The 57,671-nt window shown below is 40.4% G+C and carries 55 protein-coding genes and 1 pseudogene (1 of these 56 cut by a window edge); 16 read left to right on the forward strand and 40 right to left on the reverse strand.

The genetic code is table 11. The annotated features are described in order from the left end of the window. Positions 1-338: 338 nt before the first annotated feature. The 5 genes from B9T33_RS08950 to B9T33_RS08970 all read left to right on the forward strand — a co-directional run bounded on the left by B9T33_RS08950 (position 339) and on the right by B9T33_RS08970 (position 5,653). Entirely contained in the window at positions 339-3,014 is a 2,676-nt protein-coding gene (locus tag B9T33_RS08950) for a TonB-dependent receptor (RefSeq protein WP_322853481.1), read from the forward strand. A 149-nt stretch (positions 3,015-3,163) separates the two neighbouring features. Further along, positions 3,164-3,871: an energy transducer TonB gene (locus B9T33_RS08955; protein WP_086178577.1), complete on the forward strand. Its 708-nt coding sequence runs from the start codon at positions 3,164-3,166 to the stop codon at positions 3,869-3,871. Positions 3,872-3,899: 28 nt separating this feature from the next. After that, a complete protein-coding gene (locus B9T33_RS08960) occupies positions 3,900-4,781 on the forward strand; it encodes a MotA/TolQ/ExbB proton channel family protein (protein ID WP_086178578.1) in 882 nt (293 codons plus the stop codon). 14 nt (positions 4,782-4,795) lie between these two features. Further along, entirely contained in the window at positions 4,796-5,221 is a 426-nt protein-coding gene (locus B9T33_RS08965; protein ID WP_086178579.1) for an ExbD/TolR family protein, read from the forward strand. An 18-nt stretch (positions 5,222-5,239) separates the two neighbouring features. Continuing rightward, the gene (locus B9T33_RS08970; protein WP_086178580.1) at positions 5,240-5,653 is read left to right on the forward strand and encodes an ExbD/TolR family protein; all 414 of its coding nucleotides are present in this window, start codon (positions 5,240-5,242) and stop codon (positions 5,651-5,653) included. Positions 5,654-5,713: 60 nt separating this feature from the next. Here the strand turns inward: B9T33_RS08970 and bioD are convergent, their stop codons facing one another. The 6 genes and pseudogenes from bioD to B9T33_RS09000 all read right to left on the reverse strand — a co-directional run bounded on the left by bioD (position 5,714) and on the right by B9T33_RS09000 (position 10,857). Continuing rightward, positions 5,714-6,355: a dethiobiotin synthase gene (bioD, locus tag B9T33_RS08975; RefSeq protein WP_086178639.1), complete on the reverse strand. Its 642-nt coding sequence runs from the start codon at positions 6,353-6,355 to the stop codon at positions 5,714-5,716. After that, on the reverse strand, positions 6,352-7,125 hold the full coding sequence (gene bioC / locus B9T33_RS08980) for a malonyl-ACP O-methyltransferase BioC (protein WP_086178581.1): 774 nt from the start codon (positions 7,123-7,125) through the stop codon (positions 6,352-6,354). Before bioC ends, bioD begins: the two co-directional genes overlap by 4 nt. Beyond that, positions 7,115-8,299: an 8-amino-7-oxononanoate synthase gene (locus B9T33_RS08985; RefSeq protein ID WP_086178582.1), complete on the reverse strand. Its 1,185-nt coding sequence runs from the start codon at positions 8,297-8,299 to the stop codon at positions 7,115-7,117. Before B9T33_RS08985 ends, bioC begins: the two co-directional genes overlap by 11 nt. Then, complete coding sequence (gene bioA / locus B9T33_RS08990) at positions 8,296-9,588, reverse strand: adenosylmethionine--8-amino-7-oxononanoate transaminase (RefSeq protein ID WP_171263610.1); 1,293 nt, start codon at positions 9,586-9,588, stop codon at positions 8,296-8,298. The genes B9T33_RS08985 and bioA overlap by 4 nt, the downstream gene beginning before the upstream one ends. 86 nt (positions 9,589-9,674) lie before the next feature. After that, complete coding sequence (locus B9T33_RS08995) at positions 9,675-10,406, reverse strand: hydrolase (RefSeq protein WP_086178584.1); 732 nt, start codon at positions 10,404-10,406, stop codon at positions 9,675-9,677. Between the two features lie 128 nt (positions 10,407-10,534). Beyond that, positions 10,535-10,857, reverse strand: a pseudogene (locus tag B9T33_RS09000) (DUF6176 family protein). Between the two features lie 126 nt (positions 10,858-10,983). Here B9T33_RS09000 and B9T33_RS09005 point away from each other — a divergent pair. After that, on the forward strand, positions 10,984-11,556 hold the full coding sequence (locus B9T33_RS09005; RefSeq protein WP_086178585.1) for a peroxiredoxin: 573 nt from the start codon (positions 10,984-10,986) through the stop codon (positions 11,554-11,556). A gap of 122 nt (positions 11,557-11,678) precedes the next feature. On the opposite strand, the gene ftn is transcribed toward B9T33_RS09005, so the two are convergent. Continuing rightward, complete coding sequence (gene ftn, locus B9T33_RS09010; protein ID WP_086178586.1) at positions 11,679-12,143, reverse strand: heteropolymeric bacterioferritin subunit Ftn; 465 nt, start codon at positions 12,141-12,143, stop codon at positions 11,679-11,681. Positions 12,144-12,516: 373 nt separating this feature from the next. Continuing rightward, a complete protein-coding gene (gene rlmF, locus B9T33_RS09015; RefSeq protein ID WP_086178587.1) occupies positions 12,517-13,491 on the reverse strand; it encodes a 23S rRNA (adenine(1618)-N(6))-methyltransferase RlmF in 975 nt (324 codons plus the stop codon). Between the two features lie 416 nt (positions 13,492-13,907). Between rlmF and B9T33_RS09020 the strand changes: the two genes are divergently transcribed. From B9T33_RS09020 to B9T33_RS09030, 3 genes are all read left to right on the forward strand, one after another. Further along, on the forward strand, positions 13,908-14,261 hold the full coding sequence (locus B9T33_RS09020; protein WP_086178588.1) for a hypothetical protein: 354 nt from the start codon (positions 13,908-13,910) through the stop codon (positions 14,259-14,261). A 32-nt stretch (positions 14,262-14,293) separates the two neighbouring features. Next, on the forward strand, positions 14,294-14,587 hold the full coding sequence (locus B9T33_RS09025; RefSeq protein WP_086178589.1) for a hypothetical protein: 294 nt from the start codon (positions 14,294-14,296) through the stop codon (positions 14,585-14,587). A 342-nt stretch (positions 14,588-14,929) separates the two neighbouring features. Then, positions 14,930-15,997: an SDR family oxidoreductase gene (locus B9T33_RS09030; RefSeq protein ID WP_086178640.1), complete on the forward strand. Its 1,068-nt coding sequence runs from the start codon at positions 14,930-14,932 to the stop codon at positions 15,995-15,997. Between the two features lie 60 nt (positions 15,998-16,057). Here the strand turns inward: B9T33_RS09030 and B9T33_RS09035 are convergent, their stop codons facing one another. The 6 genes from B9T33_RS09035 to B9T33_RS09060 all read right to left on the reverse strand — a co-directional run bounded on the left by B9T33_RS09035 (position 16,058) and on the right by B9T33_RS09060 (position 26,859). Then, complete coding sequence (locus B9T33_RS09035; RefSeq protein WP_086178641.1) at positions 16,058-18,244, reverse strand: TonB-dependent receptor; 2,187 nt, start codon at positions 18,242-18,244, stop codon at positions 16,058-16,060. A 352-nt stretch (positions 18,245-18,596) separates the two neighbouring features. Further along, positions 18,597-20,627, reverse strand: a complete 2,031-nt coding sequence (ligA, locus tag B9T33_RS09040) for an NAD-dependent DNA ligase LigA (protein WP_086178590.1) — start codon at positions 20,625-20,627, stop codon at positions 18,597-18,599. Positions 20,628-20,724: 97 nt separating this feature from the next. Next, on the reverse strand, positions 20,725-21,741 hold the full coding sequence (locus B9T33_RS09045) for a cell division protein ZipA C-terminal FtsZ-binding domain-containing protein (protein ID WP_086178591.1): 1,017 nt from the start codon (positions 21,739-21,741) through the stop codon (positions 20,725-20,727). Between the two features lies 1 nt (position 21,742). Next, positions 21,743-25,195, reverse strand: coding sequence for a chromosome segregation protein SMC (smc, locus tag B9T33_RS09050; protein WP_086178592.1), 3,453 nt, complete (start codon positions 25,193-25,195; stop codon positions 21,743-21,745). 10 nt (positions 25,196-25,205) lie between these two features. After that, positions 25,206-25,901, reverse strand: coding sequence for a GntR family transcriptional regulator (locus B9T33_RS09055; protein WP_086178593.1), 696 nt, complete (start codon positions 25,899-25,901; stop codon positions 25,206-25,208). A 145-nt stretch (positions 25,902-26,046) separates the two neighbouring features. Next, positions 26,047-26,859, reverse strand: coding sequence for a sulfite exporter TauE/SafE family protein (locus tag B9T33_RS09060; protein ID WP_086178594.1), 813 nt, complete (start codon positions 26,857-26,859; stop codon positions 26,047-26,049). A gap of 29 nt (positions 26,860-26,888) precedes the next feature. Here B9T33_RS09060 and B9T33_RS09065 point away from each other — a divergent pair, with 29 nt between their 5' ends. From B9T33_RS09065 to B9T33_RS09075, 3 genes are all read left to right on the forward strand, one after another. Continuing rightward, on the forward strand, positions 26,889-27,644 hold the full coding sequence (locus tag B9T33_RS09065; RefSeq protein WP_086178595.1) for a biotin--[acetyl-CoA-carboxylase] ligase: 756 nt from the start codon (positions 26,889-26,891) through the stop codon (positions 27,642-27,644). 24 nt (positions 27,645-27,668) lie between these two features. Further along, positions 27,669-28,406: a type III pantothenate kinase gene (locus B9T33_RS09070; protein WP_086178596.1), complete on the forward strand. Its 738-nt coding sequence runs from the start codon at positions 27,669-27,671 to the stop codon at positions 28,404-28,406. A 224-nt stretch (positions 28,407-28,630) separates the two neighbouring features. Further along, positions 28,631-29,308, forward strand: a complete 678-nt coding sequence (locus B9T33_RS09075) for a hypothetical protein (protein WP_086178597.1) — start codon at positions 28,631-28,633, stop codon at positions 29,306-29,308. 65 nt (positions 29,309-29,373) lie between these two features. Here the strand turns inward: B9T33_RS09075 and B9T33_RS09080 are convergent, their stop codons facing one another. Continuing rightward, positions 29,374-29,967: an RBBP9/YdeN family alpha/beta hydrolase gene (locus B9T33_RS09080; RefSeq protein WP_086178598.1), complete on the reverse strand. Its 594-nt coding sequence runs from the start codon at positions 29,965-29,967 to the stop codon at positions 29,374-29,376. 276 nt (positions 29,968-30,243) lie between these two features. Next, entirely contained in the window at positions 30,244-31,650 is a 1,407-nt protein-coding gene (gene ffh / locus B9T33_RS09085; protein ID WP_086178599.1) for a signal recognition particle protein, read from the reverse strand. Positions 31,651-31,788: 138 nt separating this feature from the next. Between ffh and B9T33_RS09090 the strand changes: the two genes are divergently transcribed. Further along, the gene (locus B9T33_RS09090) at positions 31,789-32,598 is read left to right on the forward strand and encodes a cytochrome C assembly family protein (protein WP_086178600.1); all 810 of its coding nucleotides are present in this window, start codon (positions 31,789-31,791) and stop codon (positions 32,596-32,598) included. A gap of 116 nt (positions 32,599-32,714) precedes the next feature. Here the strand turns inward: B9T33_RS09090 and B9T33_RS09095 are convergent, their stop codons facing one another. Next, complete coding sequence (locus B9T33_RS09095) at positions 32,715-32,924, reverse strand: cold-shock protein (RefSeq protein WP_067761877.1); 210 nt, start codon at positions 32,922-32,924, stop codon at positions 32,715-32,717. A gap of 448 nt (positions 32,925-33,372) precedes the next feature. On the opposite strand from B9T33_RS09095, the gene B9T33_RS09100 reads away from it, so the two are divergent. After that, the gene (locus B9T33_RS09100; protein WP_213033194.1) at positions 33,373-34,305 is read left to right on the forward strand and encodes a tRNA dihydrouridine synthase; all 933 of its coding nucleotides are present in this window, start codon (positions 33,373-33,375) and stop codon (positions 34,303-34,305) included. A gap of 19 nt (positions 34,306-34,324) precedes the next feature. Here the strand turns inward: B9T33_RS09100 and B9T33_RS09105 are convergent, their stop codons facing one another. From B9T33_RS09105 to rpe, 9 genes are all read right to left on the reverse strand, one after another. Then, positions 34,325-34,693 (reverse strand): SseB family protein, encoded by a 369-nt coding sequence (locus tag B9T33_RS09105; RefSeq protein WP_086178601.1) that lies wholly within the window; start codon positions 34,691-34,693, stop codon positions 34,325-34,327. 68 nt (positions 34,694-34,761) lie between these two features. Further along, on the reverse strand, positions 34,762-35,421 hold the full coding sequence (locus B9T33_RS09110) for a nuclease-related domain-containing protein (RefSeq protein WP_086178602.1): 660 nt from the start codon (positions 35,419-35,421) through the stop codon (positions 34,762-34,764). A 35-nt stretch (positions 35,422-35,456) separates the two neighbouring features. After that, a complete protein-coding gene (locus tag B9T33_RS09115) occupies positions 35,457-35,939 on the reverse strand; it encodes a methylated-DNA--[protein]-cysteine S-methyltransferase (protein ID WP_086178603.1) in 483 nt (160 codons plus the stop codon). 41 nt (positions 35,940-35,980) lie between these two features. After that, positions 35,981-36,298, reverse strand: a complete 318-nt coding sequence (sugE, locus tag B9T33_RS09120; protein ID WP_086178604.1) for a quaternary ammonium compound efflux SMR transporter SugE — start codon at positions 36,296-36,298, stop codon at positions 35,981-35,983. A gap of 55 nt (positions 36,299-36,353) precedes the next feature. Continuing rightward, a complete protein-coding gene (locus B9T33_RS09125; protein WP_086178605.1) occupies positions 36,354-36,671 on the reverse strand; it encodes a DMT family transporter in 318 nt (105 codons plus the stop codon). 301 nt (positions 36,672-36,972) lie between these two features. Further along, a complete protein-coding gene (locus B9T33_RS09130) occupies positions 36,973-37,974 on the reverse strand; it encodes a copper resistance protein B (protein WP_086178606.1) in 1,002 nt (333 codons plus the stop codon). Beyond that, positions 37,961-39,892 (reverse strand): copper resistance system multicopper oxidase, encoded by a 1,932-nt coding sequence (locus tag B9T33_RS09135; protein WP_086178607.1) that lies wholly within the window; start codon positions 39,890-39,892, stop codon positions 37,961-37,963. Before B9T33_RS09135 ends, B9T33_RS09130 begins: the two co-directional genes overlap by 14 nt. Before the next feature lie 47 nt (positions 39,893-39,939). Next, on the reverse strand, positions 39,940-40,452 hold the full coding sequence (locus B9T33_RS09140) for a hypothetical protein (protein ID WP_086178608.1): 513 nt from the start codon (positions 40,450-40,452) through the stop codon (positions 39,940-39,942). Positions 40,453-40,890: 438 nt separating this feature from the next. Next, on the reverse strand, positions 40,891-41,577 hold the full coding sequence (gene rpe / locus B9T33_RS09145) for a ribulose-phosphate 3-epimerase (RefSeq protein ID WP_086178609.1): 687 nt from the start codon (positions 41,575-41,577) through the stop codon (positions 40,891-40,893). Positions 41,578-41,773: 196 nt separating this feature from the next. On the opposite strand from rpe, the gene B9T33_RS09150 reads away from it, so the two are divergent. Continuing rightward, positions 41,774-42,073, forward strand: coding sequence for a DUF2218 domain-containing protein (locus tag B9T33_RS09150; RefSeq protein WP_086178610.1), 300 nt, complete (start codon positions 41,774-41,776; stop codon positions 42,071-42,073). Between the two features lie 43 nt (positions 42,074-42,116). Here the strand turns inward: B9T33_RS09150 and B9T33_RS09155 are convergent, their stop codons facing one another. The 9 genes from B9T33_RS09155 to B9T33_RS09195 all read right to left on the reverse strand — a co-directional run bounded on the left by B9T33_RS09155 (position 42,117) and on the right by B9T33_RS09195 (position 50,469). Next, on the reverse strand, positions 42,117-43,187 hold the full coding sequence (locus B9T33_RS09155) for a M48 family metallopeptidase (protein ID WP_086178643.1): 1,071 nt from the start codon (positions 43,185-43,187) through the stop codon (positions 42,117-42,119). Between the two features lie 14 nt (positions 43,188-43,201). Beyond that, entirely contained in the window at positions 43,202-44,314 is a 1,113-nt protein-coding gene (locus B9T33_RS09160; RefSeq protein WP_086178611.1) for a YjgN family protein, read from the reverse strand. Between the two features lie 127 nt (positions 44,315-44,441). Continuing rightward, positions 44,442-45,278 (reverse strand): S-formylglutathione hydrolase, encoded by an 837-nt coding sequence (fghA, locus tag B9T33_RS09165; RefSeq protein ID WP_086178612.1) that lies wholly within the window; start codon positions 45,276-45,278, stop codon positions 44,442-44,444. 29 nt (positions 45,279-45,307) lie between these two features. Next, positions 45,308-46,699, reverse strand: a complete 1,392-nt coding sequence (locus B9T33_RS09170) for a C13 family peptidase (RefSeq protein WP_086178613.1) — start codon at positions 46,697-46,699, stop codon at positions 45,308-45,310. A gap of 125 nt (positions 46,700-46,824) precedes the next feature. Further along, positions 46,825-47,643 carry a class I SAM-dependent methyltransferase gene (locus B9T33_RS09175; RefSeq protein ID WP_086178614.1) on the reverse strand — a complete coding sequence of 273 codons (819 nt, stop codon included), beginning with the start codon at positions 47,641-47,643 and terminating at the stop codon, positions 46,825-46,827. After that, positions 47,637-48,461, reverse strand: coding sequence for an undecaprenyl-diphosphate phosphatase (locus tag B9T33_RS09180; protein WP_086178615.1), 825 nt, complete (start codon positions 48,459-48,461; stop codon positions 47,637-47,639). Before B9T33_RS09180 ends, B9T33_RS09175 begins: the two co-directional genes overlap by 7 nt. A 12-nt stretch (positions 48,462-48,473) precedes the next feature. After that, positions 48,474-49,139 carry a tRNA (adenosine(37)-N6)-threonylcarbamoyltransferase complex dimerization subunit type 1 TsaB gene (gene tsaB, locus B9T33_RS09185; RefSeq protein ID WP_086178616.1) on the reverse strand — a complete coding sequence of 222 codons (666 nt, stop codon included), beginning with the start codon at positions 49,137-49,139 and terminating at the stop codon, positions 48,474-48,476. 152 nt (positions 49,140-49,291) lie between these two features. Then, on the reverse strand, positions 49,292-49,822 hold the full coding sequence (locus B9T33_RS09190) for a gamma carbonic anhydrase family protein (RefSeq protein WP_086178617.1): 531 nt from the start codon (positions 49,820-49,822) through the stop codon (positions 49,292-49,294). A 38-nt stretch (positions 49,823-49,860) separates the two neighbouring features. Further along, positions 49,861-50,469 (reverse strand): CoA pyrophosphatase, encoded by a 609-nt coding sequence (locus tag B9T33_RS09195; protein ID WP_086178618.1) that lies wholly within the window; start codon positions 50,467-50,469, stop codon positions 49,861-49,863. Positions 50,470-50,594: 125 nt separating this feature from the next. On the opposite strand from B9T33_RS09195, the gene B9T33_RS09200 reads away from it, so the two are divergent. Continuing rightward, on the forward strand, positions 50,595-51,143 hold the full coding sequence (locus B9T33_RS09200) for an NUDIX hydrolase (RefSeq protein ID WP_086178619.1): 549 nt from the start codon (positions 50,595-50,597) through the stop codon (positions 51,141-51,143). A 52-nt stretch (positions 51,144-51,195) separates the two neighbouring features. Here B9T33_RS09200 and B9T33_RS09205 read toward each other — a convergent pair whose 3' ends face one another. From B9T33_RS09205 to B9T33_RS09225, 5 genes are all read right to left on the reverse strand, one after another. Continuing rightward, the gene (locus B9T33_RS09205) at positions 51,196-53,211 is read right to left on the reverse strand and encodes a hypothetical protein (RefSeq protein WP_086178620.1); all 2,016 of its coding nucleotides are present in this window, start codon (positions 53,209-53,211) and stop codon (positions 51,196-51,198) included. A 22-nt stretch (positions 53,212-53,233) separates the two neighbouring features. Next, positions 53,234-54,514 carry a putative pilus assembly protein FilE gene (filE, locus tag B9T33_RS09210; protein ID WP_265733593.1) on the reverse strand — a complete coding sequence of 427 codons (1,281 nt, stop codon included), beginning with the start codon at positions 54,512-54,514 and terminating at the stop codon, positions 53,234-53,236. 32 nt (positions 54,515-54,546) lie between these two features. Next, the gene (locus B9T33_RS09215) at positions 54,547-56,211 is read right to left on the reverse strand and encodes an OmpP1/FadL family transporter (RefSeq protein WP_086178622.1); all 1,665 of its coding nucleotides are present in this window, start codon (positions 56,209-56,211) and stop codon (positions 54,547-54,549) included. A 12-nt stretch (positions 56,212-56,223) separates the two neighbouring features. Then, positions 56,224-57,411, reverse strand: a complete 1,188-nt coding sequence (locus B9T33_RS09220) for a hypothetical protein (RefSeq protein WP_086178623.1) — start codon at positions 57,409-57,411, stop codon at positions 56,224-56,226. A 63-nt stretch (positions 57,412-57,474) separates the two neighbouring features. Next, positions 57,475-57,671, reverse strand: the 3' end of a protein-coding gene (locus B9T33_RS09225) for a C39 family peptidase (protein ID WP_086178624.1). It continues 637 nt past the right edge of the window; only the last 197 of its 834 coding nucleotides appear in the window; its start codon lies off the right edge, out of view; its stop codon occupies positions 57,475-57,477.

Here is a 57,671-nt window from a genome sequence, read left to right on the forward strand (position 1 = left end):
ACTGATAACACAAAAAATTAGGAACTGGTTGGCAATTTTAATTATTTACACCAAATAAATTCATGTTAATTTTCAATTTTATTGAACAAACAATAAAAAAATACAAAAAATCATTAATTTGAATAAAATTTTAAAAAAAAATAAAAAAAAACTTGCCGTTCATCTTAAATTACTCCACTTTAAACTCATTAATGAACATATTTATCAGTATTTTATATTTAAAAATTATCATTAGATATAAATCTGGCACTTGAATTGCTTAAACCAAATCAAGCAATATCGCTAACTACAACAAAAAGGAATACTTTTACTATGAAAGAGAAAAAAATGCTAAATCTGTGGGGGGCACAACGTTTGGCAAAACTATACTTAAATTAAGTACTCTTAGTTTAAGTATGCTGTGTTTATCATTAGCGCATGCAGCTGAACAAAATGATGAAGAACCCGAAAAAGTAACTAAAGTAACTGTTACTGGCTCGTCAATTAAAGGGGTTTCAGCACAAAGTTCTTCACCTATTACCGTAATCAAAGTTGAAGAATTAACCAAACAAGGGGTAACAACAACAGAAGAAGCACTGATAAAAATTAGTGCTAACCAAGCGGGTTACAGTACTGCTCAAAACGTTGGTGCAAGTAATACTTCTGGTTCAACAGCAAACCTTCGTGGTTTAGGTCCCGATAAAACTTTGGTGCTTTTGAACGGACGTCGCCTTGCTTATAGTCCATTTAGTACATCGGAAACAAACCTAAATACCATTCCACTGGCGATGGTTGAACGCATTGAAGTTCTACGCGATGGTGCTTCGGCAATTTATGGTGCAGACGCTATTGCAGGTGTAATTAACTTCATCACCAAAAAACAATACCAAGGCGCTGGTATTAGTGGTGGTTTATCTAAACCAGAAGATAAAGGTGGAGAAGAATATGACGTCTCTATTTTTGGTGGTTTTGGCGATTTAGATGAACAAGGTTTCAACGTATACGGTGCAATTGACTATCGTAAAGCCAAAGAAATTATGGCTAAAGACCGTAAAGTAAGTCGCCGTGGTGGTCTACTACCTGAACTCGGCATCGATGCTAGTTCAGCAAATGGTTTCCCTGCTAACTTCTATGACCCTAATGGCGGTCCATTAGATGAAGATGGCGTTCGTGAAGGCGTTCTCGCAAACCCATATGGCGGCGCTGCAAACTGTAGCAACTTAACCAATGTCGTTGAAGATGGTGGTTTATGCTTCTTAAATACTCAGGCACTGATTGGTATTCAGCCTGAAACAGAAGATCTTTCTGCCATTGGTCGTGCAACGATTAAATTAAGTGATAGTTTCAATGCCATTGGTGAATACGTATACGCAAAAAATAAAGTAACAACATCTGTTGCCCCAGACGTCTATAGCCGTTCAGTCACTATTCCAAAGTCTAGTCAATATTATCCAGGCGAAGGTATTACCCCTGGTGTAGATGGTCTAAGTGGAGAGCCTTTGGAACTGTATTTACGCTCCCAAGCGGGTAACCGTGTTTCACAATCCATTAATGAATCGCATCGTATTTTTGCCGGTCTTGAAGGTGAAGCTTATGGTTGGGATATGAATGGTGGTGTGACTTATGCAAAAGGTAAGGCATCTGATAGTTTTGTTAGTGGTTACTTAAACCGTGATCAACTTCAAGCAGGTTTAGATGATGGAACCATTAACCCATTTGGACCTTCAGCTGATAATGGTGTTTGGTCTGCACTGAATGTAAGTGGCACAACCAATGAAGCAACACTTGATTCAACCACATTTGACTTTACCGTAAGTCGTCCGATTTATACCTTACCCGCAGGTGATGTAGGCTTTGCATTTGGCGGAAGTTTCACTACACAAGACTGGGAAGCAAAAGTTAATTCAGAACTTGTTCGCTTAGTGCCAGGTAGCGGGATTGACCCTGATAAACCACTGAGTAAAGGTGATCGTGACATTTCAGCGGCCTTTGCAGAACTACAAATCCCAATTACCAAAACCATTGAAGCGCAGCTCGCAGCCCGTTATGACGACTATAGTGATTTCGGTGACACCTTTAACCCGAAAGTGGGTCTCCGCTGGGAACCAATTAAACAGTTAATGTTCCGTAGTACCTATAGCACCGGCTTCCGTGCGCCAAGTCTTTGGGAAATTAACGCTCAACAAAGCAAAACCTATACAGGGGCAAAATATAATGACCCTGTACTTTGCTCAGGCGGTACACCAACATCTCCTCAATATCAAACTGAATGTAATACTCAGTTCTACCGTATGTATGGTGGTAACCCCGACCTTCAACCAGAAGAATCAAAAACTTTTACCGCTGGCTTTGTTTACGAACCAATGAAAAACTTAGTTTTAGCTATTGATTATTACAACATTGAAGTTGAAAAATTAATTGGCGAAGTGGGTGAAACTTCAATTTTTGAAGACCCTGAAAAGTATGCGTCTTTATTCGTACGTGGTGCCGATGGTCGTATTGATTACATCAATACCACTCTAATGAATACAGGGGGCATTAAAACTCAAGGTATTGATATCAGCTTAGATTATTTATCTCCAATAACTGCTACAGGCCGTTTTGGCTTCGGGATTAATGGTACATATGTCATCAAAAATGACTACCAAGAAGAAATAGGCGGTGAGTGGGAAGGTTTAGTGGGTGTATATGACGACCCTGCTGTTTTACGTTGGAAACACACAGCGAACCTTAACTGGAGTTATGAAAACTGGAAAATGATTTTTGAACAACAGTTCTTCCGTGGTTATGACGACCAAAACCAAATTGGTGAAGCACAGTTCGACAAACATCGTGTTCCTGACTACACCCTTTATAACATCGCAACAACTTACAGTGGATTTAAAAACTTAGAGCTTACTGGTGGTATCAAAAATATTTTTGCTGAAGAACCTGCAGCATCGAACGTTTTAGATAACTTCCAATATGGCTATGACCCACGTTATAGCGATCCGACTGGTCGTACATTCTATGTACGCGGTACGTACAAGTTCTAAAACCACAGTTTGCCAATACGATTACAGCGTTAATCGTATTGGCATTGCTAAATCAATTAATTAGTCAAACATAAAAAAATGCAAAAAACACTTATATATCAAGTGCCGATTTCACTATTGATTGTTTGTCTCAAATTTCAGGAGTTGTAATGGGCAAAAGCTTTTCCGAATTAGAAAATAATTCCGGCAAACGCCTGATCGGAATTGGGGCAGTCATTCTTCTGCATCTCATTGTGCTCTACGGATTAATCACAGGACTTTCCAAGAAAGGTGAGAAAACTGTAGAAGAACCTGTTGAATTAATCATTATTCAAGACAAGAAACCTGAGCCAGAAAAACCGAAACCAATTGAAAAACCACCTGAAGTACCAAAAATGGTGAAGGAAGTATTAAAAACGCCAGAACAGAAACCTGTCGAAAAAGTGGTGCAAAAAACGGTAACAACCACAACGACTCAAACGGTAAAAGCAGTTTCTACACAAACGCCTACTGCTTCACCATCGCCAAGTCCTGTCGCATCTCCAACGCCTACTCCTGCACCAGCGCCTGCTCCTGAACCACCTCCAAAACCTGCAGGTGAAACCCGAGGTGCATCTAAAGGAAGTGTTGGTTGTAAGGAACCTGCTTACCCCCGTGAAGCAGAAATGGCTGAAGAAACTGGCACAGTACGTATTTCTGTATTGGTAGGTGCCGATGGTAATGCCAAAGAAGTAAAGGTTAAAAAATCCACTGGTACTAAGTCTTTAGACAAGTCCGCGAGTAAAGCATATAGCTTGTGTACATTTAAACCTGCATTAAAAAATGGCGAACCTGTCGACGATTGGGTTGATATTGAATACACATTTAAACTTGATTAATGAATCTATAAAAATTTGGAGAATATGAATGAATAAAATGATGAAATCTGCGCGTATTTTTGCATCAGCAACTGTTTTAGCAACAAGTACATTACTCCCGCTTCAATCTGTATTTGCTGAAGAATCTGCAACACCACCAAGTATGGTAAAAGTTGAAATCAGTGACGATAAAATTCAAATTACCGATGATGGAACACATACCCCGCCCCCAATGCCTACTGCAACGAAAGAAGTACATAATCCTTATGGTTTAGAAGCTTTATGGCGCGAAGGTGACATTGTCGCTAAATCTACACTGTTCATTTTAGTACTTATGTCGATTGGTACGTGGTACATCATGATCACCAAGTTCATTCAACAAGCAAAAATTAAGCGTCAAGGTAAAGAAGCTGAAGCTAAATTTTGGGAGTCATCTACAATTGATAATGCGGCTGAAACGCTAGATGAATCGAGTGCATACCGCTTTATTGCAGAAAAAGGGATTAACTCAACCAAGAAACATGGCGGTAATTTACTTGAACGTATTGACTTCAATACATGGGTAACGATTTCAATTCAGCGCGCCATCGATAAAATTCAAAGCCATTTGAGTGGTGGTTTAGCTTTTCTAGCAACTGTAGGTTCAACTGCACCATTTGTGGGTTTATTCGGTACAGTTTGGGGTATTTACCATGCCTTAACAGCCATTGGTATTTCAGGTCAGGCGTCTATTGATAAAGTAGCAGGTCCTGTTGGTGAAGCCTTAATTATGACTGCAATTGGTTTAGCGGTCGCTGTACCTGCAGTATTGGGCTACAACTGGTTAACACGTCGCAATAAAGCAGTTTTAGACAATGTACGTACTTTTGGTTCTGATTTACATACGGTTTTACTCAGCGGTGAAATCAAAAATAATAACGACACCAAATAAGTGAGGCATGCGCCATGGGAATGATGATCAATTCAGATGGTGACGAAGACGATGTAATTTCAGCCATTAACACGACACCTTTGGTTGATATTATGTTGGTACTGTTGATTATCTTTTTAATCACGGTCCCCGTTGCAATCCATACGGTTCCGGTGAAGTTGCCTGAGGAAAAAAATACCCCTTATGAAACCAAACCGATCAATATTCAAATTGCCGTAAATAAAAATGGTGATATTTTCTGGAATGAAAAATATATTGCCGACAAAAACACACTGATCAGTCGCTTACAAGTAGAAGCGAAAAAACGCCCACAACCAGAAGTGCATATTCGAGGTGATCAGGTCACTAAATATGAAGCGATTGATGAAGTGATTAGTGCAACTCAAGCAGCAGGTATAGGCAAAATTGCTTTTGTCACAACACCTGTTGCGGCACAATAATCGGAAGAGGAACAACTTATGGGAATGAATGTCGGTTCCGATAAAGACGATGACGTAATGTTAGACGTCAATATGACACCCTTGATTGATGTCATGCTGGTTTTGTTGATCATGTTTATTATCACGATCCCCATTCCAAATAACTCGATCAATATTGATTTACCAAATGGTGCTCCACCACCAACCAATGAAAAACCACCTGAGCCCATCACCTTAAAAATTGATGCGCAAGGAAAGTTATTTTGGAATGATCAACCTGTTGCTAACAAACAAGCTTTAGAAAGTTTATTTGCTGGTGTTTCACAAAAATCGGATCAAAATACGATTAAAGTGCAACCTGACAAAATGACCGAATATAAAGATGTTGCAATGGTGATGGCTGCAGCTCAACGCTTAAACGTGAAAAAAATTGGTGTTTCAGCAAATAATTAAGCCTTAAAATGAAACGACTGAATAGTTGTCTATTCAGTCGTTTTTTTATGTCTACCATATTTAAATCACTGGAATATCCCACCAAGCAGCTTCTGGAAAATGCTGTCTTAGATAATTTTTCAGATATTCTGCTGTATCTTTTGAAATTAATTCGTCCTGTGATTCATCCTTTAAATTATACGCGAGCGCATGTAAGTTCAAACCACGCTGTTTCAATGCTTCTAGACTTAAAATCGTATGGTTAATACTGCCCAAACGACCTGAAGTAACCAAGATCACAGGAAATTTTTTCTGAGCAACATAATCAATCGTGAGTAATTCGGTCGTCAAAGGCACCATCAAGCCACCTGCACCTTCGAGTAAAACCACATCATATTTTTCAGTCAATTGCTGTGTTGCATCTTCGATTTTTTGAAAATCAATTTCACGACCATCAATTTTTGTCGCTAAATGTGGAGAGGCTGGATAGCTGAAAATTTCCGGCATCGTAAGTTTGCTTTCATCTTCAGGAAACCACCCCATTCCCATGATTTCACGGTGCTGTTCGATATCTTCTGAAATATCCACATTGCCCGTTTGGATTAACTTTTGCGTAATGGTTTTTTGACCTTGCTCATTCCACGTTTTGGCCAAATATCCTGTGGTATAGGTTTTTCCAATCCCTGTATCAATGCCACTAACGAAGTAAATTTGAGCCATTATTTTTTCCTTACAATGCATAGAATGGGATGATACGTCAGTGGATATGCAGGCTGGTCTGAATGAGGACAAGCCATGAACTGCGCATAATCTAGATAAAACTGCTGTAAGCTTGATTTAGTCCAACGATGCTGCCCTGTTGCAGTCACCCCAGTTTCTTTTAAATGTTGCAATACGTCACGTGGATGATCGAAATGCATTTGCTGCACTTCATTTTTCATCATGACGATTTCAAAACCCTGTTCTAGTAAATAGCGTTGCAGTATATGAATCTCTAAATAATCCAGACCACAGCCCGTGAGTTGTTTAATTTCACGTAAATTTTCAGGACCAAAACTGCTAAATACTAAAAAACCCTTGGGCTTTAAAGAACTATTTATTTTTTTCAGCAATGCTGGCAAGTCGGTCATCCACTGAAATACGGAACTCGACATGACCAAATCTAAATTTTGTGGTATTTCCAGTTGTTCAATATCACCTATCCAAGGCTGAACCTGAGTGTTCTCAAGTGACATTGCGTAATTGAATTCGGCACTCTCTGCATAAAGATCATTTAAATACAGCACATCGACCTGATTCAATTTCAGAACTTCGCGTGTAAAACTCCCTGTTCCACAGCCAATTTCTAATACCTTATTCCAGTGTTTTTGTGCAATAAATTGCTGCATAGACTGAGCCAATTCAACGCAAACCTGCTTCTGAATTAAGGCTTGTTGTTCATATGTTGAACTTGCTTTGGCAAAGCGCTTTTTGATTTTGGCTTTATCTAACATGACTCAACCTTGCAAGATGTTGTTCTAGCTGTTTAATCTCTTCCAAATCTACTTTTGCAGTCAGTGAAATCCGTAAACGTGCACTATGCTGCGGCACAGTTGGCGGTCGGACAGGCATGATATAAAAACCAGCGGCTTGTAATGCTTTGGCTTTTTCAACTGTTTGTGCCGAATCTCCAATGATCACGGGGACAATATGTGAGCTTGATGGACAATCGAAACCGAGTGTTTGGACGCTTTGCTGTAAATGCTGACTGATGTGGGTCAGATGCTTACGCTCAGTTTGCATGTGAAGCACTTTATAGAAAATAAAATGAGTCCATGCCATACAGTTGGGTGGTTGAGCAGTACTAAAGATGAGGGGACGCATCGTGTTGATCAAATAATCCCGTATGACTGAATGGCAAATCAGATAGCCACCAATCGATGCCAGCGCCTTACCAAAAGTACCAACCAAGAAATCAATTTCATCAATGACGGCGTATTGTTCTGCACAGCCCAAACCCTGTTCACCTCGCACACCAATTGCATGCGCTTCATCCACATACAGCATCACTTTTGAAAATTGTTTTTTTATTTGCACCAAAGCCGCTAAATCAGTTTCATCTCCATCCATACTAAAAATGGATTCAGTCACCACAATGATCCGCTCAAAAGCACGATCATCATGATATTTTTCTAAGAGTTGACTCAGATGACTTTGATCATTATGCCGATAACGCACATATTTGGCAGTCGATAATCGGATGCCATCAATCATACTGGCGTGCACCAACTTATCTGCCAATATCAGTGTTTTACTGTCTGCCAGTGCAGGTAAAATCCCAACATTCATATGATAGCCACTGTTAAATAACAAGGCAGCCCGACCCTGAAAAGCTTGGCTTAAACTGGCTTCAAGTTGCTCATATTCAGGAAAATTACCTGTTAATAAACGTGAAGAAGATGAGCTCATCCAACGCTGGGCATTCGGTGTTTCATCAAAAAATTGTTCACGCAGACTCGTTTCAGATGCCAGACCCAAATAATCATTTGAGGCTAAGTTAAGCATGCGCTGTTGATTGATAGTGATAAAGCGATCTTGCTGAAAATTTTGACTAAATTGACGCAAATTTCCTTGTTGTTTTAACTGATCTAATTGGCTAGAAAAATGCTCAAGCAAATGCTGACTCATGCTGTTTGCTCCAATTGTTCAACCACTTCGACCAATTGCTCTAACAAGGTTTTTAGTTCTAACTCGGAAATGATATAAGGCGGCATGACATAAACCAATTTGCCAAATGGTCGTATCCAAATTCCACGGCTTACAAATTCTTGCTGCAGGCGTTGCATATCGACATTAAATGTCAATTCGACCACACCAATCGCCCCTAACACGCGTACATCATTTACATGTGCCAACGTTTTTAATGCGGATAATGCATGGTCTAACTGCTGCTCAATGCGCGAAATGTTGGCCTGCCAATCTTGTGCCAATAAAAGCTGTGTGCTTTTCAGGGCAACTGCACAAGCCAAAGGATTGGCCATAAACGTTGGCCCGTGCATAAACACACCTGCTTCACCTTGACTTATTATTTCTGCAATTTGCGTTGTCGCCAATGTGGCAGACAAGGTCATATAGCCCCCTGTCAAGGCTTTGCCAATACACATTATATCGGGTTCTACACCAGCCCACTCCCAAGCAAACAACTTCCCTGTACGACCAAATCCTGTGGCAATTTCATCAAAAATCAAAAGGACTTGATATTTTTCACAGAGCAATTTGGCTTGACGCAAATATTCAGGATGATAAAAGCGCATGCCTCCCGCACCTTGCACAATCGGCTCTAAAATAAGGCCTGCGATTTGCGTATGCTGCGTAGCCAATGTCTGTTCAAGCACAGCAATATCGCTCTGATCCCACGCCTCATAAAAGCCGATTTGTGGTGCTGGAACAAAAATACGATTTGGCAAACTTGAGCCAAAAATTTGATGCATCCCTGTTACAGGATCACAGACCGACATGGCGTTCCAAGTATCGCCATGATAGCCAGAACGCGGGGTCACGAAATTAGTTTTATTCTTTTGACCACTAGCAGCCCAATACTGCACCGCCATTTTCAACGCCACTTCAACAGCGACTGAACCTGAATCTGCATAAAAAATTTTATCTAAACTGGGTGGGGTAATTTCGAGTAATAATTTGCCGAGTTGAATCGCAGGATCATGGGTCAATCCACCAAACATAATATGCGACATATTTTGCAGCTGATCATTTACGGCTTGATTCAATTCGGGATGGTTATAGCCATGTATTGCACACCACCATGAAGACATACCGTCAATCAGCTGACGCCCATCTTCCAGTTCAATTGTCGCCCCATAGGCCTTTTTAACCTTAAAGGTTGGTAGCGGCTGTGTCATGGAGGTATAAGGATGCCAAAGGTGCTGCTGATCAAATTGCAGATCGGTTAATTCTGTCATCCCTAACTCCATGTAGAAGGTTGTTCACATCAATGTGCACGATGTTAAACCTGCTGGAATTAAAAATAAATTGCGATATAGACCAGCTACACAGAGATTTGTTCAAGTTTGTTTAAATATTGGCAGATTTTGCAACTTATTGCTTCAGCATCAAATAAAGGAAAGCCATGCGAGCCTAAAACCAAATCCGTTTCTAAAAACTTTACGCCGAAATCTCGAAGTATTCGTTCAACTTTGTAACTAACTAAATAATCTTGTTTTGCAAACAGATGTAACTGATGACCTGAATATTGTTTTAAGATATCTACATTATTTAATTTCTCCAAACAGTCTAAACCAGTACGGAGCACATCTAAACTTTGAGCTTGGATTAAACTTTGTAAAGTTAAGAAATCCTGTTTAGTTGTTGTTATTCCCTGACAAACCATATAGCCAAACTTTTTTAAGGTCGAAATAGCGTCTTGCTGAAAGGACTGCTTGAAGTGTTGAAAGCTCACTTGATCCATTGCCGCTGACCATGTTTCATTTGCCACAAAACAGGGATTTGAACCCAGTGTGATTAATATTTTATTTTCTTGATATTGCTGAAAAATTTGATCGGCCAAAATCGTGGCAAGTTGCCCACCTAAAGACCAACCAATAATGACATCGACCTTTTGAGCCATTTCAACATACTTTTGCAAAGTGTTCTGATCTAAAGCATTAAAAATATTAATCAGTTCAACCTGATGCCCTTGCTCTATCAAAGCCATTTGTAAGGGTTGCAAAAGTTTTGTCCCACCACCCCAACCAGTGATCAGTAAAATACGTTGATTCAAGCCTTATTCCAAAAATCTAATTTTTCTTCATCAGTATAACGATCTTGATACATCTTTATCTTAAAAAACTCAGTATCGATATATTCCATCGCTTAATCATTCGATACACAGAAAAATCCACCATCGCATTAATTATTATTTTCTAAGTCTAGCAACAAGCTCGCAGGATAAACCTTGAGCCAATTTTTTTTAAACTGCTTATGCACTTGATCTATTGGATACTGGCTTTCCCGACCAATCTGCTGTGCCCTTGCAATATCTTCGGCACGCATATAGGCAATCAAATAATCCTGACCTGCAAGTTCGACATAAAACCACGACTCTACAAAAACGCCTTCCGCCTTAAGGTTTCAATCGCTTCATCTTTACGTAAATTCAGTTCTTGCTTCCAAGCTGCTACATTTTCCTTCGCGTCTGATTTGAGTTGAATCAATACTGCGCCAACATCCATATTTTTCTACTGATTTAAGCTGATAAATTGATCTTAAGCTGAATCAACTCAGTTTCAAAATTCACCCACCTTTATTTTCAATTTATCTGCTACGATCAATAGGGTTTCCGATAAAAAGTGCATACCATGAAAATACCTAAAATGCTCCATACCAGTTTATTTGTCATTGCGAGTTTGAGTGCATTTAGCTTCACTGCACATGCAGAAAATACAATTTTCAGTAAATCCCAAAACGATCAAAAGCAATGGGTTGGCAGAACAGCGCCAGCTTTTAAACTACAAGATCAAAATGGCAAATGGCATGAACTGAAACAATATCAAGGGAAATGGCTGGTTCTATATTTTTATCCCAAAGACAACTCACCTGGCTGTACACAAGAAGCCAATCAATTCAAAGCCCTCTACCCTAATTTTTTAAAATCCAATGCAGTCATTTTGGGCGCAAGTTTAGACGATGTAGCCTCACACCAAGCATTTTCTAAAAAACTAGATCTTCCCTTTCCTATCTTGGCCGATAGCAAACACCAACTGGCGAACCAATTGGGCATCGTCCGCAACTTAGGTATTGTGAAAATTGCCAAACGGGAAAGTTTTCTCATTGATCCGCAAGGGATCATTGTTTATCACTACAGCAGTGTCGATACCCAAAGTCACGCAGCTCAAGTCTTGGCAGATATTCAAAAATTAAATAAAAAATAAATGCGCATATACGTCCTCATTCAACTAGATAAAAAAAAGCCTTTGGAACCGCTCCAAAGGCTTTTTTAATTCAATCCATTTGTACAATTAATGTGAAATAGATTAGATCTAGCAGATCAAACTTACATTTGTGACTGAATATAATTTTGTAGACCAATCAATTCGATTAGACGAAGCTGTTTTTCCAGCCAATACGTATGGTCTTCTTCTGTATCTGACATTTGCTGACGCAGCATGTCACGAGTGACATAATCACCTTTTTCTTCACACAGCTTCACGCCTTGTGCTAATTTTTCACGCACATGATATTCAAGCGCTAAATCGGCCTTTAAACAAGTCACCACATCTTCACCCGTCACGATATCGTCACGCTTCATATTTGGGGTGCCTTCTAAAAACAACACACGGCGAATAATGGCATCTGCATGCTGTGCTTCTTCTTGCATTTCATGGTCGATACGTTCGAAGATTTTACTTAAGCCCCAATCTTCGTACATACGTGAATGAATTAAGTATTGATCACGAGCAGCCAGTTCGCCACCGATCAACATATTTAAGTAGTCTACGACTTCTGGATTGCCACGCATTTTACTTACTCCATTTCCTTTTCAAATATTATGGACAAATTCCTGAGTGATTGCAAAACATAAATTTTGTAAGCATATGATTTATATAAAAATTAAATGATAAGCATACGCATTTGCAGTTATATTTCACGTAATTTCCGCATATAAAAGAAGCTCTTGCAGAATCATCAGCGTAATTTGGTTAATCATCTTATAGGACTGTCTTATCTGCTGTTTTTTGTAACTATCAACAATGCGTCTTGTTTAGCACAAACATCGCCTGATTGATTCAATATACCACGCTTGAGTTGTTGCGCTTATTACAGGGAGCACTGTACTGATGCTTCATGTATTGCAGTCAAAGACAAGGCTAACATTTCCAAAGAGGACCAGCTTAAGCTGAGGTCCAACGTACATTCTTCCACGCTTGCTGCTGCCTTGAATCTAAAAAAGTCCAAGCGACAAAACGGCTTTCTTTTTGTCCCTGCGTCATTTTAATGGTTTTCACATCCACTGCTCCACTCTTCGCTAAGGCATCTAAGAGCACAGGTAATGTGGTTTTCTTGGACACCAGCGTACTAAACCAAAGGCATTGCTCAGCAAACTGGATGCTCTCTTGTACCATTTGGCAGACAAATCGTTCTTCGCCACCTTCACACCAGAGTTCGTTTTTTTGACCGCCAAAGTTTAACACCACCTTTGTCCGATCAACTGGCTTGCCAAGCTTTCTTAATTTTTGAGTTGCTGTCGCGTTTGCTTCATCTTGCGAGGCATGAAATGGCGGATTACACATCGTCAAATCAAAACGATCTGAGGATTTAATCACCCCCTTGAAAATATTGCTCGCTGTCTTCTGCAATCGAATCTGAATCCCTTTACGCAGATTCGGATTTGCCTCCACAATAAATTGAGCACTTTTAACCGATGCAGAATGAATATCTGAGCCGGCAAATTTCCAACCATAACTCCGATGACCAATGATCGGATAAATACAGTTCGCGCCAACCCCAATATCTAAAACTTGAATAGCGTGTCCAGTTGGAATCTGCCCCTTATTATTGGCACTTAACAAGTCAGCTAAATAGTGGATATAGTCCGCTCGACCCGGAATAGGCGGGCAAAGAAAATTTGGGGGAATATCCCAATATTGAATGCCATAAAAATGTTTGAGCAATGCTTTATTGAGCATTTTCACAGCGTGCGGATCAGAAAAATCTACCGATAGATCGTTATATTTATTTGGGCTGACAAAAGGTGCAAGTTCCGGACAACTCTTGATTAACTGAGGAAAATCGTAACGACTACGATGCAGATTTCGTGCATGTAATTCCGATTTTTGTTGCGGAAAGGATTTCTTTGCTTGCGCCATATGTATGCCAATATTCAACGGAAGAACAGAATCATCTGATAAGGCAGGGTCTATACCTGCAAATTAGTCGATATTGTACGTGAATTTAACCATCAATGATGCCCCTATCCTTTTATTTGTCTATCCGCAAAATCAATAATCACTTGGACATTTATTCTTATTTTATCTGGACATTTTTTGTTGGCTATAGCATTAAATTTCATTAAACAAAACCGTGGAACATTGATTAAATAATAGCCACGGAACATGAAGAATTAACAAAAAAGCCCAATCGGTGATAATTGGAATTTCATTCCAGCATAAGGCATTGATTTGTATTGAAATAAAAATATATTTTCGTATAACGTGTATTATGTTTATTTTAGAGAAATTAAATGAAATGATATAGTAGCATCTATCAAAATGAGGAAATAATAATGGATAACGCTGAGTTTGTTGATGCGCTTAGACTCTATGTTCGAAATGACGGAGTCGAGGGTGTTATTTCTAGATTAAAAAGCCCACCTGGTAGAAGTGTTTCACCTAAGATGAAAAATTTATCTGAATGGTATATCAGTTTATCAGAAGAAAATACTAATAACGTGAATACCATAATTGAATTAATAGCTCATGATGTCTTATTTGGTGTTTTTGCAGTATTTGATGGTGTTAGATTTATTGACAAAGAAAAGGGGAGATTTGAATTAACTTATAAAACGCAAGAAGATATATTCATGCTAAATGATCCTTCTGAGATAGGGTTACATGAACTACTTAACTCATCAAACTGAAAATTGGATCATGCATAAAGAAGGTAGTTAATATGCTAATCGAGTTTATTCAATGGATAACAAATCTATCTGATGTAGCTAACAAGAGCGGATTCGACACTAATATTGATATATATGAAAATTACTTTGCTAAAATAGATCTTGATTCTAAAGATTATATTTCTCAAATTTCCTTCTGGGAAAATCAAAATTTATATGTAGCAGAAATACTGAATATAGCATCAGGTAAAACTATCTATACTCAATCAGGAATGTATAACGGAAGCTCTTCATTCAAAGATTTCTTTTCTGTATTTTTAGGCATACTGGAAATACAAATTTCCTAGAATCTTCTCCATTTAACATAATGGCGGTTATACTAAATGAAGAAGCCTAGACCTAAGATCTAGGCTTTAAATTAAAGCGCACAAATTAGATATGAATCTTTGTCCATTTATTTATGAGATTTTGCGTCCATAATAATAAGAATATGCATCTATCCAACCTTCATCGCATCTTGGCGCTTTTTGGAATCAATAAAAAATCACTTTTGCAGCGTTCATATAAAATTTCTGCTGAATTTAGAACACATCGAACTCAACAATAAAAATCTATTTTTTAAATTAGCCAAAGACAAAACTGACTATACTCAATATGATAAAAAAATGAGTCAATTAAAGTTGAAGAATATGAACACCAAGACAACAACAACCCCGATACTCGTTACAGGCGCGACAGGCTATATTGCCAGTTGGGTTATTAAAAACTTACTCGAACTTGGGTATACCGTACATGCCACTGTGCGTGATTTAAATAAAAAATCAGGTTTTGCTCATTTAGAAAAGATTGCAACACAAAGCAGTGGGACCTTGAAATTATTTCAAGCCAACCTGCTTGATGATGGTGCTTTTGATGCAGCGATGCAAGGTTGTGAAATTGTCATTCATATGGCTTCACCTTTTGTGGTAACGAATTTTAAAGATGCAGTGAAAGACATTATTGAGCCTGCCATAGTCGGTACTGAAAATGTGCTGAACAGCGTCAATAAAACCGAGTCGGTTAAGCGCGTGGTAGTCACCTCAAGTATTGCCTCTACCTATGGCGATGCGATTGATATTCTTCAGACAGCCAACAATGAGTTTGATGAATCACATTGGAATACCACAAGCTCGGAAACACATCAGCCTTATCCATTTTCTAAAGTTATTGCTGAACGTAAAGCATGGGAAATGGCTGAACAGCAAAATCGCTGGGACTTGGTCTGTGTAAATCCAGCTTTGGTAATGGGTCCATCTTTAACAGCAATGACCAAATCAGGCAGTGTTGAAGTGCTACAACAGTTTGCCAATGGCATGACCTTGGCGGGTGTTCCGCCAATGTGGAATGGTATAGTGGACGTACGTAATGTTGCCGATGCGCATGTTCAAGCGGCATTAAATCCTGAAGCTTCGGGTCGTTATATTATTAGCGGTGGTACGCTCAGCTTGCTAGAAATGGGGACACTTCTGCGTCAGCACTTTGGCAATAAATTCCCTTTTCCACGCAACACTTTACCCAAAATCGCCTTTAAAGCCTTTGGCCCTCTAGCTGGTTTTTCACGTAAATTTGTTGAACTCAATATGGGTTATCCAATCTACTTTAATGCTGAAAAAAGTAAAAAAGAATTGGGCATTGAGTACCGTGATATTGAAGCAAGTGTGGTTGAGCACTTCCAACAATTATTAGACGATGGTGTGGTGAAAAAATATATTCCTTAAATGACCACCATTAAAAAAGCCACCTAACGGTGGCTTTTTATTTGAAAAAACTAAACTAACTTAGAAATCAAAAGTCACGCCGACTTTATAGGTACGTGGGCCACCCACTAAGGCATAACCTGAGTTGAATGTACCTTCCCAATATTGCTCATCTGTAACGTTATCAATATTGGCCAAGAATGTAGCATTTACACCACCCAAATTGGTTTTATAACGCGCACCTAGATCTAAAATTGTGTAGTCTGGCAGTTTAAGTGTATTGGTTTCATTTAAGTACTGTTCACTCACGTAGTTTGCACGCGCATTGACATTCAAACCATCCACATACGGTACGACATAATCTAAGCCGAGTGTTGCGGTAAAGTCAGGAATACCATACACCGTATTGCCTTGATTGGTTACGCCACTTTTCACCGCTGCTTTGCTATATTCAGCATCGATATAGGCCAAACTACCCATCAGATTTAGACCTGTATAAATCTCCCCTGAAAATGCCCATTCCACACCACGTGAACGTGTTTCAGCATCATCTGTAGTAATTTGATTGATTTTACTATTGGGTTGACCATCAGAATATGAAGATACCATGGTCGACGGTTTTTCAATTTGATAAAGGGCAAATGTATTTAACCATGTGCCATTTTGATATTTTGCACCTAATTCATATTGCTTAGTTTGGAATGGTGCAAAACTAACATTGTTATTTGCATCATTTTCACTGCTAACAGTTACACCTTCAGAAAGTCCTTCAACATAGTTGGCATAAATAGAAAGATTCTCACCAAATGGTTTCACCACCACACCTAAGCTTGGCGAAATTTTATCGTCTTGATAGCCTGTTTTTTTCTGTAAATTCTTGGTATCGATATCTTGATAGCGTGCACCAACAATAAATTGCAATTTATCATCTAACATCGAAATCTGATCAGACACCGTATAGCTGACATATTTATTATCTAAATTTGGCTTAATCACAGGATACGCTGAAGGCATACCAACAGTCGTGTTAGGATCATATAGATTGGTTGAATCAATTTTCTCTTGTGTTGCCGCAACATGCTGATCTGTTTCTTTGGTCAAGTAATCAGCTCTTACATTTAAGGCATGTTTTACAGCAGCCGTATTAAACTTATATTGGAAACCTGTATTGGCTGATGTAATCGACTCAGATGACCCTGTACGATAGTACTGTGAAGTTGCATGACCATCAGCTTGCCCTACCACAAGACGTGTACCAAAAATATGTCCGCTATAGGCCTTTTCAATATGGCCTACACCTGCATACACATTTAAATCAGGCGTAAATGCATATTCACCACTTAATCCTACAAACTCACTGTCAGTATGGCCTTCTAAGTTCTTGAAATAGCTGGTATCACCTTTAGGTGCATCAAGTACACCTATATAAGTATGTGGTTCTGGTTTATGTCCATCAGCCATCCCAAATCCCACCATTGCAGGTGAACCACCATTACGGTCATCACGTACCGCAAAAGCATCAAAATTCAGTTTCAATTTATCCGTTGTGTAGTCAGCAGCAATAGCACCTGACGCATGTTTATCTTCCATGCCTTCAATAATGTGCTCACCTTGGCCATAAGCACCATTCACACGCAAACCAAACTCTTTTTCAGCACCAAAACGTCGCGAAACGTCAAAACCTGATTGGTAAAAACCACCTTCTTCCATGGAAGCTGAAACTTGAGTTTTTTCTTTATCTGCACGCTTAGTTTTAGCAATGACAACACCACCGACCCCACCAGCAGGCGACATACCCGCAACCAAGGCATTCGGGCCTTTTAAAACCGTTACCGAATCTAAAAATTCAGTCGGTACGCGTCCATAAGGTGCCATACCGTACATACCATTGAGAGCAATGTCATCGTGATTGATGTCAAAGCCACGAATATTAAAGTTTTCGTTTAAATGACCTTGGTTGGTGGTAATACGGATACTCGCATCGTTTTTTAATACTTCACCAACTGTGGTAGCCTGCTGATCTTCAATCAATTTTTCACTGTATGCAGCAACGCTAAATGGCGTATCAACAATTTTTTTATTTCCCAGTGCACCAAGGTCTGTTTGCGCTTTCAATTTTCCATTTGCGAGCTGCTTTTCTGCTGGCACCTCAACTTCAATCGTTTCAAGCACGGTTCGCTCTGCTGCATGCACGGCTGCAGATGTGCCCACCCCTAAGATCGCGATTGAAATCGCACGGACCAAATTCGTTTTAGGAAAGTAATTCATCGTATGGAACTTAATTTTTTGAATAAGAATCATTATTATATTTAGATTAATTCTCAATACTATCAAGAATACCGATGGTTTCATCTTTTTAATGAAAAATTAAAATATTAAAATTTAACAAAATATAAAATAACAATGTTTAAAATATTGATTCAAAAATGTTTTATTTATATTTTAGATAAAAATAATACAATTTTTGCATATTTATAACGCACCCAAGCGGATGTTTTACAATCAATCAAACTAAATAATAGCTTTAGCATTATTCGAACATTTGACTCATTTGTACCGTCCAAACAAAAAAATGGGGACATTTACATGCCCCCATTTCATCCACGACTAAATGCCTTTTTTAGCTGTTATGTTGCTGTATGAATGTCAAGAATTCCTCTTCAGTCATGACTTGCACGCCCAACTTTTCAGCTTTTTCTAATTTAGATCCAGCTTTTTCACCCGCAACGACACATTTGGTTTTACTTGAAACGCTACCACTGACACGGGCACCCAAAGCTTGCAACATCTGAGTGGCTTCATCACGACCCATAGTGCTGAGTGTGCCTGTTATCACCCAACTTTCACCATTCAAGGGTTGGCGTGTTGGGGCTATTGGTGCATCCCAATGAATGCCAGCAGCAAGTAATCGATCCACCACTTCAAGGTTATGTGGTGCTTGGAAAAAATCAACAATCCATTCAGCCGTAATGTCACCGACATCTGGTGTTTTCTTCAAGGCTTCAAGGTCTGCATGTCGAATAGCATCAAAGGTTTGAAAGGTATTTGCCAGCATACGAGCGGTCGTTTCACCTACACCACGAATCCCAAGCGCATATATAAATGCACCTAATGTGGTTTTTTTACTATTTTCAATCGAATCAATTAAGTTCTGAACCGACTTCTCTCCCATTTTTTCAATGGTCAAAAGTTTTTCACGATGCTCGTGCAGGCTATAAATATCAGCGACATTGTTGAGTAAATCTAAATGGAGTAAGGACTCTGCCCAACGGTCTCCCAGACCTTCAATATCCATGGCTTTACGCGATACAAAGTGTCGAATCGCCTCTATACGCTGTGCTGCACAGTACAAACCACCTGAACAACGTGCTAAGGCTTCCCCTTCTGGCATCACAACAGGAGACGAACATACAGGACAACATTCAGGAAGTTGCACTACTGTTGTCTCTGCAGGACGGAATTCAGGCCAAACCTTTTCCACTTTTGGAATCACGTCACCACTACGATAAACACTGACGGTATCACCAATACGCACATCTAAACGGTGAATTTCCCCAATGTTATGCAAAGTCACATTTGATACGGTTACCCCACCCACAGCCACTGGGTCTAAACGTGCAACAGGCGTTAAGGTTCCAGTACGACCAACTTGCCAATCGATATTTTCAACTGTAGTTAACGCTGCCACAGCAGGGAATTTATAAGCGGTTGCCCAGCGCGGTTCACGGCTTAAAAAACCTAATGTTTGTTGCTGTTTCAGGCTATTGACCTTAATCACCATGCCGTCGATTTCAACACTCAGGTTTGGACGTTCAATAATCATTTGCTCATAGGCTTTTTGCACATCTTGAATACTGTCACAAATGAAATGACGTTCACCCACGGCAAAACCAAACTGAGTGAGCCATTCAAGACTTGCTGACATCGTGGTTTGACCATGATTGGGTTCACATTGTGCAATACCGTAGGCGTAGAAGGCTAAGGGACGTGAAGCAGCAATGACAGGATCTAGCTGACGTAGACTACCTGCCGCAGCATTTCGTGGGTTGGCAAAGGTTTTCTCACCTTTGGCTTCATTTTCAGCATTCAGTTTCTCAAAGCCTGACTTCGGCATGAGCACTTCACCGCGCACTTCCAATAAGCTCGGAATAGCGGCGCTGTCAGAACTTAAAACTTTGGGCAAATTGCGAATGGTTTTCACGTTTTGGGTAATGTCTTCACCTGTTTCGCCATCACCACGGGTTACGCCACGAACCAAAATACCATTTTCATACCAGAGTGAAATCGCCAAACCATCAAACTTGAGTTCGACATCATATTCAATTTTTTGATTCGGTAAACGCTCTTCAATACGACGCGCAAAGGCAAATAACTCTTCGGCATTAAATACGTTACCCAAAGACAGCATCGGCACTGCATGCGTAACTGACACAAATTTCGATAAGGCTTTACCACCGACACTATGTGTTGGGGTATCCGGCTGTACAAGCTCAGGATGTTGTTCTTCAAGGGCTTTTAATTGGTGAAATAATTGATCATATTCACTGTCCTCAATCTCAGGGGCATCCATCACATAATAGGCATGGTTATGCTTGGCTAAGAGTTGAATCAGTTGTCGCATCTGTGCAACGACAGTGGATTGTTGTGTCATATATTCACCATAAAAAAGGGCGGTTTAAACTCCGCCCTGATATTTCATTATCTATCGCTATTATAGAAATCCACTCTATGAGTTTCAATCTTTGACTTTAGACTTCTAAAGCCTGTCCTTGACGATAATCAATTGCCTGATGTCGCCAATGTTCACGCATTTGTGGTGTGAACTCTTGGTTATTTTGGTCATATACTGTGCCATCAATTTCACGTGCAATTAAGCGTGAAATACTGTCCATAGTATCAAAGGCATTTTGCACATCACTATGCGGTAAAGCCAAGAAGAATGCCAGACCCTTAACTTCTTCGGTCGAGAGTGTTTCTAAATCAAAACCTTCTGCTGCACTATCATTATTAATTTGAAGTACTGAGAATAAGAGTTTACTGCCCTCTTCATCATAGCGATGGAAACATGCCATTTCACCAAAACGTAGACCATATTTTAATAAGACTTTAAGTGCTTTTTCACCTGACAATACACGGCTATCAGGGAACACGTTAAGTGCAATATAGGTTTCGGCAGTTGCAAGTGCACTTTCTTCATCTACAATTTTTTGTTCATGTAGATGTGCATCCAAAATACTGCTTTCTTCTTCAAAATCGCTAATTTCAGCTTTTTCAATATTGGCATTCACACTGAACTCAGCAGGCTTTTCAGTAACAGGCACTGTATTTTCCAGTACGTCATTTTGATCAGCTTTGAGCTCATTATTTTCAGCTTGTTCGACTAAGGTTTCTACAGCAGTCTCAGCTTTAACTTCAGGCTCAAGTCCCGCTTCTGTCGCTGTTGTTAATTCAGCCGGTGTTGGTTGAACTTCAGCCACCTCAGCAGCAGCAGTTTGAACTTCAGCTTTTTCTTCAGCCGCACTGATAGTTTGTTCAGGTGCTTCAACAGTTTGTTCAGTCAAAGTCGGTTCTACACGTGCTGAATCTGCCGTGTTTAACTGGCTACGTACATGGCGAGGAATCACCGGTTTTTGGCTCTCAGGATCGATATGCAATTCAGAATCTAAAGATGGCGCTGCATCAGCTGGCTTTCGAAACATCATTCGAATGCCCAGCACCATAATAATTACTGCTATTACAATCCCAACGATTGTGGTGGTTTCCATATTATGCCTCCGCAGCTAAACCGTATTCTTTGGCTTGCTCAATATTTACAGTCACTAATTTTGAAGTTCCTGGTTCTGGCATGGTCACACCAAGTAAATCAGTTGCCATTGTCATTGCCAGTTTATTGTGTGTAATGTAGATAAATTGCACTTGTTCTGAAAGCTCTTTTACAAGATTACAAAATCTTCCTACATTGGCATCATCTAAAGGTGCGTCAACTTCATCTAAAACGCAAAAAGGTGCCGGATTTAAGCGGAAAATTGCAAAAACCAACGCCAGAGCCGTTAATGCTTTTTCACCACCCGATAACAATGCTAAGGAGCTGTTACGTTTACCGGGTGGGCGTGCCATTAGTTTTACACCCGATTGCCAACCATCTTCAAGACTTAAACTGGCTTCACCACCATTAAAGACTTTCGGGAACAACTCTTGTAATTCAGTATTGACCCGATCAAAGGTGGTCATAAACAGCTTACGGGTTTCCTGATCAATGCTTTTCATTGCGCCTTGTAACTGTTCAACGGTTTTTTGCAAATCGTCAATTTGATGGCTTAGATCATCGAAACGTTTTGATACTTCCGTATATTCTTCTGCTGCGGCAAGATTGACTGCGCCCAATTTATCAAATTGTTGCTGTGCTTTTTCTAGCTTCTGTTGATGCGAAACCACATCAATACTCAGCCCAGTCAGCATCTCACTATTCATTTCTTTTAATTGTTCTGAATAATGCTGCAAATCTGATTGTGCGGATTGCCAAGCCAAACGTTTTTCTTCGAGCTGTGTCCGAAGTTTTTCATCTTGTTGCTGATGTGTATGACGCTGCTCGGTCAAGGTTTGCTGTTTGGTTTGAACATTGTTCAATTCCAACTGCCATTCAGTCCACGTTTTTTGCAGTTTCTCTGTAATTAAGGCTTGTTCTGAATATTGCGACTCAAGCGCTGGAAGTTCGAGTTGTACTGGATCGACAAATTTCTTTGCTTGTTCCATCTGCCCTACAATTTGTTGGGTCTGTGCTTTTAAAAATGCGCCATCTTTTTCAAGCAGCTCTATTTGCTGTTTGGTTTGCACCGATTGACGACGCACAATTTCCAACTCTTGTTGACTATTCAACGCAATCTGCTGGGCCGTTTCCAAAGATTCACTCAGCTCCTCCACTTGGAATTGCAGAGTCTTGTAATTTGGCAAAGCGTGTTCAAGTTTCATATTCAATGCATGCAGATCAATTTCCAGATCATCTTTTTGCATGGCATCTTCTTCAAGCTGCGCTTCGAGCTGAGTCAACTGATCTTGTAACTGCTGCTTTTGTAAAGCGAAGGCTTGATTTGAACTTTGTACTTTAGCAATCGCTAAATCTAAATTTTGAATGTCTTTTTGCTCAGTTTTGAATTGAGCCTGATGCTGCAGCAACTGCTGTTGTAGACCTTGCACCACTTGTTGTAATTCGGGTTGTGCTGCTTCTGCTCGTTCTAATTGCGGTTGCAGTTCAGACAATAATTGTGTCAATTCATCCAGACGAATGCGATGGCTCAGTGCACCTTGTCCTGCTTGACTGTCTTCATCGTAATCCAGACCAATCACCCAATCCGCGCCAACATGGTAGCCGTCGAGGGTTAAAATCGTTTGCCCCTGTTGCAACTGTGTTTGATGGTTCAAAGCGATGGATAATGTCTCAGCTACAGCCACATGCTGCCAAATTGAATATTGTGGAGCTTCAATCCATGTGGCTAAAGCATCAAGTCCTGCAACTTGGCTAGACGCATGTGAACTTTGGGCTTTTAACTGACGGGCAATACTATCTTGAAAATCTTCACCCTGTTGCAACACTTGTGCATTTAGCCATTTCGCAAGGAACTTTTCCACTAACTGTGCATGCGCTTTGCCATTTTCAGTCAGTTTCAAGCTTTGCATTAAACGCTGACGCTCGGTTTGCTGCTTCGGACTCGATTTAATCAATAACTGATTGAGATTTTTCTGTTCAGACAACAATACCTGTATTTCAGATTTTAGCTGCATCACACTTTGCTTGTGCTGCGCTTGTTGTTCTTGTGCAGTACTCAGCTGAGCTTGTAATGCTAAAATCAATTGTTCTTGTTGTTCAATACTCGACTGCAACTGCTGTTTGTTGTGTTCGTACTGTTCGAGTTCATCTTGCTGTGCTTGATGCTGAATCTGTCCCCGCTGCTGCTGCAAGGTTTCACGTTGCTGTTCGATACGACTAATATTCTTGGTCAACTGTTCGCTTTGCGCCAACATTTGTAATTTTTGCTGTTGCTGCTTTTCGACCTGTCCTCGGACTTGCTCAAATTGTTGCACAGCTTGTTGTTGCTGTGCTTTTAAGCCTGCAAGCGTTTGCGATTGATCTTGTCCTGCACTTTCCTGAACTTGTAATTGTTCAGTAAATCCTTCCTGCTGCTCTTGTAGCGTTTCAAGTTGCAATTCGAGTAGCTGTAGACGTTCTTTGGTCTGGGCTTTTTGTTTCTCTAATTCCACTAAACTCGCAGCATTTTGTGCAAATAAACCCTGCTTTTGCTCCAAGGTCATTTTCAGTTCAGACAGTTTCTTCTCAGCTTGTTGCCATTCACTTTGCAGTGGGGTGGACTGCTGAATCAGGCGCTGAAATAACGCACTGGTCGAGCTTAAGTCATGCTCTAAGGTATTGAGTTCTGAGCGCACCAATTTAAAGTTTTCACCTAAATCGGTCATTTGAACGGTATATTCTTGTTGTAAACGGGTACTTTGTTCGCACTGAAAAGACAGCACTTCAATTTTGATGGTCCGAATTTGCGTTTCAAGTTCTTTATAGTGCACCGCAGTTTCAGACTGGCGTTTCAACGTTTTTAGCTGAGACTTCAGTTCAGATGCGATATCTTCCAAACGCTCTAAATTTTGAGTGGTGTGTTCAAGATGTTGCAGCGTTTCACGACGACGTGCCTGATAACGAGAAACCCCTGCAGCCTCTTCAATATACACCCGCATTTCTTCTGGCTTGGCATCGACCAAACGGTTAATCATGCCCTGTTCAATAATCGCGTAAGAGCGAGGGCCTAAACCTGTCCCTAAGAAAATATCGGTAATATCACGGCGGCGGCATTTGGTGCCATTGAGGAAATATTCAGACTTACCATCTCGGTTCACCTGACGACGTACAGCCAGTTCAGTGTAGGCATTATACGCACCGCCTAACTTGCCATAGGTGTTATCAAAACGTAGTTCAACGCTTGCCATACCAACAGGTTTACGCTTTGCCGTACCAGTAAAAATAACGTCTTGCATGGTGCCGCCACGTAACTGACGTGCACTCGATTCGCCCATAACCCAACGGATGGCATCAATCACATTGGATTTACCACAGCCGTTCGGTCCAACAACCGCACTACGATTGCCTTCAAATTTTAATGTTGTGCTATCGGCAAAAGACTTAAAGCCGGAAAGTTTTAAACTGCTTAAACGCATAGTGTCCTGATCAACGACGTGAACGTCTCGCCCACGCTAATTCGATTTGTTTCATCCGTGTTAGAGATTCCAACACAAGGTTGCGTAAGTGTCGACAAAAATCTTCCATAAATAAAGTAGCTTGATGTGATTTTCTGATTAAAACTGCATCAGTCACCAATTTGAATAAATCAAAGGATTCTTGCAATTCACGTCGTGAAATATTTAAGGTCAAGAAATAACTACGTCTGAGTGATGGCAACAACTCTTGGTAATAACGCATCAAATAGGTATTCCCCACCATCTCGTGTTGGCGGGCCATCCCTTGAAAGATTAAATCATAAAACTTTTCGGTATTGCCTTGTCGGGTTTCAAGGTCTAATTGTTCAAGTAATAGCTGAATTCGCTCAGCTTCGTGACTACGCCACGTTTCTGACATGCGATGGACGATTTGTCCCAGCAACAACGATGCAATATCGAATAAGGAGCGTACTTGCAAAGCGGACATTTCGGAAACCAAAGCGCCACGGCGCGGATAAATTTCGATCAACTGAGTGCGTTCTAAAATGAGCAAGGCTTCACGCACAGAACCACGACTGACATCGAGTTCAGCTGCGATTCTCAGTTCTTGAATCCGTTCACCTTCGACCAGCTCACCACGAATGATCTGCTCACCGATGTGCTTGGCAATTTGTTCAGACAGACTGTCCGCTTCATGTAGTTGCATACCGTTCCTGTTTTGTTTTTATAAGATGCAATGCAAGATTTTGAATAATCTACCCGCATTAAAAACGATTTTCAGGTCAGTTGAACATGACATTGTCAGACAATCTTGTGTCTAAAAAGCCAATTCGCAAATCATCAAATTTCTTTTAGATAAAGAAATGCTGCGCACCTTGATAAATAAAATAGCAGCCAACTGTCGTGAGCAGCCCAGCAAAGCAGCGTTTGAGCATAAATGGTGACAGCATATGCGCCACTTTCGCACCCAGTTTTGCCGTAACAAAACTCATGATACTAATGCCAATAAATGCATAAATATGTACATAGCCCAAGGTATTCGGCACGACAACATTGGCTTGATGCCCGAACCACATAAAGCCGAGTGCCCCCGCGATAGCAATCGGTAAACCACAAGCAGCTGAAGTTGCTACGGCTTTTTGCATCACTACACCATGCTTATTTAAATAAGGCACCGTGAGGCTGCCACCGCCAATACCAAAAATGGCTGAAGCGATACCAATGCCGCCACCCGCGGCCATTTGCATAGGGGTAGAAGGTAGATGATGAGTTGGGTCAACAGGCGTTGCTGCGCCTCTAAACATTTTAAAGGCCACCCAAAGCGCAAAGACACCAATCAGTAGTTGTAAACCTTGCCCAGACATATAATCGGCTATACCCGCCCCCAGAAATGAACCCAAGACCAGACCCGGTGCCAAATTGCGAAATACATTCCACATGACTGCACCTTTTTTATGATGGGCAGATACAGAACTGATGGAAGTCACGATAATTGTTGCCAGTGATGTGCCCACCGCCATATGCATAATCACACTGGGATCGTACTGAAGCTGGGTAAAAACAATGTACAAAATCGGGACAATAATTAAACCACCACCGACCCCAAATAGCCCGGCAGCAAAACCAGCGATTGCGCCAATGAGCAAATATATGATTAACTCCATCACTATTATTCCACTACTCTCAGATTCAAATGGATTTAGAGACCAGACACTTACAACAACTGCTCGATGCAGTTCCGCAACCGCCTGAAGTAATTCTGCTTAAGCCAATTACGACTTCAACCAATGATGATGTCCGTGAAATTGCCAAAAAAGGCATTCAGCACGTTTTGGTCTGTAGCGAAGAACAAACTCATGGCCGTGGGCAACGCGAACATCAATGGGTTTCTCCCGTTGGTAATATCTATTTAAGCACATTGCTCAACTTACAGACAGTCATAGATGGCCGTCTGGCGCTGGAAATTGCCTTAAATATCTTACAAATGCCGAGCCTAAGAGACTTAAATCTTCAGGTGAAATGGCCCAACGACTTGTATAGCTCTCAAGGCAAATGGGGCGGTATCTTAGTTGAACCGATTTCAACCCATCAAGTTATTGTCGGGGTCGGGATCAACATCCATCCAATTCCCAAATCAGGTATTGAGCAGCGTGCGACTTCCCTGACTGAATTAGGTCTGGCAAATCCAAACCGCATCGAACTGATTGCAGAACTTTATACTGCGATTCAACTTGCAGGTGATTGGTTCAATCATAATTGTTATAACCTTGCTGCACGCTTTAACCATCATGCGGCATTTATGCAAGATGTGGTGGAGCTGGAACATTTACAAGGGACGACCCAAGGTCAATTCCTGGGTATTCGAAATGACGGTTCGATTAATATCCAAACCACGCAAGGTATAGAAAACCATTTTCAAGGTCGCTTACGCCTAAGTAGTACGCGTTAAAACCTGATGTAATAAGGCAAATTGATGAAAAAACTTTGGCTTGATGTCGGCAATACTCGGCTTAAATATTGGATAACTGAGCATGATCAAATTATTGAACATGCCGCAGAATTACATCTGCAATCTCCTGCCGAATTGCTTTTGGGCTTGATTCAACATTTTAAAAACCAAAATTTAGATCAAGTCGGTATTTCATCGGTGCTCGATAAAAAAAACAATGAACGCATTCAGAAAATTTTGAAATTTTTAGCAGTTCCCGTGAGCATTGCCAAAGTTCATGCAGAATTTGCAGGCTTACGCTGTGCATATGAAGATACGAGCAAATTTGGTATCGACCGTTGGTTACAAATGCTCGCCGTGGTTAAAGATCCGACTCAAAAATACTGTGTGATTAGCTGCGGTACTGCGCTCACCATTGATTTAACTGACGGTTTTCAGCACTTAGGCGGATACATTCTACCAAATCTCTATTTACAGCGTGATTCTCTGATTCAAAATACCAAAGGGATTAAAATTCCAGATGCCAGTTTTGATGAACTCACACCCGGTAAAAATACCATTGATGCAGTACACCACGGTATTTTGCTGAGCTTGGTCAGTACCATTGAAAAAGTTTTGGACAAACATCCGAGCAAGCTCATTTTAACGGGCGGAGATGCTGCACTTTTTGCCCGATATTTAGAAAAATATCAGCCCGATGTCGAAGTGGATTTACTGCTGCGCGGCTTACAAAGTTATGTGAATACATCAACAGCTGCATAATATTTAAATCAAATCGTGATCTTGTTAAGAAGCGTAGCTTAAGTTGGAGCTACGCTTTTTTTATAAGCAAAGTCTGTACGAAATTACCTGTTTACAATTTGTATCTCTATTCATGCCCTTTTTTTCTACAAATCGCTAAAATCATGCCTGATGGTAATCGACACATCAGCAACTTTATAATTTAAAAAGTCTTTAACTTTAAAATATAAGACATGAGCATATTTATGAACTTTAAAAATTTACTGGGTCTCAGCCTACTCACTTCGGTTTTCTTCTTCGGCGGCTGTAGCACAACACAAAATCTAGCCAACTCAAAAATTCCCGCTGAAATCAAATCACAACTTACAACTTCAGAAGCCATTTTAGGTTATTTCAGTGATGAAGATAATCCTGAATACTGTGGCTGCGTGTCTTATATTGACTCGACGTATTACATGACACCAGTACAAGATGGTTATTACCGCGTATTGCTCGGTCGTAATGCGAAAGGCGATTTCTTAGTTCAAGATTTTTACCAAGCTACGAAAACACCTCAATCATCAGCGGCTTGGGTAAAAGACCCAATGAAACTGTTTAGTTTCAATGGTGATGATGTTGAAGGCCCTGTGACCTTATACCGTAAAAACGGCAAAGTGGAATCGACCTTTACTATTGAAGATGGCAATTATGTAAAAGGCGAGGAATTTTATCCTAATGGTAAACGCGGTGCTGCTTACACGGCAGATGCTCAAGGAAACTTGGCATATACCCTATGGTATCCATCTGGTCAAAAAGCCACTGAATATGTGGTTGATTTAGATGATGAGTATGTGGGTGCGTATAAAGCATGGAAAGAAGATGGTACAGCGGCAGATGACCAAATTGATGAAATTCGTGAACAAGTGGCAAATGAACTTGAGTAATCACTTGATTTAAAAAAAGGCGCAGCATGCGCCTTTTTTTCATCGATATTATAGTCCTGCTACATTTAGGCAGTTAACAGTGGCTTTAGTACATCCCACAATTCAGAAATCTCCAAAAATCCATCTTCAGCCAAAAAGTGTCCTGCATTTCTCACTTCTATAATTTGTGCATTAATAAAACTACCCAATTGAATCGATGCTGGCGGTGGGACAACAGGATCATTGGAGGAAACAAAGCTAAAACAAATTGGCATATGGGTTTGTAAAACGCCACTGTCTAACTTTGCATTTTTTAAAAAATTCGTCAGTTTCGGTTGGCTGCTTAAACTGTTTTTAAATCCTGAGACAAATATGCCTGCTTTAATTCGTGTACCCAATTGCTCAAATCTTTGATTTAAATAATGTAAAGCAGTGATACACCCTAAGCTGTGTGCAATCACAATGGTATTTTCATCTAAATCTGGCATTTGTAGCGCGAGAAACTTTTGCCACGCTTCAAAGTTGGGCTGATCGGCATTTGCCATCACTATACGGCGTGAATAATGTCCTGCCAGTTGTAGTTTTCGACTGAGCCACGGATACCAATGATCATTGGGTGAAGCATCATGTCCATGAATAATATAAATTTTCTTTACATCTGGCGTGCTATTTAGATTCATAATTTCGTTCTTATTTTAATAACTTGTGAATTGGCTTTTTTAGCCCTTCTATTTAGCTCCTTTTTTAATCCTCTGCATCCTTAAACTCAATCAATCTTTGGCGATTTTTTGTAATTTTTTACTGCAAATTTGTCTTTATAAATGTGATGATTTGCAGATTAATTTTTATTTTTTAAAGTTAAACAATAGCTTATTTCTAGATTTTTTCTTATCCGTAAAGCCATAAAAAAGGCACTGAATGTGCCTTTTTTATTCTAAACAATGTTGAAGAACAACTTATTTAGGATCTTTACTGCCAAACAATGGACCCATACCACCGCCGCCGCCAAATTGCTTTTGCATATTGCCTAATGATTTCATCATTTTTGCCATACCTGTAGGGTTCGCAAATTTCTTCATCATTTTTGCCATTTGTGCATGTTGCTTAATGAGTTTATTCACTTCAGCTACATCCATACCACAGCCCGCAGCAATACGTTTTTTACGGCTCGGATTCATCAAGTCTGGGTTACGACGTTCTTTAATGGTCATCGATTGAATAATCGCTTCCATTTTTTTCACTTGCTTTTCAGGATTCGCTTGTGCAATGGCATCTTGAATACCTGAAGTGCTCATGCCTGGAAGTTTATCCAGGAAGCCCATCATACCGCCCATTTTGTTCATTTGTTCAAACTGCATCAGCATATCTTCAAAGTTGAAGCTGCCACCTTTTTGCAGTTTTTTCGCCATTTTTTCGGCTTTTTCTTTGTCGACTTTACGTTCAAGCTCTTCGACTAAAGAAAGTACGTCACCCATACCCAAGATACGTTGTGCAACACGCTCAGGATGGAATGGCTCTAGAGCATCGAGTTTTTCACCCATACCCAAGAATTTGATTGGCTTACCAGTAATTGCACGTACAGACAGTGCAGCACCACCGCGCGCATCACCATCCGTTTTTGTCAGGATCACACCTGTTAACGGCAATGCATCATTAAAGGCTTTTGCTGTATTTGCAGCATCCTGACCCGTCATGGCATCGACAACGAATAATGTTTCAGTCGGATTAATCGCTGCGTGCAGCTCTTTAATCTCGTCCATCATTTCGTCATCGACGTGTAAACGACCAGCCGTATCGACAATTAAGACATCAGCAAACTGAATTTTCGCTTGCTCAATTGCACGATTCACAATTGTAATTGGTTTTTCGTCAGCACTTGATTCTAAGAAAATCGCGCCAACTTCACCCGCAACCGTTTGTAGCTGTTTAATCGCCGCAGGACGATAAACATCGGCAGAAACCATTGCCACTTTTTTCTTTTGACGTTCTTGTAAGAAACGTGCAAGTTTAGCTGCAGTTGTGGTTTTACCTGCACCTTGTAAACCTGCAAGAAGCACAACGACTGGTGGTTTAGCAGCGAGGTCAAGGCTTTCATTTGCCTCACCCATCATTTTGGTCAATTCGTCATGCACAATTTTGACGAAAGCCTGCCCCGGTGATAACTGAGTCATCACTTCTTGGCCCAATGCTTCTTCCTTAACTTTCGCGATGAACTCACGAGTTACAGGTAACGCAACATCGGCTTCAAGAAGTGCCATACGTACTTCACGTAACGTATCTTTAATATTGTCTTCGGTTAGCTGCCCTGAGCCAGTAACATTTCTTAAACTCTGCGTGAGTCGTTCTGTTAAGGTATCAAACATTGCAAAATCCGCTTAAAATAGCCATGAGCAAAAAATTGTTTCTTAAAATAGAAAATTTATGCATAGAATGCTATAGGATACTTTAGTTCTTGCAGAATTTATATAAATGAATATTCATCATCCTGAAAAAGGTTTGACATGATCAGTCTCCCCTTGGTTTACACGATCCTAGCATTAATCGCTTATACCACGTCTTTTTGGTACTTATTCAGCCATTTAATGTCTAAACGTGAACCGAACCATTGGTTTATTGGTGTTGTACTGGGCTTAGGCATGTTATTGCATGCAGGTGTTCTGTATAACGACATGTTGACTCCATTGGGTGTCAACTACGACGTATTTAACCTGATGTCCTTTACGTCAGGTTTAATGTTGTTGTTAAGCGTATTATTTAGTACCTACCGTCCAGTGCTAGCATTGAGTCTCTTGGGTATTCCTGTCGCAGCCACGGGTTTGATTATGGGTTTTGCGTTTAGTAAACAGAACCAATTTATTGAACAGCATTCATTGGGTTTAGACCTACATATTATTTTGTCCTTGTCTGCCTATGCAGTGCTATTAATGGCCACCATTCAAGCGGTGATTCTGCGTTTCCAAGACCGTGAACTGAAAAACAAACAAAAAAAGCGCGTCTGGGTGAGTTTATTGCCCTCATTCCAAGCGATGGAATCCTTACTGTTTGATTTGTTAATTGCAGGCTTTGCACTGCTCACGGTTGCACTTGGTTTTGGCTTCTTCACCATCGATAACTTCTTTGCCCAGCATCTCGCACACAAGACCGCATTTAGTATCATTTCGTGGTTTGTCTATGGTGCACTATTAATCGGGCATTATCGTTTTGGCTGGCGTGGTCAAAAAGCCATTCGCTTTACCATCATCGGTTTCTGTTTATTGGCTGTCGGCTTTATTGGTTCTAAATTTATTTTGGAAATGGTTTTAGGTCGCTGATATTAAACTTAATATTGAGGGGGCAATTGCTCCCTTTTTTATTGATGATGTACAAATAATAAATTTTCAGGCATTAAAAAAAGCGCTAAAAAGCGCTTTTTTTCATTACGTCTAAATTATAGAGCAACGATGTTTACAGCATTCGGGCCTTTTTGACCTTGAGCGATGCTGAAAGATACTTTTTGGCCTTCTTGCAAAGTTTTGAAGCCAGAACCAGTGATTTCGCTGAAGTGAGCGAAAACGTCAGGACCGTTGTCTTGTGCAATAAAACCGAAACCTTTAGTTTCGTTGAACCATTTAACTGTACCAGTAACTGTATTAGACATAATAATACCTATTAATTTGTTGATTTAGTCATTGGATGATGACTGACTATAACTTGGAAAATAATAAAGAATTGAACTTCATTTCTGTAAAAAACGAAGGATTATGACTAACACTGCGATACTTAAAGAAAATTTACGAAACAATACTTTTTTTCTAGTTGCAGATATCATACATGAATTTTTAAAAGATTCAAGCATTGGATATGTTGTTGATTCCATTAAAAAATAACAATATAAACCTGATATTATTAATCACTATCCTTCTGTATTTACTCATTTTATTGTTTAATTTTCATATCAGTCAAGCCTTTACGACTTTGGTCCTAATTTCAGCAATTAATTACAATAAAACCTGTCTTTTTCTATTCTTAGCCTTGACCAACAGCAAACCTAGACATCCCCAGCAAAACAACGTATAACACCGTTTTTCATTTTTGGACTTGTCACTGTGAAACTTGTTCTTGCACCTATGGAAGGCTTAACTGACCCAATTATGCGTGATGTGCTGACGCATGTGGGAAGTTTCGACTGGTGCGTAACTGAGTTTATTCGTGTGACAGATTCAGTCCTACCAGACCACATTTATCATAGCTATTGCCCTGAACTTCAAAATGAGGGGAAAACTGCTGCGGGAACCCCCGTACATGTGCAGTTTTTGGGAAATAACCCAACCATGCTGGCTGCCAATGCGGTTCGTGCCTGTGAGCTGGGTGCACCCGCTATTGATATGAATTTTGGCTGTCCCGCAAAAACAGTCAATCGTCATCGTGGTGGTTCGGTGCTGTTAGATGAACCCGAAGTGGTCTATGAACTGGTAAAAGCCGTGCGTGATGCTGTGCCTAGCCATATTCCTGTTTCTGCTAAAATGCGTTTGGGCTATATGGACCGTAACTTCACGTTGGAAAATGCTCATGCCATTGAAGATGCTGGTGCGGCTTGGGTGACTGTGCATGCACGCACCAAAGCAGACGGCTATACCCCGCCAGCTTTCTGGGATCAACTGCAACCGATACGTGAAGCTTTAAAAATTAACGTCATTGCCAATGGCGAAATTTGGAACAATGCCGATGCCAAACAATGCCAACTTGAATCAGGTTGTGACGATTTGATGATTGGTCGTGCTGCGGTCACCACGCCAGACATTACCCAGTGTATTCGTCGCAATACCGATGAAGCACTTATTACATGGCATGAACTTTTAGGTTTACAAATTCGTTTTTTAAATGGCTCGTATAAAAAAGAAATGAACATGGTCGGTCGTTATAAACAATGGCTCGGCATGATGTCGAAACATTATCCTGAGGCCAAAGCACTCTGGGATGAAGTCAAACGAGTTAAACCGCTTGATGAAATTGTCGAAAAACTGAAAGCTGGTATGTAAACAAAAAGCCTTTGATCACTCAAAGGCTTTCATTTTTGGAAAAATTTAAAATTGCATCCACTTCATCTGGCAAAAATTCTTTTGAATTGTCAGAAGTCGGATTCATCACCAAGGTCGCCCCTTTGGTAATGCTAAAAAGTTTTTCCGCATTAATCATGACGAATTCGGCATCTGCGCCAACATCCTGCTGCAACATGGCTAAGGATAAGAAAAACGGAATCGCCTGCTCACCCTGTTCAGTCTGCAACAATTGAAAATGTAAATGCTGCTGCTCATCTCGAGCGCCTAAACAAAAGACCTCACTGCGAAGCAATTGTTGATAAAAAGCAGCGTATTGTTCAGGATGATTTAAGGTAGACGTATAAAGTTCTTGAAGGGATTCATTCATTATTATTGGTCCAATTGTTATTAGGTTTAAATGTTTTGATATAAAAAGTTATTGGCGCAGAGCATAACTTAAACGGATGGATCATGTCTTTGTTTTAGATGTTCAATATGTTGACGATTGGTCTTCCACGATTTTTCCAATACTTCTTTTTCTAAACGCAGTTGAATCCTTTTCAGTTTCATATTGGAAATCACTGACGATTGGAAAGTTTTCACATAGTCTGTCCACGCTGCACCGCGAAATACATTTGCGGGCATCGCTGTTTTAAACTCTGCCTCAGGCATAAAGACAATCACGGAATGTAAATATTCAGCGTCTAGAATATCGCTGAGCACCTGCTCCAAGACTTTCATGTGCTTATAATTTTGATGAATCGGGTTTTGAAATTTAAAACTCTGCTTATAAATTTTTTGCGTCCACTGCTTTTGGCGCTCACCACCAAAAATCCAACCCTTATAATTTTTTGTTTCAATTACAAAGATCCCAAATGGACTTAATACAATATGGTCAATTTGCGTTGTGCCACCCTCAGCATCAGGTAAGGTCAAATCATTCAGTAAAAGATAAGGTTCTTTCAAATACAATTTGACGTGGATAGCGACCGCAAACTCGCCCATTTTCCCCTTTAAAAAGGGTTTAAATACTTGAATAGCACCCGCGATTAAAATCAGTGGAATCATCCACCACAGTATTGAGAAAAGCGGATCAAATATTTGTATGCTATTCATTTTTAGTATTAAGTCATTGGGTTTAGCTGGCTATTCTATTGTAATTTCTCGATTTTCAACAGAATATCTTTATTTTCCAAGCCGCCCGCAAAACCAACCAATTTACCATTAGCACCCACGACTCTATGACACGGTGCAATAATTGAAATCGGGTTTTTACCATTGGCAGCACCCACTGCACGTACAGCTTTGACATTGCCCACTTGCTCTGCAATTTGCTTATAACTACGGGTTTCACCAAAAGGAATGGTCAATAATGCCTGCCACACTTTTTGCTGAAATTCAGTTCCTGCAAAATCAAGGGGCACATCGAAGCTCTGACGCTTTCTTGCAAAATATTCGTTTAACTGACGTGCTGTTTCTAGCAAAATCGGATGCTTAGAATCTTCGGACAATTCTGCTAAACGGACTCGATCTGGGTTTTCATTTTCCCAAAGCACTGCCACCAAAGCCGTTTCATGTGCAACTAGTTTAAGTCGACCCACTGGCGAATCTAAGAACTGATATGAAAGGTGCATAAGAAGCTCCTCAGCAAAAATTGACTTGATGGAACCATTATTCAAGAGGATGAAAGTTTCATCAAGACCAATCCTGAAATAATCAGGACGGCTGCCAGCATCCGCATGGCATTTGCAGGTTCGCCTAATATCACAATACCTAAAATAAACGAGCCCACAGCACCAATGCCCGTCCAAACCGTATAGGCTGTGCCAAGCGGTAACGATTTCATTGCATAAGACAGTAAAGCGAAACTTGCGATCATGAAAACAATGGTCAAAATACTTGGCGTCAGTTTGCTAAAGCCTTCAGAGACTTTCATACAATACGCCCATACCACCTCAAGCAGTCCCGCTACAATTAATAAAACCCAAGCCATTTTTTTTACCCATAAAAAAAGCACAGAGACAAATAAACTCTGTGCTTTAGAACAATTAACTTGAAGATAATTTCATCAAGATTAGACCAGAAATGATCAGTACCGCGGCTAACATCCGCATGGCTGTTGCAGGCTCACCCAATATAAAAATACCCACAAGGAATGAGCCAATAGCACCAATTCCCGTCCAAATGGTATAAGCCGTTCCTAGAGGCAAGGTTTTCATGGCATAGGCCAACAAACCAAAGCTCAGGATCATAAAAAATAAAGTGATTAAACTTGGACCGAGTTTTGTGAAGCCTTCTGAGAGCTTCATCGAATAGGCCCAAACAATTTCAAAAATACCAGCAAATACGAGAACAACCCAGGCCATGATGCCTTCCTCCATATTAGTAGAGTCAGGTCGTCCTGACGATTTTTCTTACCGACTTTGAACAAAGATGTAAGGGAGGTCGTTCCTCCGAATATTGTCTCAGTATAGCAAATATGCTGACTTTTAGTGCAGCCTTTACATTTTTTGACCAAATTCAGGGCGTTATTCAGTTAAGTCAAAATCTTGTGCAGATTAATTGCTTTAAAATATTGCACATATTTTCACATCACACATTGAGATGTTAAAAAAGGCATCACCACAACCTGTTGATGATGCCCTTTTCATTCGTTTTGCTAGCCTATTAGAACTTCAGACGTAGCCCTGCGCCATACCACCAGTCTTTTTCACTGTTGCTGCCCTGCTGCCATGCAGTCGCTTTATTCCCTTTGTCATAACCATAAGCTACATCAATGAATGGCATGACTTTTTTATTGATTTCATAACGTGTTTCCAGACCTAACCATAATGAGCTCAGTCCAGTCTTTTGTGCATATCGCGAGTCATCACTCAACACCACGTCAAGATTCATATAGGGTTTTAGTATCAGCTTTTGTGTAAACAAGAGATCACGATTTGTTTCTAAAGAAAAGCTGACCTGCTTGTCTTGCCCGACATATAGATAGGCGTCGGTTTCGAAGAAATAAGGCGCCAGACCATGTAATCCAATTGCAGCATCCCATTGATCTTGATCTGTAACTTTATTGTCATCAAAACGATAACGCACACCCGCTTGCGCATCCCAAAAATCTGAAATCATGCGGCTATACATGACTTGCGCAGCATAATCCGCTTTTTGCGATTCAGCTTTGTCAGCATGTAGCTTAATAAACAGTTTATTTTCATCGGTACCAATACGACTTTCCAATTCAGTTTTGAAAGTTCCGTGTCCATCAGCGTTATTTAACCATCGACTATCAACTTCAGTGGCTTGATAGATTTGTCCACCATGTTCATGTTTATGGTCAATCGAATGTTCATGCGGAGTCGCTGACATAGTTTGCGGCATCGGTTCAGCATGTTCAGCATGTTCAGCATGTTCAGCATGTTCAGCATGTTCAGCATGTTCAGCATGTTCAGCATGTTCAGCATGTTCAGCATGTTCAGCATGTTCATTCATTTCCGTTGGCACAGTCTGTACTTTTTCAGTTTGCACAACATGCATCGAATGATCTGCTGTAGGCATACTCGGCTTTTGCATCGCTGCGTGATCCATATGCTCATCCATTGCAAACGCGGTATGCGTCAATGTACCAACAGCGAGTGCAAAGAGTGTCTGATGTAAGGGCTTATTAATGATGTACATGAGCATCCCCTCCTGTAGCAGGCATAACAAGTGTTGCTGTGTTATCTGCAACATTTGCAACAATCAGTTTATTCATCATGCCCGCAGACATGTGATACAACAAATGACAGTGGATAGCCCATTCCCCCATTTCATTGGCAGTCAATAGAGCAGTCACCGTTTTACCAGGCGGCACAACCACCGTATGTTTATTTGGCATTTCAGAAGACATTTGCCCATTTTCCAATTGCATAAACATGCCATGTAAATGCATCGGGTGCGCCATCATGCTGTCATTGACAAATTTCAGACGAATACGCTCACCATATTTCACCTTCATGGGTTCTGCTTCACTGAATTTTTTGCCATTCATGGTCCATAAATATCGCTCCATCGTCCCACCCAAATGAATCACCAATTCCTGCGTTGGTTCTCGGGTATCGGGTTGTGGTTTTAACGATTTCAAATCACTGTATTGCAGTGCCTTATCACCCACTGGTGTCGAAGCATTTGCCCAGCCCATGACCGGTTGACTCGACTGATGTGTTTGGGCTTGAGCCGCTGGTTTTGCATGATCCATGCTATGTTCTGCATGATTCATTTGAGCATGCTGCATGCCTTGCATCTGCATATGGTCTGGATCTGAATGACTCATTTCAGCATGTTGCATGGCGCTATCCTCATGCGCAACATGCTGCTGTGGAGCCGACTGAACTGGCATCGAATCCGACTGCGTCGCACTATGGTCATGTGCTGGCTGTTGAGGCCCTGTAGACGTATTTTTGACTGCTGTTTTAGCTGAATTCACTTGCTCCGAAGCCGAATGATTCATATTTGAATGATCCATTCCTGACATCGAACCATGTCCCATATCTTCCATGGTCAATAAAGCGCGAGGACGTGCTTGCGGCTGATGAATAGCCGAATGCTGCGGCTGAGTTTCATCATGCAAAGTCCCAATTGCGAATCCACTTCGATCAATCGATTCAGCTTCAATTTGATAATGCGAACCCTTTGGCTCAACGATTACATCATAGGTTTCTGCGGCACCTATACGGAATTCATCGACATTAACGGGTTTAACAGGCTGACCGTCTGCACTCACTACGGTCATTTTTAAATTTGGAATGCGCACATCAAAAAACGACATAGCTGAGGCATTAATAAAGCGTAACCGCACTTTTTCATTGGGCTTAAACATCCCCGTCCAATTTTGTTCTGGGGTTTTGCCATTCACCAAGAAGGTATAGCCCGTAACATCAGAAAGATCCGTTTTTAACATACGCATCTGATTCCACATGGAACGATCTTGCCAGCTATTTTTTAGACCCTCACGTTTGATTTGCTTCCAAACATCACCCACTGTTTCACGCTGATTTTGATAATATTCTGCCGACTTTTTGAGGTTCGCCATAATTTGGGCACTAGATGATTCATGGAAATCTGACAGCATCACCACATAATCGCGAGCGGCCTGTTCATGGGTAGCAATTGGTTGTTTGCCTTTTGGATAAATCACCAAAGCCCCATATAAACCGTCCTGTTCTTGACCTTTTGAATGGGCGTGATACCAATAGGTCCCACTCTGACGCACTTTAAATTTATAAACAAAACTGCCATCTGGCTGAATTTCATTAAAACCATTAAAGCCGGGTACGCCATCCATTAAACCGGGCAATAAAAGTCCATGCCAATGCACAGAGGTATTTTGTTTTTTAAGCTGATTATGTACATGAATTACGGCATCATCGCCTTCTTCAAATTCGAGTAATGGCGCAGGAAATTGGCCATTCACACTAATTTTTTTGACGGCTTTACCTGTTAAGTTGATGGTCTTTTCATCAATATTCAGATGATATTCTTTAACTGCTGCAAACACCCACGAAGGTGACAACAGACATGCCCCAACAACGAGACATACTTTAAATGGAGTAGACATAATTTAACCTTTGTAAAATAACGAAATAAACGTATTTAGAACTCAGGTTAAACTTGAGGAGGGCGTAAAATTTCCTGCCAATGGCCTTTTAAATGCTGGCCCTTAAATATAAATTTAGGCGTGTTTGGATAGGGGCTAATCTTCAATGATTGTAAAGAAATCAATGCCGTATCCACATAAGTGGTACTCATTTGGCAATGCCACAAAGCACAATCCTGACAGTCTGTATTATTGATGCTGCCGTGATGGTCGAGCGAATCAGTCTGACTTTGACTGTGTTTCAGCATTTGATCGTGACAATGATCATTCGTAGATAGATTTGAATTATGATGGGCCATTGATGTCGCTGAATGCGAAACCGTTTTGTGGCAATCAGCCATGTTGTGCTGCGAATCTGACTCGGATAAGGAATTTTCAGCCTGCGTCGTTTCAGTTTGTGCATGCGACATCATCATTTGTTCATGCATAATATTTTGCTGTGCACTGACCACACTGCTCCACCCCATGACAAACGCCATAAGTAAAGCAAAGCCTAAATGCTTACGCAAAATATTTAACAATTCTGTATCCTGATTGAACCCATTTCAATTACATGATGAATCTATACACATGATGACATTGTGAAAGCTTTTGCCAATCACTGTATATTCGAAATCTATGCACAGCATAAATAATTGTGCAGTTATTCACAACAATTATAATTTTATACAACTCAAATGTCGGTATGTGATTTGTGTGCTATTTAAAACATTAAAGTTATTTTTTAAACAGACTTATTTTTTAATAAAGTTTAATAAACATACAGTATTTCAATCACATTCAGTGATAAAAAAAGGACTCGATTGAGTCCTTTTTATACTTTTTACGTCTAAATATTAAACCATTGATCTACAGTTGTTTATAATTTATTCAAGTTATCCATATAGTTATCGACACAGATATCCATATGGTTATCCATAAAGTTATCCACAGACTGTTTATAACTTATACGTAAAGCTTTAGACGGTACGAGTACCCACTTTTGCCAATTCAGCACGCATGTCATCAATCACAGCTTTATAATCTGGTTTGCCAAAAATTGCTGAACCAGCAACAAACATATCCGCACCCGCTTCCGCAATTTCACGAATATTGGCTGGTGTCACACCACCATCGACTTCTAAACGAATATCACGACCAGAAGCATCAATAATTTTGCGGGCTTGGCGTAATTTTTCCAAAGTCATTGGAATAAATTTTTGACCGCCAAAACCAGGGTTCACACTCATCAATAGCACTTGGTCAACTTTGTCTAAAACATAGTCTAAATAGTGTAATGGCGTTGCAGGGTTAAACACCAAACCAGCTTGTGCACCGCCTGCTTTAATGAGCTGTAAAGAACGATCAATATGATCTGTCGCTTCTGGGTGGAAGGTAATAATGTCCGCACCTGCTTCTAAAAAGTCGCCAATCATACGATCTACAGGAGAAACCATCAAATGCACGTCAATCGGTGCTTTAACACCATATTTTTTCAATGCTTTACAAACACCTGCACCAAAAGTTAAGTTTGGAACATAGTGATTGTCCATCACGTCAAAGTGAACAACATCTGCACCTGATTCAAGAACATTTTCAACTTCTTCACCTAAGCGAGCAAAGTCTGCTGACAAAATTGAAGGCGCAATTAAGAATGGCTTGGACATGAAAGAACCTGGCTATGAAATGGGATTGATACGCACAGTATAACAAAATGTCGATGCGGCTGCCTCACCCATCCAGTCGATTGGATTATTTCATGGCAGGAATAATCAAGACAGAGTGTTGCAAAAATAGACTTTTTCTCAAAGCCAAAGCTTTGCTAAGGTACAAACCAGTTCATTGAAATTACGAAGAAACCAGATGAAAAGTTCAGCACAGATTTCTACCACACAAGCTGCCCGCATTGCCAAACGATTAGCCAATCATTGGAAGCATAAATTTGAAGTATCTGAACAAGAGAATGAAAAAGGCTCACAATTTCAAATACATTTAAATGCCGCACAAGTGATCTTGAGTCCACAGCCAGACTTTTTAGAAGTCGCGATTCAAACCCAAGATACCCATGCAGACTTAGACAAACTTGAACATGTGGTGCTTGATCATTTGATACGTATGGGGCAAGAAGAGTTAAGCGCAGAATGGCAACGAGACAGCCTATAAGTACTGTCTCGCCTTCATCATCGTTTAAAGGTTTATTTTTGAATTAATGCTGATGCGACTGATAATTTCGTACAGCCTCAATTCGAGCTTTTGTTGCAGGATGTGATTGGAAGAAGTCTGTCCACGATTTTTTATCAGGATCTGACTTCGTTTCACCTTTCTCTTTACCTGCTTCAACCTGAAGTTCTTTTTGCTCTTCATCTTCCATACGTTGTAAGAAGTTCGCAAAATGAATAGTCGGAATATTTTGTTTCGACATCATTTTCAGCGCATATAAATCGGCTTCAGATTCAAAGTCACGTGAATAACTTGCCCCGACTGCTGCCACGGGCAAACTGGTTAAAATGTCGGAGCCATCCCCCGTAATCATCAATAAAATAATACTGATCCCCAGGCCGGATAAACTTTGTTGCAAACTATGGCGTTGTACTAAATGACCTTGCTCATGTGCTAACACACCAATCAGCTCGTAATCATCCTTGGCCATTTCGACCAGTTCATCCGTCACAATAATGGTGTTGTTTGGTATGGCTAAAGCGTTGGCACCAATATGACCACCACTACGAAAGAGTACTTTTGCAGGATGGTCTTCAGCCACCAGTTGTTGATACTTTTTCAGTAAAACGTCTTGGCGTGCTTTAGGCAATTCGCTGGGTTCAGTCATTTCGAAAATATACTTTTCGGCCTGATCGCCCCAACTATTTAACGCTGTTGCAGGAAGTTGATTTGCCACAACATGTGCTGCGGCAGGAATTCCCCATTTCACCAAAGCAAAGGCAAAACCAACCACAAAGATCACACTAAATAAAATTAATGCGGGTGAGCGTTCAAGCTTCCAAATCGAATGCCAACGCCCTTTTTCATGTAAGTTAAACCAATTTGGTAAAGGCTCATGAAAATCTAATCGTGCATCATCTTTAAGCTCAATCACGGGCTGAATATGGCCTAAAGCACCAATCAAAGTCATATCTTGATAGGTATAATGCTGCACCAATTCTAGGTTTTCACCATAACGCACAATGATCGATTGCTCGCCATCTGGGGAAATCTGAGCCTGATAAGGTTTGGAAATTTTCCCATCATAATATGTCGCATTGACCACTGAATTATTCATGTCATTCACCATACTTAAAGGGAAATATCCAAGTCAAAAATATCTGACAATTCTTCTGCAATCGCATTGTGGTCTTGCTGCAACTGATTTTGAAGTTGATCAGGGTCATCTACCAACATCAGGCGCATTGACTCAACTTGATATTTATATAAACGCACCACTGCCCACGGGGTAAGTAGCCCTAGACTGATAATCTTCGCGAACCAGTTACTCAGAACAATCCACGCATAGCGCCATTGATTACAGTTGGTTTGGAATTGGCTGCGGCTGAGTGTCGTATTGTTCCAAGAAGTCATGAAAATACGCGCTGCTGTCAGTGGCCAAATGAACATATAGCCAAGGAAGTAAGCTGCAGCAATTAAAAATATATAATATGCCGAATTTAAACCGTCTGAGCTACCCAAAAAAATCGCCATAAGAATCGATAAAACTGCGATACCGCCAAGAAATACGAAAAGTGGCATATACATGGCACGCATATAGTCGCCCCATGAGGCATTTAAACTAAATTTTAATTGCCCCACGTAAAGATGATTCAAACATTCACGCTTATATAGCCAGACCGCAACGGGAAAGAATAAACCGAGGGTAAAAATCGTTACCGCGATACATTTCAGAAAGCACCAATAAGCACTTTTATTGGTTCCTGAAAAATAAAAACGACTATTACTAAATTTACTGTTACGCGCACGGAAACGAATGGTTGCACGAATGAGCCATGGCACGGCAAAGAAAACCAGAACAAAACCTGCCAAAAACGCTTCCCATGAATATTTAATTGCAAACGAAAATGCAGCATAAATCACTAAAGCAATGATTCGTCCAATCAAAATTTTAGTGGGCACACCGGTAAAATCGAAACGGCGCTGGAACACCCAAGTATTACCATAGAAATAACGTAAACGACGTACCTTAGCCCAAGGCGCATAAAAACCGATGGTAATAATGGTCAATAAAATATTCACGATCCAAATACCGAAATATTCAGAGGCATTGCCTTTAAAGCGAAAACTATAATTACGACCTAGCGCTTCCGCATTTTCGGTATCACCGAGTAGCGATGGTGGTTGCATTTGAAATGGTGGTAATTCTGGCGGTAGCTCAGTATCCATGGATGAATTTTGCATAAGTATCCTAAGTTATTTTTTATATATTTATCAAATAATTCTAATACGCATACCAGAAATGATTGGTATGCGAAAGTTTAAACTGAAAACGAAATGTTCAACTGTATGTTGCTAAACATTAAGAGGATTAAGCCTGTAATTGTACTGCATGGAACTGTAAATGGTCATCCATGAAACTTTGAATGAAATAATATCCATGATCATAGGCTGCATGTTCGCGCAGCGTTAATGCCTGCCCCACGTGTTGGCAAGCTTGCTGAAATAACGCTGGATTTAATTGACTATAAAATTGGTCATCCAAGCCTTGATCAATCAAAATTTCTTTAAAGACTGCCCCTTTGGATTGAATCAGTGCAGTTGCATCATGTGCTATCCATGAGGCTTGATCATCACCTAAATAATGTTGAAAGGCCTTTTCACCCCATGGACATTGGCTCGGTGCACAAATCGGCGCAAAAGCGGAAACCGATTTAAATTTTTCAGGATATTTAAGTGCTAAAGTTAATGCGCCGTGTCCACCCATACTGTGACCGAAGATACCAATGGCGTCTTGTTGAATCTTAAATTCAGTCTGAACGAGCGCATACAACTCATCAACGATAAAGCTTTCCATCTGATAATGTACTGCCCAAGGTGCTTGCGTCGCATTGATATAAAATCCTGCCCCTTGACCGAGATCCCAACTGTCCCCTTTTGCGACTTGCTCACCTCGTGGCGAAGTATCTGGACTAATCAAAATGAGACCCAATTGAGCTGCTAAGCGTTGGGCATGTGCTTTAATAGCAAAGGTTTCTTCCGTACAAGTTAGGCCTGCCAAATAGAATAATGCAGGACAAGCATTACCTGCTAAGGCTTCTGCAGGCAGAAAAATAGCAAAACGTGTTGGCACGTTTAAACAAGCTGATTCAAATTCGTAAATGCGCTGTTCGCCATCAAAACATTTATTACGTTGTACTAATTCCATCATACTTGTCCTAAAGTCCTTCTATGCGTTTAGGGTGATTCGGTATTGGTCGTTGTGGTTGTTGTCGGTGGAAATAAGCGCTGCTCAAGTTGCGGCAACATTAATGCCATATTTTTACCCATTGACCATTGTGGTTCAGATGGCTCAAAACCTTGAGCATCTTCCCATTTTGCAACGGTTTCTTTGGTTTGATTAAATGCTGCTTGAATACTTGATTGCTCACGCATAGATTGATCAAAGAAAGCACGACCAAAGTAGGTGTAATCTGCTTCATTGGAACAACCAAAAGACTGCCGATCTGCTGCAGACGCAGTAATAATCAAGGTATTTTCATTTTGTAGTGCAGGAATAAAGCTACCAGAATAGCAAGATGAAATGACTATCACACGCCAACGAATCCCTGATGCATCCAAGGTTTCTTTTAACCATTTCGGATCGACTTGCGCCAAATCAAGCGGTGCATTTTCCATTTCAAACACGTTTGGCAAGCCATGCGAAGTCATATACAAAAACAGCACATCGCTTTCTTTATTCATTTGCTGACCAATACGGCGCAGTGCCAATTCCATACTGGTTTTAGATGCAATCGGGATTTCTGTTCGTGTCGCAGGATTGTTAATTAGTTCAAGTGAACGACCATTAGTGCCAAAACGAGTATCAAATTGTTCTTTAATTCGTTCAATTTCAAATTTAAATACATCCTGATAACTTGCTCCTGCAACGCCTAAGAAATACCAATGCGATTGGGCAAACTCACCATATTCAACCGCATCTAAAGATTTATTCAGTAGACGGCTTTGTGCATAAAATGCATCTTCGGCAAAGCTTGGTGGAACCTCTTCAACTTTCCAAATCGGCTGATCTTTAACTGATACCTGCCACACCACCAAGGTCAAAAAGGTCGCCAGCATAATCAGCGCACGCTCCCACCACGGCCATTTCAACTCACGTGAAAAGACCCAAACGACCGCTAAGCTTTGCCAGACAAACAAGATAATAAATAAGGTTGGAATGTAGTCATACAGCACATAAGGCAAATAATCGAGATCGCCCATGAACTGGATTAAACACTGGAACAGCATGATATGCGTATCGAGTACTAACCAGAGCAGCGAAGGTACTAGCATCAATCGTGGATTATTCACACGCTGAGACAGGAAAATTCCGACGATTAAGGCAATAAACGGCCATAAAGCATAACTGACCAGACCTTGCGGGTTAAACTCACCAATTCGACCTGTACTCAGCCAGCTAAATAGACTATTGGCACATCCCCCAAGTATTCCCCAAAATACCAATTGTAAAATTGATGGGCGAACAATTTGTAGGGAACGACGAGACCCAAAAAATAACCACATCCCCGCAGTTTGGTTGCTTTTAAAATCATGCCAAAAATTGATGGAGGGTTTGAAATCAATCATAGAGTTCTGATGGGGGCCTAGGCTCGCTTAATTGCACAAATAATTTTATGCCTGATATGATTTTTAGCAATGCTATTTTTTAACTATATAACAAATCTTTGAACTATTTTGAAGCAAATATCACTTTAAGTAACAAGTTCATGCTGGAAATACGCATCAAAACGACAAGCATCTCCTTGCCATTGATGTTGTGGTTCTTGATTTGCTAAAAAGACAGCTAAACGTGGACGTTTTACTACGACACGACGGGCAATCTTTTGTGCCAAAGCCAATAAATTATCACCTAAATCCATTTCACCATCTTCTGGTAATAACAGATGTAATAATTGCATTTGCTTTTTGACTTGCGCCTGCTTTTTCACGGCTTGTTGATTTTGGTCTCGCTGTGGGAACATTGGATCGAGATATACCACATCAACGCTGTTATTTTGTAGCGCTTGCACATGTAAATAATCGGCTGAGTCAGAAAAAACCAAACGAATGCGTGCAACCACTGAACTTAAAAACGCATCTTGCTGGGCACGATGATGTGAATCTTCTAACAGTGTAAATAAAATCGGATGACGCTCAACCAGAGTAACATTCGCCCCTAAATGCGCCATCAGCAAACTATCATGACCGAGACCAGCAGTTGCATCAATTAAGCTCGGCTTTTCGGCCAAATTACATGCTCGCGCAATCATTTCTGACTTAAGTGATGCTCGTTTTAATCGGCCCACTTCGGCTTGCCAATCGGGTTGCATTTTCATGCCATTGGCAGACAGCCATAAACCATCTGCATCGACACAAAGTGCTAATTCAGGGTTTAAACGCAAAAAACGTGCATTTAACTTGTTAATGATTTCAATATTTACAGATACACCACGCGAAGAAAGCACAGCAGAATACTGCTGTGCTCTCTCATGAAATTCTTGTTCTGTGTATAAGCGGATTTCGCTTACCATAATTTCCAGCCTGTAAATGCAAACAATAAAATCAATAAACCTGAAAAGATGCGATACCACGCAAAAAACATAAAATCACGTTTTGCCACATATGCCACAAGTATGCGAATTAAGAACAACGCTGATACGAATGAGACAATCAAGCCGACACCAATCACGAGCCAATCTTGTGTACCTTCAAATACATGGTAGCTTTGATATAAGTCGAGCAAGCCTGCACCGACAATCACAGGAATACCCAAGAAGAATGAAAATTCAGTTGCAGCTTTACGTGAAACACCCAAGAACATCGCACCGATAATGGTTGCGCCTGAGCGTGAAGTTCCCGGAATGAGCGATAAGACTTGAATTAAACCAATCCAAATTGCATCTTTAATGGTTAGATCTTCTACTTCTTGCGCACGGACTTGCGGTGGATTTTTTTCAATCCAAATAATAATCAAACCACCGATAATCAATCCCATTGCAATCGCAATGTTATTGAATAAAAGTTCTTTCACGGTTTGACCAAAAGTCAGTCCAATCAACACAATTGGAATGGATGCGAGAATTAAACCAAAACCTAAACGGCGGCCTTTTTCCTCACCTGTCACCATACCTGTAGCTGCGCCCCATAGACGGCCCCAGTATTCATAAATGACTGCGGCAATTGCGCCCATTTGAATTGCAATAACGAATACATCACTTTTTTCTTTGGTCCAGAAATTCATTAATTCTGATGCCAGAATTAAATGCCCTGTACTCGAAATAGGTAAAAACTCGGTAATACCTTCAACAATACCCATGATTGCCGCTTTGAGCAGCAGTAGAAGATCCATATAAAACCCTAATTATGGCTTGCCTTGTTCTGAAATTTTTTTCCAAGCGTTATCACGTAAATATACAGGTAAAGCTAGCTCTGCACTCACCCACGCTTCGCGTTGCGCCGCTTCGCAGGCAATAGTAGCAATATCTTGTGCGGTTGCACTTAAGCCTTTGTATTGTATTTGTTCTTTCTGAATTAAATCTGAACCAGAACCCACAATCGTAAATTTAATGTGTTGAGCAGCAGTCGTATAGTCTAAAAGTTGTTCATCATCGACTGGCTGCATAATACTATTTGCATCAAGTTGAAAACTTGCGATATAGACTTCTTGCATACGTGCATCGAGCACCGCAGTCACCTCAGTCAAACCAAACTGGCGATGCGCTGCTTGCGCCAAAGCTTGCAAGGTTGACACTGGTACCACATGTACGTCATTGGCCCATGCCAAAGCTTGTGTTACTGCAGCATTAATACGCACACCACTAAATGAACCAGGCCCGCGACTAAAAGCGATCGCAGTTAAATCACCGAGCTCAGTTGCAGTTTGATCAAGCCCTTGCTCAATCATTGGGAGAATCGTTTGCGTCTGCGCTTTTGCCCGTAAATCGAGTTGAAAATAAAGTTCTTTTGTTTCATCTACAATCGAGACGGAACACTGCTCATTGGCAGTTTCCAATGCCAGTACTTTCATGCGCAACCTTAATTAAATCTAATCTTAAAAACGTGGAATATGATACTCCACTCCATCCCAGTTCGCGAGAATTTCCAGCGACGAGTCATCCACTTCATATAAAAAGCCCCGAACAAAATCGAGGCTGTGCAAAATATCTAATATGAAAAATATTATATTTCAGCGACTTCTAAATTTTTAAAATGCTTAAAATGTTCTGCATAATGCATCGCACTCATTTTCAAACGTGCTTCTGCCTGCTCATCTAAGGTTTTAACCACCTTACCTGGAGAGCCCATCACCACAGAATTATCTGGAATAATTTTTCCTTCAGGAATCAAGGCATTTGCACCAATGATGCAATTCTTACCAATCACGGCATTGTTCAGCACCACAGCGTTAATCCCAATCAGGCTATTATCCCCCACCGTGCAACCATGCAGCATCGCCTGATGACCAATCGTCACATAATTGCCAATATGCATTTCAATACCTGCATCGGTATGTAATACGGCATTTTCTTGCACATTGGTAAAATCACCCAATTGAATCAGGCTATTATCACCACGAATGACTGCACTAAACCAAACACTAACTTCACGCCCCATAACAACCTGTCCAATGACCGTTGCATTATCCGCGACCCAACCATCCCAAGGTTGATGTGCAGCTTTTGGACTATGTCCTTGAAATTTATATAACATAATCAAACATCCTAATTTGATAAAATGACCTTACGATTTTAGCGTTCGTTGCCTAAATGAAATGACGGAGAATTTAATAAAAATGGCCATTCTTTTTGATAATTTAAACCATAACGGAACAACGAAATAAGCATACGTGCAGTCAACCCCCAAACAATTTCATTTTCCACTCTTAAGCTCGGAAAATATAAAGACTGCTGCGCATAGCGTACTTCATAAGGCGTTGGCGGAGTTTCTAATAATTGCTTCAGAGATACAAAAAATATTCGATCTATTTCGGTGGGTTGTGGAATTAACATCACTTCTGGTGGAATTAAACCTACAATCGGTTTGACCAACATACCATTACGGGCTTTTTGCATAGGCAAATCACCTAACAATTGGACATCAAATGGATTCAGCGCAGTTTCTTCTTGTGCTTCGCGTAAGGCCACCACAATATTACTGGTATCTTGTGCATCGCGTTTACCGCCAGGGAATGACACCTCACCAGCATGATTATTCATATACAGTGAGCGACGTGTCAGTAAAATTCGTGGATTTTGTTCATTGGTGATTGCAATGAGTACAGCTGCCTGAGCAGGTTGAATACGTTTTGAAAAACGTAAGCTTTGCTGTAATCGCTGCGTCAATAAACCCTCATCCATCCACGTAACAACCGTATTATTATCTTGGTTTCATCATAGCTGAATTTTTATGAAGTGGTGAGAAATGATGCCAAAGTTTTATTTTTAAGTTATCCTGACTGCTAACTTTATCAATGACGATGAATATGAACTTTTGCACCAACTGCGGACAAAAAACCAAGGAAGCGATCCCACTCGGCGATCATCAGTTACGCCGTGTTTGTACTGCATGTGGTTTTATTCATTATGTTAATCCCAAAGTAATTTGTGGCGCATTGGTCCTTTGGGAAGATAAAGTGTTGCTTTGCCGGCGTGCCATCGAACCACGTTATGGCTTGTGGACTTTGCCTGCTGGCTACATGGAATTATTTGAAACCATGGAACAAGGTGCCGCGCGTGAAACTCGAGAAGAAGCTGAAGCTGAAGTGAATATTCAAAAGCTTTACTGCATGTATAACATTCCCCGTATTGGACAAATTTACACTTTATTTAAGTCAGATTTAGTCAATGGTGAATTTGGTGCGGGTGAAGAGACCATTGAATCACGTTTATTTACCGAAGATGAAATTCCATGGAATGATTTGGCCTTCCCAAGTGTAGAGCGTACGCTGCGTCATTATTTTGCCGACCGTCTAACGGAGCAATTCGACTTACACCTTGAAACGCTTGGTACTCGACTAGACCATACAGGTTAATTAAAAAACATCGAAATATAAAAAGCCCACCATCGATGGGCTTTTTATTTCATTATTTTTTCTGAATGCTATAGCACGGCGCTAAATCCAGCGAAATTTCGCCACCATTTAATTTTGAAATTTGTGTAACTGTCGTATCGTTTGGATTTTTCAAACTATAAATATAACTAAAGCTGGCAAGGCTATTACCCCATTTTACAGTCTTATTATCCGAATCAGTTAAAGCCACACCTGTTGGGCGAGAGCCTTCAGTTGCATTGATCAAATTATGTAACTGAACCAATGCACCACCGACTACAAGACTCGTATCAGCAGAGGTTTTTACACTCGAATTCATCCCGATGAGTGCACCATCTAAAGTTCCAAAAAATGGATCGGCCATGATCATACGAATTGAAATGGTATTCGGGTTAATATTCCCCTCAGGCGTAAATGTACGTGTCGTCGTACCTAAACGATATTGTTGCACGCCTTGATCATCTTTCATTAATAACGGATCAAGTACGTCCTTACCCTGACAACCTTTCGCAGAATCCGTCGATATATCAACCAATTGACTATCCAAGCGTGTAAATACATCCGCAGGAACACCCGGCTTAATATTGGTACGAATATCACCATTACGATCAATCACGACACCCAGTTTCACGGTTTTCACTGTTGTATCTGTAAATTTAAAGGTTAAATCTGCATATAGTGGGAAAATGTAATTTTGCCCAGCAACCACATTATCAATAGATTTAAAGACTTTTTTATCTAAATAAGACAATGAGTACAATTTGTACAGGTCCATCGTACCTTTGAATTGAACTTGATTGATTTTTTGCTCCCAGAGACCAAGTTTTTTCTTGTCATCTGCAGTCAGCACATAATCATCTTTTTTACCTTGCAGAGTTTTAAATAAACTTCCGCCTGTACCGACAACCATTTTGTCAGCCAACAACGTTCCCTGCTTGATAATCAGTGGATCTGCATTCACTTCTTCGGCATCAAAACGGAAACCAAGATTTCTCTTGGTATCAATCTCTTTAGTAAGCGGATCAACCCACGTATCTTGTGGCGTCGCAGTCAATCGGGTTGGTTTGACCTGTGTTAATAGCAGAACGTTCACCCCACCAATAGTGGACAGCTGCTCATCCACTTTCCCTTTCCATTGTAAACCACTACCAAAGGTCATCCCTTGACGATCCGTCATCAACATAAAGTGACCAAACAAATTTACTTTAGAACTATCCGATGGTAAACATTCATTTTTATCACAGCCGACAAGTCCGTTCGAACCACTGGCATTGGCTAATACGCCATCGGTTGAAAACAGTGCAAATTCTGGTTGATACACGGCTGCAGTCGAAATGGTCATCAGTTTACTGACAATGGTAAACGCATTGGCATTACTGACTTGCGATAGATCAAGCCACGGCTTAAATAAGTCATCAAATTCAGTATCTGAGCTGATACTGAAATCTGCTGTTGTCACATTTCTTGAGATTTCATCAATGAGTAATTTATCTGCATTATTGATATATACCGCTTGAATATCAGTTGGGACCACAACACTATTATTCTTAATTGCCAAGGCTTGAATAATCTTGGCAATACGCATAGCCACTTTGATGGTTGCATCCGAACTACTGATAGAAGCAGCTGATTTACCTGTTATACCCGTTGCAAGGTCCACAAGTGTCAATCTTGGAGGCGTCGATCCACTAGCAACCTGAGAAATATTTTTTAGATCAACCGTCCCCAAATCAATACGTTTAGATTTTTCACCTTGAATAAAGAATGTGACTTTATCACCAATCTTACAAGCACCAGTTGAAACGCCTTCTTTTAGATCAAATAAAGTGACATAGGTATTTTTAACATCACTTGAACAGTTAAAATTTAACCCTTCAACAGGGTAATCCAATACGAATTCAACACAACCTTCTGAATTACTGAGACATGTTCCATTGGTCGTACTTGTATCGTAAATTTCTGGATTCACTTTTGCACTTTCGCCACCACAGCCGCCTAAAGCTGCAACCAATGTGCTCAATGCAAAAGGCAAAATAATTTTATTTTTCATCCTGATTCTCTTTTTTTATATCCTAACGGATTGCAGTTAATTTAAGCTGGCCTTGATTGGATAGGACACGACCATCCACATCAATCGCCGAAGCTAAAGGCGTTAATAATAAGTATTGGCTGCCCTTCGGTACTTGTATGATGCCTTCAATTTTTTCATGGTAAAAATGATCGGCCTGACCATCATTGTTTTTGAACCCACCTGCGCCTTCAATCACACAGCCTTTTGAGTCTAAAAACACTACGAAGGGCCAATAAAATGTTGGATTTTGTACCCTAGATGCAAACGAATTTATCCGAATATTTTGTAAAGGGCTTTTAAGTTTTACGACTTCATAGTCAAACTCTTCCGAAATTGGCGCACGTGGCCAAAGGTTAATATCCTGCTGTATATCCAACTCTTTAGCTTTCTTCATTTTTTTATCAGTAAAGCACTGTTGACCCAAACCTTGTACCGCATCGCTATTTGATACACGGTAATACGATGTTGCTAAGGTAATAGGTCCATTATCAACAGGTTGATCACGCTTAAATAAGTTATCAATTACAGAACGACCTACGCCTTTTTCGCGTTCAATCGTTTGCATACGCGTTTGACCCACTTTATTGTCAATCACACCTTCTGGCATGGTGTAAAAGCGTTTTTTTCCTTCTAAATTAAATTCTTTATTCTCAAGATATTCATTATTAACATATTTTTCACCATCAATCGTAGAAAATCCTTGTTCTATTTTATTCGTATTTTCTGCTTTTAGTTTCACAGGTGGTTCTGGAGTCTTTACTTGTGCTGCTTGCACTGGATTCTGATTCAGTGATTGATTTTCAATTATTTCAGCAGGTACTTGTTTTGTCGCTTCGGCTTTTTGTAATTGATCTACCCACGTATTTTTATATTGATTTCCAAGTGCCGCTTGATCGAACTCAATTGTATTTTTAACTGTAGGTTTTATCGGCTTGGCAACGATATCTTCGACCGGAAGTAGATTTTGTTTAACAACAGTTAATGGTACTGGTGTAGGCGTTACAACATGTGGTACTGCGATCGTTTGCTCAACAAGAGCCGGCAGAGTATTTTTTAGGTCTTTTTTTAACTGAACTTGTGGTGGGGATGGAATTTCAACTTGATTTACAACTGAATCAGAGATTTGCTTCGGTTTTGGCTGTTCCTTAAGTTCAACCTTTTTTTGCACTTTTTCTTGAATTTGAACCACCATTGGACGTCCATCTGGCCCAATAATGGTATGAAATGCTCCTGCATACGAAAAAGATACTTGCACTGTTGCCAGCGAAAGTATCGTCCCCATGAATAAAATCCTTTTCATTCTTATATCTTATCCTACCAACGCGTTCTATAATTTAACCCAAGAATTGTGATTTTTGTATCTGTCTTTACATTCAATCCAGCATAGGGGTTTAACAGTAAATTATTCACTCCAGTCAAGTTTGCAAGACTACTGGTATTTGCAGGAATATTATCTTTACTGCGTAAAAAGCCGATGGATAAATCAAGATCTGTATCAGCATCAAAACGATAACCAATCCCCATACCAAAAAGTTGCGCACCATTGATTGGAACCATGGTATTACGCTTTCCATCCGGAATAGATGTGCTACGAGGTTCATAGCCTGCCCTTAACTTCAAACGATCTGTAGCTGAATACTCAAGTCCAATACCCCAGTTCCATGGCGATGTAAACTTAAGCGGTAAAGCCAAAGAGTTGTCTGTCACATTTTCAGACAATAGTTTTGCAATTTTGAGTGCTGATAACTGTCGATCAAACTCAAAACGAAATTTGTCCCACGCTCGATAGTCTGTCCAGCCCACATCAAAGTTGACCTGTAAATCAGGCATTACTTTATATTTAATACCCGCTTGAACGTGCTGAGGATATTCAAAATCCATGGAAACCAAACCTGATTCTGAATCTGGCACCGCATTGGGGAAGCCTAAAATTGCAGCTAAAATTTGCCCTGTCGGTGAAGACATTAATCCTTTAATCATCTCCTGCGGCGCTTTGGCATTTTGCACACGATATCGACCCTTCATGCGCATTTTTGCAGCACTTTGATAGACCATACCAAAGCTAAATTCTTCACTCGGTTCCCACAATACCCCTAAGTTATAACTTGGACTTAAAGATTGTTCGAGTGCCAACTCCATTTGACCGAATTTCCCAAAAGGGTTCATGCCTTCTTCGGTATTACACATCCCCAATAATAAAATATCAGTAATAATGTCAGAGTTTTCTTTAAAAGGTGTACAGACGACTTCATCAATCATCCGTAACATTCCGATCAATTCATTCGGGAAACGTAAATCAGATTTCAACCCAATGGCTTGATAGGACATCCCGACACCACCACCAATGGATAGTTCATCGCTCACTTGGTAGGCCATGGTCGGTGAAAGATAGGTGATACGTTCTAAGGCAACTTGTTGCCCCATAAAATTACCAGGATTACCATTTTCCGCACCAAATCCCGCAATTAAAGGCGCATATACAGCTGTGGCAAATGTCGCTTTTGAACCTGGTGGATTATAAGCAATCCCCATCGTTGGTGCAGCAATCGGTTGGCCAGCACCAAAATCCACCATCTTTTTTAGGACGGGTACATATAATGTTGCGTACTCGACATCGCCTGAAACTTTATCTTTAAAATCAGTACAAATATCTGCAGCAACTTCTGGCCCATCGTTACATACCAATGGATCATCTGAATAACCAAAAACGTTATATCCCGCTGGAACTGTAAACTCACGTTGAATATCAAAGTTCGCTACAATCCCCTGCATATCCGTTTGCAAACCTTCGATTTTGGTCAAGGCAGCAGGGTTAAAATGTACTGCACTAATCCCTGGAGGATCGGCAGTGACTGCATTCCCGAGTGCAAGGGAACGTATATCAACTGAAAGGTTAGTACCTAATTGTGCAAATGCAGCACTTGAACAGCCCGTTAAAACAATCGCACTTACAATTGGGCTGAGTCGAATTCTACGCATACGACCGCCCTCTTAGCGAAGTTTTTTACCAAAACCTAAAATATCTAATGGGAAAGATAAACCTAAAGAAACATCAGGTGCATCTTCTGTTAAACCTAAGCCCACCGTTCCATTGACAATCGTATCTGGAGATACCCGAACACCAAGAGAGATGGCTAAAGTTGAACTGGTCTGATCTGCTGGAGAATATGATTCACCACTGCTATAAGTAAATTCAGCCCCTGTATTGAAACTTTGTTGGTAAGACATGGTAAGCGAAACATCATAGTTAAATGAGTATGCAAAACCAAATGCGAAACCACCACTAATGCCCGGTTCAAATTCTTCAATAACACGTGAACCACGTCGTTGGTTTAAGCCTGTTTCTTTAAAACCATAGTTAGCTGAAACTGAAGCGAATAGTACGACTGGATCAATATATTTACGAGTACTTGCACCCACACCTGCCGAGTAATATCCCTTACCTGTCGCAAGATCATTAACAGCATTGACTTCATATGGACTATCACCCGTTTTGGTAGATAAGTTACCAAATAAAATCAACGGTAATCGACCTTGTTTCAGTGGGAAAGGTTCCCAACGTGCGCCTAATGAAATATCACCTAGACCTGCCGTCGATGTATCTTTGAGTAAATCGGTTTTTGCAACTAATGGTAATGACGCAGAGAAAGTTAAATTATCCATCACACCATACTGAACAGTAAAAGTGTTGGTCATGGAGTGCGTTGCATTTTCTTGAACACGTAATTGATAGAGCTGGCCTTGAGCCATTTCCATATCAAGCTGTGTATCACGGTAGTAAGTGTAGTCAATATCATAAAAAGATGAAATTTCACCTTTTTTGATTAAAGAATATTGGCGTTCATTTGAAGTAAAAACTTCTTGTAAATTAGTTTCTTGGCTAGCATCACCTTCTTGCTTTTGCAAAGCATTAGACGCTTTATCTGCTTCTGAAACAGTTTCAGGCTGTGCTGCTGGCTCAGCACTGTCCTCTACAGATTCATACTGCCCAATTTCTGGCTCGGCAGCAGTTTCTTCAACAGTATCACTTGGAGTACTTGTCGCTGATTCCTCAACAACCGTTTCTTGATCTACTGGTTCATATTCTCCAAGGTTTTGATCATCAGCTGCATACGCAACCCCCATCACGACTTGAATACTCACAGCCAAGATTGTTTTGTTCATCCATTTACGATTCATGTTCCATCCCACCGCTTTTTATTTTTTTAATCCTGATTTACTTTTTACAGCTTTATTGGCTAATTACTTACTCTTGTAATACAGCCTTAAAAAATTGTAATTTGACTTTCCATAAGAATCCGACTCTTCATTCATATTTTTATCAAGTCGGATTGTCGAAGCTTTATCTGCAATTTTATCCATATAAAACTGTGGATATTGAATATCCACAAGCGCATAACGGTTAACCGTTGCATCATCGACATGACGTAAATCGGCAT

The organism is Acinetobacter sp. ANC 5054, assembly GCF_002135295.1.
Lineage (GTDB): Bacteria > Pseudomonadota > Gammaproteobacteria > Pseudomonadales > Moraxellaceae > Acinetobacter.

What these genes read in the sequence shown, in the direction of transcription:
- B9T33_RS09170 (WP_086178613.1), bottom strand. Translation starts at nt 46,699, where the DNA reads ATGATTGATTTCAAACCCTCCATCAATTTTTGGCATGATTTTAAAAGC.
- B9T33_RS09065 (WP_086178595.1), top strand. Translation starts at nt 26,889, where the DNA reads ATGGATTTAGAGACCAGACACTTACAACAACTGCTCGATGCAGTTCCG.
- B9T33_RS09150 (WP_086178610.1), top strand. Translation starts at nt 41,774, where the DNA reads ATGAAAAGTTCAGCACAGATTTCTACCACACAAGCTGCCCGCATTGCC.
- B9T33_RS09030 (WP_086178640.1), top strand. Translation starts at nt 14,930, where the DNA reads ATGAACACCAAGACAACAACAACCCCGATACTCGTTACAGGCGCGACA.
- B9T33_RS08965 (WP_086178579.1), top strand. Translation starts at nt 4,796, where the DNA reads ATGGGAATGATGATCAATTCAGATGGTGACGAAGACGATGTAATTTCA.
- bioA (WP_171263610.1), bottom strand. Translation starts at nt 9,588, where the DNA reads ATGACAGAATTAACCGATCTGCAATTTGATCAGCAGCACCTTTGGCAT.
- B9T33_RS09200 (WP_086178619.1), top strand. Translation starts at nt 50,595, where the DNA reads ATGAACTTTTGCACCAACTGCGGACAAAAAACCAAGGAAGCGATCCCA.
- B9T33_RS09020 (WP_086178588.1), top strand. Translation starts at nt 13,908, where the DNA reads ATGGATAACGCTGAGTTTGTTGATGCGCTTAGACTCTATGTTCGAAAT.
- tsaB (WP_086178616.1), bottom strand. Translation starts at nt 49,139, where the DNA reads ATGAAAGTACTGGCATTGGAAACTGCCAATGAGCAGTGTTCCGTCTCG.
- B9T33_RS09090 (WP_086178600.1), top strand. Translation starts at nt 31,789, where the DNA reads ATGATCAGTCTCCCCTTGGTTTACACGATCCTAGCATTAATCGCTTAT.
- B9T33_RS09130 (WP_086178606.1), bottom strand. Translation starts at nt 37,974, where the DNA reads ATGTACATCATTAATAAGCCCTTACATCAGACACTCTTTGCACTCGCT.
- B9T33_RS09045 (WP_086178591.1), bottom strand. Translation starts at nt 21,741, where the DNA reads ATGGAAACCACCACAATCGTTGGGATTGTAATAGCAGTAATTATTATG.
- B9T33_RS08970 (WP_086178580.1), top strand. Translation starts at nt 5,240, where the DNA reads ATGGGAATGAATGTCGGTTCCGATAAAGACGATGACGTAATGTTAGAC.
- fghA (WP_086178612.1), bottom strand. Translation starts at nt 45,278, where the DNA reads ATGGAATTAGTACAACGTAATAAATGTTTTGATGGCGAACAGCGCATT.
- B9T33_RS09195 (WP_086178618.1), bottom strand. Translation starts at nt 50,469, where the DNA reads ATGGATGAGGGTTTATTGACGCAGCGATTACAGCAAAGCTTACGTTTT.
- filE (WP_265733593.1), bottom strand. Translation starts at nt 54,514, where the DNA reads ATGGGGACGATACTTTCGCTGGCAACAGTGCAAGTATCTTTTTCGTAT.
- B9T33_RS09005 (WP_086178585.1), top strand. Translation starts at nt 10,984, where the DNA reads ATGAAAATACCTAAAATGCTCCATACCAGTTTATTTGTCATTGCGAGT.
- B9T33_RS09060 (WP_086178594.1), bottom strand. Translation starts at nt 26,859, where the DNA reads ATGGAGTTAATCATATATTTGCTCATTGGCGCAATCGCTGGTTTTGCT.
- rpe (WP_086178609.1), bottom strand. Translation starts at nt 41,577, where the DNA reads ATGTCCAAGCCATTCTTAATTGCGCCTTCAATTTTGTCAGCAGACTTT.
- B9T33_RS09160 (WP_086178611.1), bottom strand. Translation starts at nt 44,314, where the DNA reads ATGCAAAATTCATCCATGGATACTGAGCTACCGCCAGAATTACCACCA.
- B9T33_RS08960 (WP_086178578.1), top strand. Translation starts at nt 3,900, where the DNA reads ATGAATAAAATGATGAAATCTGCGCGTATTTTTGCATCAGCAACTGTT.
- smc (WP_086178592.1), bottom strand. Translation starts at nt 25,195, where the DNA reads ATGCGTTTAAGCAGTTTAAAACTTTCCGGCTTTAAGTCTTTTGCCGAT.
- B9T33_RS09220 (WP_086178623.1), bottom strand. Translation starts at nt 57,411, where the DNA reads ATGAATCGTAAATGGATGAACAAAACAATCTTGGCTGTGAGTATTCAA.
- B9T33_RS09175 (WP_086178614.1), bottom strand. Translation starts at nt 47,643, where the DNA reads ATGGTAAGCGAAATCCGCTTATACACAGAACAAGAATTTCATGAGAGA.
- ligA (WP_086178590.1), bottom strand. Translation starts at nt 20,627, where the DNA reads ATGACACAACAATCCACTGTCGTTGCACAGATGCGACAACTGATTCAA.
- B9T33_RS09135 (WP_086178607.1), bottom strand. Translation starts at nt 39,892, where the DNA reads ATGTCTACTCCATTTAAAGTATGTCTCGTTGTTGGGGCATGTCTGTTG.
- B9T33_RS09115 (WP_086178603.1), bottom strand. Translation starts at nt 35,939, where the DNA reads ATGCACCTTTCATATCAGTTCTTAGATTCGCCAGTGGGTCGACTTAAA.
- B9T33_RS09095 (WP_067761877.1), bottom strand. Translation starts at nt 32,924, where the DNA reads ATGTCTAATACAGTTACTGGTACAGTTAAATGGTTCAACGAAACTAAA.
- B9T33_RS09125 (WP_086178605.1), bottom strand. Translation starts at nt 36,671, where the DNA reads ATGGCCTGGGTTGTTCTCGTATTTGCTGGTATTTTTGAAATTGTTTGG.
- B9T33_RS09055 (WP_086178593.1), bottom strand. Translation starts at nt 25,901, where the DNA reads ATGCAACTACATGAAGCGGACAGTCTGTCTGAACAAATTGCCAAGCAC.
- B9T33_RS09075 (WP_086178597.1), top strand. Translation starts at nt 28,631, where the DNA reads ATGAACTTTAAAAATTTACTGGGTCTCAGCCTACTCACTTCGGTTTTC.
- B9T33_RS09190 (WP_086178617.1), bottom strand. Translation starts at nt 49,822, where the DNA reads ATGTTATATAAATTTCAAGGACATAGTCCAAAAGCTGCACATCAACCT.
- ftn (WP_086178586.1), bottom strand. Translation starts at nt 12,143, where the DNA reads ATGCGTGGCAATCCAGAAGTCGTAGACTACTTAAATATGTTGATCGGT.
- bioC (WP_086178581.1), bottom strand. Translation starts at nt 7,125, where the DNA reads ATGTTAGATAAAGCCAAAATCAAAAAGCGCTTTGCCAAAGCAAGTTCA.
- B9T33_RS09180 (WP_086178615.1), bottom strand. Translation starts at nt 48,461, where the DNA reads ATGGATCTTCTACTGCTGCTCAAAGCGGCAATCATGGGTATTGTTGAA.
- B9T33_RS09070 (WP_086178596.1), top strand. Translation starts at nt 27,669, where the DNA reads ATGAAAAAACTTTGGCTTGATGTCGGCAATACTCGGCTTAAATATTGG.
- B9T33_RS09155 (WP_086178643.1), bottom strand. Translation starts at nt 43,187, where the DNA reads ATGAATAATTCAGTGGTCAATGCGACATATTATGATGGGAAAATTTCC.
- B9T33_RS08985 (WP_086178582.1), bottom strand. Translation starts at nt 8,299, where the DNA reads ATGAGTCAGCATTTGCTTGAGCATTTTTCTAGCCAATTAGATCAGTTA.
- B9T33_RS09215 (WP_086178622.1), bottom strand. Translation starts at nt 56,211, where the DNA reads ATGCGTAGAATTCGACTCAGCCCAATTGTAAGTGCGATTGTTTTAACG.
- rlmF (WP_086178587.1), bottom strand. Translation starts at nt 13,491, where the DNA reads ATGGCGCAAGCAAAGAAATCCTTTCCGCAACAAAAATCGGAATTACAT.
- B9T33_RS09080 (WP_086178598.1), bottom strand. Translation starts at nt 29,967, where the DNA reads ATGAATCTAAATAGCACGCCAGATGTAAAGAAAATTTATATTATTCAT.
- B9T33_RS09105 (WP_086178601.1), bottom strand. Translation starts at nt 34,693, where the DNA reads ATGAATGAATCCCTTCAAGAACTTTATACGTCTACCTTAAATCATCCT.
- sugE (WP_086178604.1), bottom strand. Translation starts at nt 36,298, where the DNA reads ATGGCTTGGGTTTTATTAATTGTAGCGGGACTGCTTGAGGTGGTATGG.
- B9T33_RS09205 (WP_086178620.1), bottom strand. Translation starts at nt 53,211, where the DNA reads ATGAAAAATAAAATTATTTTGCCTTTTGCATTGAGCACATTGGTTGCA.
- B9T33_RS09110 (WP_086178602.1), bottom strand. Translation starts at nt 35,421, where the DNA reads ATGAATAGCATACAAATATTTGATCCGCTTTTCTCAATACTGTGGTGG.
- B9T33_RS08955 (WP_086178577.1), top strand. Translation starts at nt 3,164, where the DNA reads ATGGGCAAAAGCTTTTCCGAATTAGAAAATAATTCCGGCAAACGCCTG.
- B9T33_RS09025 (WP_086178589.1), top strand. Translation starts at nt 14,294, where the DNA reads ATGCTAATCGAGTTTATTCAATGGATAACAAATCTATCTGATGTAGCT.
- B9T33_RS09035 (WP_086178641.1), bottom strand. Translation starts at nt 18,244, where the DNA reads ATGAATTACTTTCCTAAAACGAATTTGGTCCGTGCGATTTCAATCGCG.
- ffh (WP_086178599.1), bottom strand. Translation starts at nt 31,650, where the DNA reads ATGTTTGATACCTTAACAGAACGACTCACGCAGAGTTTAAGAAATGTT.